This is a genomic window from Staphylococcus gallinarum, from assembly GCF_000875895.1.
Lineage (GTDB): Bacteria > Bacillota > Bacilli > Staphylococcales > Staphylococcaceae > Staphylococcus > Staphylococcus gallinarum.
Genome location: NZ_JXCF01000010.1, coordinates 57,672 through 115,342 on the forward strand (window position 1 = coordinate 57,672; position 57,671 = coordinate 115,342).

Annotated in this window: 53 protein-coding genes and 1 pseudogene (2 of these 54 cut by a window edge); 39 read left to right on the forward strand and 15 right to left on the reverse strand. The window is 33.1% G+C overall.

The window, feature by feature from the left end; genetic code table 11:
• On the reverse strand, positions 1–523 hold the start of the coding sequence (locus SH09_RS08665; protein ID WP_042739259.1) for an aminoacyltransferase. The gene continues 722 nt to the left of window position 1, outside the view; only the first 523 of its 1,245 coding nucleotides appear in the window; it begins with the start codon at positions 521–523; its stop codon lies beyond the left edge, outside the window.
• 255 nt (positions 524–778) lie between these two features.
• On the opposite strand from SH09_RS08665, the gene SH09_RS08670 reads away from it, so the two are divergent.
• The 7 genes from SH09_RS08670 (at position 779) to SH09_RS08700 (ending at position 5,925) form a co-directional block, all read left to right on the forward strand.
• The gene (locus SH09_RS08670; RefSeq protein ID WP_042739260.1) at positions 779–1,153 is read left to right on the forward strand and encodes a cystatin-like fold lipoprotein; all 375 of its coding nucleotides are present in this window, start codon (positions 779–781) and stop codon (positions 1,151–1,153) included.
• Positions 1,154–1,198: 45 nt separating this feature from the next.
• Positions 1,199–1,801 (forward strand): DsbA family protein, encoded by a 603-nt coding sequence (locus tag SH09_RS08675; RefSeq protein ID WP_042739261.1) that lies wholly within the window; start codon positions 1,199–1,201, stop codon positions 1,799–1,801.
• 291 nt (positions 1,802–2,092) lie between these two features.
• Complete coding sequence (gene adcA, locus SH09_RS08680; protein WP_042739262.1) at positions 2,093–3,634, forward strand: zinc ABC transporter substrate-binding lipoprotein AdcA; 1,542 nt, start codon at positions 2,093–2,095, stop codon at positions 3,632–3,634.
• A 171-nt stretch (positions 3,635–3,805) separates the two neighbouring features.
• Entirely contained in the window at positions 3,806–4,321 is a 516-nt protein-coding gene (locus SH09_RS08685) for a YceI family protein (protein WP_042739263.1), read from the forward strand.
• Between the two features lie 273 nt (positions 4,322–4,594).
• A complete protein-coding gene (locus SH09_RS08690; protein WP_042739264.1) occupies positions 4,595–5,188 on the forward strand; it encodes a helix-hairpin-helix domain-containing protein in 594 nt (197 codons plus the stop codon).
• A 1-nt stretch (position 5,189) separates the two neighbouring features.
• Positions 5,190–5,663 (forward strand): SRPBCC family protein, encoded by a 474-nt coding sequence (locus SH09_RS08695; protein ID WP_042739265.1) that lies wholly within the window; start codon positions 5,190–5,192, stop codon positions 5,661–5,663.
• 79 nt (positions 5,664–5,742) lie between these two features.
• The gene (locus SH09_RS08700) at positions 5,743–5,925 is read left to right on the forward strand and encodes a hypothetical protein (protein WP_042739266.1); all 183 of its coding nucleotides are present in this window, start codon (positions 5,743–5,745) and stop codon (positions 5,923–5,925) included.
• Between the two features lie 109 nt (positions 5,926–6,034).
• Here SH09_RS08700 and SH09_RS08705 read toward each other — a convergent pair whose 3' ends face one another.
• Together SH09_RS08705 and SH09_RS08710 are read right to left on the reverse strand one after the other, a co-directional pair.
• Positions 6,035–7,480: a 6-phospho-beta-glucosidase gene (locus tag SH09_RS08705; protein WP_042739267.1), complete on the reverse strand. Its 1,446-nt coding sequence runs from the start codon at positions 7,478–7,480 to the stop codon at positions 6,035–6,037.
• Between the two features lie 21 nt (positions 7,481–7,501).
• Positions 7,502–9,394, reverse strand: coding sequence for a beta-glucoside-specific PTS transporter subunit IIABC (locus SH09_RS08710; protein WP_042739268.1), 1,893 nt, complete (start codon positions 9,392–9,394; stop codon positions 7,502–7,504).
• Between the two features lie 170 nt (positions 9,395–9,564).
• On the opposite strand from SH09_RS08710, the gene SH09_RS08715 reads away from it, so the two are divergent.
• On the forward strand, positions 9,565–10,266 hold the full coding sequence (locus tag SH09_RS08715) for a GntR family transcriptional regulator (protein ID WP_042739269.1): 702 nt from the start codon (positions 9,565–9,567) through the stop codon (positions 10,264–10,266).
• A 70-nt stretch (positions 10,267–10,336) separates the two neighbouring features.
• Here SH09_RS08715 and SH09_RS08720 read toward each other — a convergent pair whose 3' ends face one another.
• Complete coding sequence (locus SH09_RS08720) at positions 10,337–10,741, reverse strand: Rrf2 family transcriptional regulator (RefSeq protein WP_042739270.1); 405 nt, start codon at positions 10,739–10,741, stop codon at positions 10,337–10,339.
• 301 nt (positions 10,742–11,042) lie between these two features.
• On the opposite strand from SH09_RS08720, the gene SH09_RS08725 reads away from it, so the two are divergent.
• From SH09_RS08725 to SH09_RS08790, 14 genes are all read left to right on the forward strand, one after another.
• Positions 11,043–11,579 carry a GNAT family N-acetyltransferase gene (locus tag SH09_RS08725; protein ID WP_042739271.1) on the forward strand — a complete coding sequence of 179 codons (537 nt, stop codon included), beginning with the start codon at positions 11,043–11,045 and terminating at the stop codon, positions 11,577–11,579.
• Between the two features lie 131 nt (positions 11,580–11,710).
• Positions 11,711–12,451: a sirohydrochlorin chelatase gene (locus SH09_RS08730; RefSeq protein ID WP_052495425.1), complete on the forward strand. Its 741-nt coding sequence runs from the start codon at positions 11,711–11,713 to the stop codon at positions 12,449–12,451.
• Complete coding sequence (locus tag SH09_RS08735; RefSeq protein WP_042739273.1) at positions 12,432–12,896, forward strand: precorrin-2 dehydrogenase/sirohydrochlorin ferrochelatase family protein; 465 nt, start codon at positions 12,432–12,434, stop codon at positions 12,894–12,896. The genes SH09_RS08730 and SH09_RS08735 overlap by 20 nt, the downstream gene beginning before the upstream one ends.
• The gene (nirB, locus tag SH09_RS08740; protein ID WP_042739274.1) at positions 12,889–15,294 is read left to right on the forward strand and encodes a nitrite reductase large subunit NirB; all 2,406 of its coding nucleotides are present in this window, start codon (positions 12,889–12,891) and stop codon (positions 15,292–15,294) included. Before SH09_RS08735 ends, nirB begins: the two co-directional genes overlap by 8 nt.
• Before the next feature lie 4 nt (positions 15,295–15,298).
• The gene (gene nirD, locus SH09_RS08745) at positions 15,299–15,610 is read left to right on the forward strand and encodes a nitrite reductase small subunit NirD (RefSeq protein ID WP_042739275.1); all 312 of its coding nucleotides are present in this window, start codon (positions 15,299–15,301) and stop codon (positions 15,608–15,610) included.
• Positions 15,601–16,539: a uroporphyrinogen-III C-methyltransferase gene (gene cobA / locus SH09_RS08750; protein ID WP_042739276.1), complete on the forward strand. Its 939-nt coding sequence runs from the start codon at positions 15,601–15,603 to the stop codon at positions 16,537–16,539. Before nirD ends, cobA begins: the two co-directional genes overlap by 10 nt.
• A 373-nt stretch (positions 16,540–16,912) precedes the next feature.
• The gene (locus SH09_RS08755) at positions 16,913–20,596 is read left to right on the forward strand and encodes a nitrate reductase subunit alpha (protein WP_042739277.1); all 3,684 of its coding nucleotides are present in this window, start codon (positions 16,913–16,915) and stop codon (positions 20,594–20,596) included.
• Positions 20,586–22,154 (forward strand): nitrate reductase subunit beta, encoded by a 1,569-nt coding sequence (gene narH, locus SH09_RS08760; protein WP_042739278.1) that lies wholly within the window; start codon positions 20,586–20,588, stop codon positions 22,152–22,154. The genes SH09_RS08755 and narH overlap by 11 nt, the downstream gene beginning before the upstream one ends.
• Positions 22,147–22,719, forward strand: a complete 573-nt coding sequence (gene narJ / locus SH09_RS08765) for a nitrate reductase molybdenum cofactor assembly chaperone (RefSeq protein ID WP_042739279.1) — start codon at positions 22,147–22,149, stop codon at positions 22,717–22,719. The genes narH and narJ overlap by 8 nt, the downstream gene beginning before the upstream one ends.
• Entirely contained in the window at positions 22,720–23,397 is a 678-nt protein-coding gene (gene narI / locus SH09_RS08770; protein WP_042739280.1) for a respiratory nitrate reductase subunit gamma, read from the forward strand.
• A 14-nt stretch (positions 23,398–23,411) separates the two neighbouring features.
• Entirely contained in the window at positions 23,412–23,864 is a 453-nt protein-coding gene (gene nreA / locus SH09_RS08775; protein WP_042739281.1) for a nitrate respiration regulation accessory nitrate sensor NreA, read from the forward strand.
• A gap of 9 nt (positions 23,865–23,873) precedes the next feature.
• A complete protein-coding gene (locus SH09_RS08780) occupies positions 23,874–24,908 on the forward strand; it encodes a sensor histidine kinase (protein WP_235307487.1) in 1,035 nt (344 codons plus the stop codon).
• 20 nt (positions 24,909–24,928) lie between these two features.
• Positions 24,929–25,582, forward strand: coding sequence for a nitrate respiration regulation response regulator NreC (gene nreC, locus SH09_RS08785; protein ID WP_042739282.1), 654 nt, complete (start codon positions 24,929–24,931; stop codon positions 25,580–25,582).
• Positions 25,583–25,909: 327 nt separating this feature from the next.
• Positions 25,910–27,073 carry a nitrate/nitrite transporter gene (locus tag SH09_RS08790; RefSeq protein ID WP_042739283.1) on the forward strand — a complete coding sequence of 388 codons (1,164 nt, stop codon included), beginning with the start codon at positions 25,910–25,912 and terminating at the stop codon, positions 27,071–27,073.
• Positions 27,074–27,252: 179 nt separating this feature from the next.
• Here SH09_RS08790 and SH09_RS08795 read toward each other — a convergent pair whose 3' ends face one another.
• The 3 genes from SH09_RS08795 to SH09_RS08805 all read right to left on the reverse strand — a co-directional run bounded on the left by SH09_RS08795 (position 27,253) and on the right by SH09_RS08805 (position 28,790).
• Positions 27,253–27,687 carry an Hsp20/alpha crystallin family protein gene (locus tag SH09_RS08795; protein ID WP_042739284.1) on the reverse strand — a complete coding sequence of 145 codons (435 nt, stop codon included), beginning with the start codon at positions 27,685–27,687 and terminating at the stop codon, positions 27,253–27,255.
• A gap of 35 nt (positions 27,688–27,722) precedes the next feature.
• Positions 27,723–28,103, reverse strand: coding sequence for an Hsp20/alpha crystallin family protein (locus tag SH09_RS08800; protein ID WP_042739285.1), 381 nt, complete (start codon positions 28,101–28,103; stop codon positions 27,723–27,725).
• Between the two features lie 246 nt (positions 28,104–28,349).
• Positions 28,350–28,790 carry a MarR family winged helix-turn-helix transcriptional regulator gene (locus SH09_RS08805; protein WP_042739286.1) on the reverse strand — a complete coding sequence of 147 codons (441 nt, stop codon included), beginning with the start codon at positions 28,788–28,790 and terminating at the stop codon, positions 28,350–28,352.
• Between the two features lie 362 nt (positions 28,791–29,152).
• Between SH09_RS08805 and SH09_RS08810 the strand changes: the two genes are divergently transcribed.
• Positions 29,153–29,509: a DUF3139 domain-containing protein gene (locus tag SH09_RS08810; RefSeq protein WP_042739287.1), complete on the forward strand. Its 357-nt coding sequence runs from the start codon at positions 29,153–29,155 to the stop codon at positions 29,507–29,509.
• A gap of 423 nt (positions 29,510–29,932) precedes the next feature.
• Positions 29,933–31,207, forward strand: a complete 1,275-nt coding sequence (locus SH09_RS08815) for a cation:dicarboxylate symporter family transporter (protein ID WP_042739288.1) — start codon at positions 29,933–29,935, stop codon at positions 31,205–31,207.
• Positions 31,208–31,709: 502 nt separating this feature from the next.
• On the opposite strand, the gene SH09_RS08820 is transcribed toward SH09_RS08815, so the two are convergent.
• Entirely contained in the window at positions 31,710–32,057 is a 348-nt protein-coding gene (locus tag SH09_RS08820) for a DUF4889 domain-containing protein (RefSeq protein ID WP_042739289.1), read from the reverse strand.
• Positions 32,058–32,202: 145 nt separating this feature from the next.
• The gene (gene rsp, locus SH09_RS08825; protein WP_042739290.1) at positions 32,203–34,299 is read right to left on the reverse strand and encodes an AraC family transcriptional regulator Rsp; all 2,097 of its coding nucleotides are present in this window, start codon (positions 34,297–34,299) and stop codon (positions 32,203–32,205) included.
• 399 nt (positions 34,300–34,698) lie between these two features.
• Between rsp and SH09_RS08830 the strand changes: the two genes are divergently transcribed.
• Positions 34,699–36,141 carry a sucrose-specific PTS transporter subunit IIBC gene (locus tag SH09_RS08830; RefSeq protein WP_042739291.1) on the forward strand — a complete coding sequence of 481 codons (1,443 nt, stop codon included), beginning with the start codon at positions 34,699–34,701 and terminating at the stop codon, positions 36,139–36,141.
• A gap of 144 nt (positions 36,142–36,285) precedes the next feature.
• Here SH09_RS08830 and SH09_RS08835 read toward each other — a convergent pair whose 3' ends face one another.
• Both SH09_RS08835 and SH09_RS08840 read right to left on the reverse strand, forming a co-directional pair.
• The gene (locus tag SH09_RS08835; RefSeq protein WP_042739292.1) at positions 36,286–37,224 is read right to left on the reverse strand and encodes a magnesium transporter CorA family protein; all 939 of its coding nucleotides are present in this window, start codon (positions 37,222–37,224) and stop codon (positions 36,286–36,288) included.
• Positions 37,225–37,300: 76 nt separating this feature from the next.
• Entirely contained in the window at positions 37,301–37,912 is a 612-nt protein-coding gene (locus SH09_RS08840; RefSeq protein WP_042739293.1) for a TetR/AcrR family transcriptional regulator, read from the reverse strand.
• Between the two features lie 151 nt (positions 37,913–38,063).
• On the opposite strand from SH09_RS08840, the gene SH09_RS08845 reads away from it, so the two are divergent.
• The 5 genes from SH09_RS08845 (at position 38,064) to SH09_RS08865 (ending at position 44,984) form a co-directional block, all read left to right on the forward strand.
• Positions 38,064–39,350, forward strand: a complete 1,287-nt coding sequence (locus SH09_RS08845; RefSeq protein WP_042739294.1) for a YhgE/Pip domain-containing protein — start codon at positions 38,064–38,066, stop codon at positions 39,348–39,350.
• A gap of 693 nt (positions 39,351–40,043) precedes the next feature.
• Positions 40,044–40,823 (forward strand): SDR family NAD(P)-dependent oxidoreductase, encoded by a 780-nt coding sequence (locus SH09_RS08850; protein ID WP_042739295.1) that lies wholly within the window; start codon positions 40,044–40,046, stop codon positions 40,821–40,823.
• 182 nt (positions 40,824–41,005) lie between these two features.
• Positions 41,006–42,022, forward strand: coding sequence for an MsnO8 family LLM class oxidoreductase (locus tag SH09_RS08855; RefSeq protein WP_042739296.1), 1,017 nt, complete (start codon positions 41,006–41,008; stop codon positions 42,020–42,022).
• Positions 42,019–43,347, forward strand: coding sequence for an LLM class flavin-dependent oxidoreductase (locus SH09_RS08860; RefSeq protein ID WP_042739297.1), 1,329 nt, complete (start codon positions 42,019–42,021; stop codon positions 43,345–43,347). Before SH09_RS08855 ends, SH09_RS08860 begins: the two co-directional genes overlap by 4 nt.
• A 149-nt stretch (positions 43,348–43,496) precedes the next feature.
• Positions 43,497–44,984, forward strand: a complete 1,488-nt coding sequence (locus SH09_RS08865; protein ID WP_042739298.1) for a Na+/H+ antiporter NhaC family protein — start codon at positions 43,497–43,499, stop codon at positions 44,982–44,984.
• 92 nt (positions 44,985–45,076) lie between these two features.
• On the opposite strand, the gene SH09_RS08870 is transcribed toward SH09_RS08865, so the two are convergent.
• Positions 45,077–45,844 (reverse strand): DeoR/GlpR family DNA-binding transcription regulator, encoded by a 768-nt coding sequence (locus SH09_RS08870; RefSeq protein WP_042739299.1) that lies wholly within the window; start codon positions 45,842–45,844, stop codon positions 45,077–45,079.
• A gap of 176 nt (positions 45,845–46,020) precedes the next feature.
• Between SH09_RS08870 and SH09_RS08875 the strand changes: the two genes are divergently transcribed.
• The 4 genes from SH09_RS08875 to rpiB are packed head-to-tail and all read left to right on the forward strand — an operon-like array spanning position 46,021 to position 49,265.
• The gene (locus SH09_RS08875; RefSeq protein ID WP_042739300.1) at positions 46,021–47,103 is read left to right on the forward strand and encodes an MDR/zinc-dependent alcohol dehydrogenase-like family protein; all 1,083 of its coding nucleotides are present in this window, start codon (positions 46,021–46,023) and stop codon (positions 47,101–47,103) included.
• Between the two features lie 42 nt (positions 47,104–47,145).
• Complete coding sequence (locus SH09_RS08880; protein WP_042739301.1) at positions 47,146–48,144, forward strand: dihydroxyacetone kinase subunit DhaK; 999 nt, start codon at positions 47,146–47,148, stop codon at positions 48,142–48,144.
• A gap of 13 nt (positions 48,145–48,157) precedes the next feature.
• Positions 48,158–48,793, forward strand: a complete 636-nt coding sequence (gene dhaL / locus SH09_RS08885) for a dihydroxyacetone kinase subunit DhaL (RefSeq protein ID WP_042739302.1) — start codon at positions 48,158–48,160, stop codon at positions 48,791–48,793.
• Between the two features lie 25 nt (positions 48,794–48,818).
• Positions 48,819–49,265: a ribose 5-phosphate isomerase B gene (gene rpiB / locus SH09_RS08890; RefSeq protein WP_042739303.1), complete on the forward strand. Its 447-nt coding sequence runs from the start codon at positions 48,819–48,821 to the stop codon at positions 49,263–49,265.
• Positions 49,266–49,346: 81 nt separating this feature from the next.
• Here the strand turns inward: rpiB and SH09_RS16995 are convergent.
• Positions 49,347–49,830 (reverse strand): annotated as a pseudogene (locus SH09_RS16995) (transposase); the annotation flags it as partial.
• A gap of 326 nt (positions 49,831–50,156) precedes the next feature.
• Between SH09_RS16995 and SH09_RS08895 the strand changes: the two are divergent.
• The 5 genes from SH09_RS08895 (at position 50,157) to SH09_RS08915 (ending at position 54,517) form a co-directional block, all read left to right on the forward strand.
• Positions 50,157–50,570 (forward strand): DUF2871 domain-containing protein, encoded by a 414-nt coding sequence (locus tag SH09_RS08895; RefSeq protein WP_042739304.1) that lies wholly within the window; start codon positions 50,157–50,159, stop codon positions 50,568–50,570.
• A gap of 195 nt (positions 50,571–50,765) precedes the next feature.
• The gene (locus SH09_RS08900) at positions 50,766–51,797 is read left to right on the forward strand and encodes an NAD(P)/FAD-dependent oxidoreductase (RefSeq protein WP_042739305.1); all 1,032 of its coding nucleotides are present in this window, start codon (positions 50,766–50,768) and stop codon (positions 51,795–51,797) included.
• Positions 51,798–51,914: 117 nt separating this feature from the next.
• Positions 51,915–52,250 (forward strand): GNAT family N-acetyltransferase, encoded by a 336-nt coding sequence (locus SH09_RS08905; RefSeq protein ID WP_253955181.1) that lies wholly within the window; start codon positions 51,915–51,917, stop codon positions 52,248–52,250.
• 436 nt (positions 52,251–52,686) lie between these two features.
• The gene (locus SH09_RS08910; RefSeq protein WP_082039201.1) at positions 52,687–54,162 is read left to right on the forward strand and encodes a catalase; all 1,476 of its coding nucleotides are present in this window, start codon (positions 52,687–52,689) and stop codon (positions 54,160–54,162) included.
• Positions 54,163–54,184: 22 nt separating this feature from the next.
• Entirely contained in the window at positions 54,185–54,517 is a 333-nt protein-coding gene (locus SH09_RS08915) for a hypothetical protein (protein WP_042739308.1), read from the forward strand.
• A 458-nt stretch (positions 54,518–54,975) separates the two neighbouring features.
• Here SH09_RS08915 and glcP read toward each other — a convergent pair whose 3' ends face one another.
• On the reverse strand, positions 54,976–56,340 hold the full coding sequence (glcP, locus tag SH09_RS08925; RefSeq protein WP_186823866.1) for a glucose transporter GlcP: 1,365 nt from the start codon (positions 56,338–56,340) through the stop codon (positions 54,976–54,978).
• 628 nt (positions 56,341–56,968) lie between these two features.
• A protein-coding gene (locus SH09_RS08930; RefSeq protein WP_042739310.1) for an acrylyl-CoA reductase family protein crosses the window boundary here: on the reverse strand, positions 56,969–57,671 show its 3' portion. Its footprint extends 287 nt past the window's final position; the window shows 703 of its 990 coding nt (coding positions 288–990); its start codon lies off the right edge, out of view; it ends in the stop codon at positions 56,969–56,971.

Genomic DNA, 57,671 nt, shown 5'->3' on the forward strand with positions numbered 1-57,671 from the left:
CCATTTCTTTCAGCAATTGGTTCGGCGTTTTGTTTGTTAAATCTAACACAGAATGCCAACGAATCTGACTTGTTTGCGAATATCCAACACTATAGCCTTGATGTTGATAACCAAGTTTATCCAATGTTTGAATTAAAGTTCTGTTATCAAATGACTTTAAAATTTCACCATCTGCACTACGTATATTTTCTAAAATATAAGGATCTAATAAGACATAAAGGCAGTTATGTTTCTTTAAATACGTAGTCAAAGATTTAAAGTAAAAGTCTACCAAGGCAATATTATTGTAATCCATCACAGGACCACGTTGACTGTAGAAATACTTAAAATATTTTAAGGCACGTGCTTCGGTAAACATGCCGGCTGCTAAAACTTCACCTGAATCATTCTTTACACCAAGTAAATGTGCATCGCCTTGCTTTTGTTCGCGAGAGTCAAAATAAACACGTGTTTGTGTGTAATGAGAAAAGTTATTTTGTGTAAATTGTTCGAACTCCTCGGGGGTAATGTTCACAAATTGCATATAGTTTATTTTCCTCCTTAAAAAGTCAACTTAAAAAATTCTTATTAAGTTGATTGACATATATCTAGTATACCAAATATGATTTGTAATAGCATTTTATAACCTAGTGCTTACTACTAAAGTTTGAGGTTCATCATGAGCTTAAGTGAAAGGTAAATTACTATAGAAGAAATAACATATTCATTGTATGATAATATATACGGATTTAAAATGTATAAAAGATGAATGGTAAAGAGTAATAGGAGATGTTTTATTATGAGAAAATTATTCGTAATGGCAATAGCCGTTCTAATCGTTGCTACTGCATGTAGTAGTGGGAAATATGCAGACAAAATAGATAAAGCAGTTAATAAGCAACAAGCATTCCAAAAGAAATTACATAAAAATCATCAAGCAGATGTTGATAAGAAATTTGATAAAAAAGATGCCAATATTTATGTTTTTGAAAATGGCAAGTATGTGATGATTGCATATAAACCATTAAAGAATGATGCGGAAGCACATTATTATACGTATCAATTTAAAGATGGAAAAGCGAAATATGTAAAAGATTTTAATTCGAAAGGTTATTACCAAAAACATAAAGATGACGCTGATTATGAAGAAGAGAATATGAATCTAAACGAATAAAAAGCGAACTGTTAAGAAATAACAATCGAGGTGTTAACAACAATTATGAAAAAATTATGGATGAGCTTGGGTTTAATGATGCTTATCGTATTACTATCGGCTTGTGGTAATAATGAAAATGTGCATGAAAATGATAAAGTTGATAAAAATGGGAAAATCCGTATTATTGAGTATGGAGATTATAAATGTCCTTATTGTAAAAAGGTAGAAAATAAAATTATGCCGAAATTAAAACGACAATATATTGATAAAGGGAAGGTAGATTATCAATTTGTTAATATGGCATTTTTGGGCAAAGATTCTATCATTGGATCTAGAGCAGGGCATGCAGTACAAAGCATAGCACCAAAGGAATACTTAACATTTCAAAGACTTATGTTTGAGCAACAACCAGATAACGAAAAGGCTTGGATTACTACTAAATTAGTAGATAAACAAATTGATAAATTAAATATTGATAATCAAACTAAAGTGAAAATCAAAAATGATTATAAAAAGAAAAATAGTAAGTCATGGGAAGCAGCAAAGAAAGATAGACAACAATATAAGAAAAATCATATCGACACGGCACCAACAATCTATGTCAAAGGTGAAAAACTCAAAGACCCATATAAATTTAGCAGTTATGAAAAGTTATTAACAGATTAGTTTACAGTATAAAGATAGCTATATATTGAAACAATTGAATAGCGTATGTAATCAAAGTAGCAACCTTTACAGTTATAAAGTAGTTGCTACTTTTTTATTATGTAAATAATTGTTCTAATAATGGCTTTTAAGTTTATAGCTTACGTAATAATGCTCAAAAGTGTAATTTAAAAATCAACATTCAATCATTAAATCGTAATCATTAAGAAAAATTTACTTTGAGCTATTGCTTTTTAGTGAGTGAAAGACTATAATTTTAAATCGTAATCATTACTATTTAAGGAGGATTTTATGAGAAAATCACTATACATATTATTTTTAGTCACTACGCTAGCATTGTTGGCAACTGCTTGTGGGAATGAGAATGCCGATGATAAAAACAAGGATAAAATTAAAATAAATACTACTGTTTATCCTTTGCAATCCTTTGCGGAACAAATTGGGGGCAAACACGTATCTGTTAAATCAATATATCCACCAGGAACGGATTTACATGATTATGAACCGACACAAAAAGATATTATCAATACCAATAAATCAGATTTATTTATTTACACAGGGGATAATCTAGATCCTGTTTCTAAGAAAATTGCGAAAACGATTAAAGATAAAGATAAAAAATTGTCCTTAGAAGAGAAGTTAGATAAGGCGCAATTATTAACAGATCAACATCATCATGAAGATGAAGATAGTGAACACGAGCATGACCATGGTCACCACCATCATGGAGGCTATGATCCGCATGTTTGGTTAGATCCTAAATTTGATCAAACATTTGCTAAAGAAATTAAAGATGAATTAGTGAAAAAAGATCCACAACATAAAGCTTATTATGAAAAAAATTATAAGCAATTGAACAAAGATCTTAAGCAAATTGATAATAAAATGAAAAATACTGTAAAAGGTAAAGAAGGTAGTACGATATTTATTTCGCATGAATCAATCGGTTATTTGGCTGAACGTTATGGTTTTGTCCAAAAAGGTGTTCAAAATATGAATGCTGAAGATCCATCACAAAAGGATTTAACTAAGATTGTTAAAGAAATTAAAAGTTCTGGAGCGAAATATATCTTATATGAAGATAATGTTTCGCATAAAGTGACTGATACGATAAGAAAAGAAACTTCAGCCAAACCGTTAAAATTCTATAATATGGAATCTATGTCAAAAGAACAGATGAAGGATAAGGACATCTCTTTCCAATCACTCATGGACAAAAATATTAAACAAATTGAGAAGGCTTTAAATCAGCAAGTTAAAACTTCAGCTCCAGATAATGATGAAAAACATGAGAAAGCCATTTCTGAAGGTTATTTTAAAGATAGTCAAATAAAAGATAGAACGTTAGCTGACTATAGTGGAGATTGGAAGTCAGTTTATCCACTGTTAAAAAATGGCACACTTGATGAAGTGATGAAGCATAAAGCTAAAGAAGATGACTCAATGAGTGAAAAGGAATATAAAGCATATTATGAAAAAGGTTATAAAACAGATGTAGATAACCTTAAAATCACAGATGATTCAATCACTTTTACTAAGAATGGGAAAACTTTAGAAGGTCAATATGTATATGATGGAAAAGAAGTATTGAATTATGAAAAAGGGAACCGTGGTGTCCGATATGTATTTAAATTAAAAAATGAAGACAACCAAGAACTACCAAAGTATGTACAATTTAGTGATCATAATATAGCTCCGAAAAAGGCAGCACATTTCCATATATTTATGGGGAATGATCGTGAAAAATTATTGAAAGAATTAGATAATTGGCCAACTTACTATCCTAAAAATCAAACGGGCAAAGAAATTAAAACAGATATGCTAGCACATTAATATTAAAGACAGTTTATGAATATAGCTATAATTGAAAAGTTGAATGAGTAAAATGTAAATTAACGGGAATAAAAAAATACCAACACAGAGTGAGCGTAATATTTGATATATAAAATATACTTGGTATAATAAATGTATCTTAATAATACAACAAACTTGGAGGTAAGATTTATGACAACATTTAAATTTGATCAAGCACATTCAGCAATTGAATTTTCAATTAAACACTTAGTGATTTCTAATGTGAAAGGTAGATTTAATGATTTTGATGCCCAAGCAGAAGGGGATATTAATGACTTAAGCACGCTTAAAGGTCAATTTACAATCAAAGCAGATTCTATCGATACGCGAGTTGCCGATCGTGACGCTCATTTAAAAGGTGAAGATTTCTTCGATGTGGCAAAATATCCTGAAATTAAATTTGAAATTACAAATACAACTGAGCAATCAGTAACAGGTAACTTAACAATTAAAGGTGAAACAAATGAGGAAACATTTGATTTATCTTATGAAGGTAAAAGTAAAAACCCAATGAATGGTGCAGAAACTGTTGGTTTCGTTATTAATGGTTCTGTAAACCGCGATAAATATGGTATTACATTTAATCAACCATTAGAAACAGGTGGTTTAATGTTAGGTAAAGAAGTGCATTTCCAAGTGAGTTTAGAATTTGCGCTTGAAGATTAAAAATTTAATTATTCGTTATTAATAATTAGACAGGCTGGGACATTGATATCATGTTCCAGTCTGTTTTGTTATTTAGTTAACCTATAACAGCTAAGATACTTTACTCATCACTAGCTATGTAAGATGAGTAATGCTTGGATAAATAAATAATAAATGTTTATAGATATTAATTTATTGCTTATATCTCGTAGGAAAATTTTAACTTTATTTACTTTCTAATACATATTACAGCGTATGAATTGGGTATAAGTTATTTAAGAAAGGGGAGATACAATGGGAGTGGACTTACCAAAGATAGGCAAACCTGCAACCAATGCTCTGAAAGCTCAAGGAATTTCAAGTTTAGAAGATGTAGCACGCTATGATAAGACTACGCTATTAGATATTCATGGTGTTGGACCTAAGGCAATCGATATTTTGGAAAAGGCATTAGCTGAACATGGTCTAGACTTTAAAAATATATTAGGACACGAATTACCCTTTGAACTCATAGGTGATTTAAAATGCGACAATGCACCAAAGCAACGCATTATGTTGTATTTTTTAATTGCTTCTGCATTAGTAAATAAAGAACAACTGATAGCAGTATTAAGTGAGGACTTTATTTGGAAGGTTCCTGGTGCATTTGAATTGAAAGGTCTAGATGCCTTTTATGATGAACTGAGTGAACATCAAGTAGATATTAAACAAATAGTTATAAACGATAATATTTCACATGGTAAGGTAGGTTCAATGCATGGTGAACAATTGCAAAGCGATGGTTCGAAATTATGGTTCGCAGATTTCTTTGAATTTGAAAGTCATAAGAAAGATGCCAAGATTAAAACAGTGACATCATATGTCATTATGGATGAAGGAGAATCTTAAGATGAGTATCAAAATAGACAATAATAAAATTATTTTTACACGAACTTTTAATACATCAGCAGAAAAATTGTTTAATGCATATACAGATGAACAATTATTTAAAGCTTGGTTTCATCCTGAAGGTGCATCTACTGAAATATTTAAATTTAATGTACAAGATGGTGGAGACGCATTTTTTGCGATTCATACACCTGAAGGTACAAGTTATACGGTCACAGAATATAAGCAAGTAAAAGCACCAACAACAATTGATTATTATGACTATTTTGCAGACAGTGAAGGAAATAGAGCGGACAATATGGCGGGGATGCATAATATAATTACATTTAATCAGCTTAATAAGGATGAAACTGAAATTGAGTCTGTATCAGTATTGCCAGATGCCCAATCGGCACAACAGTTGCTCGACATGGGAGTTGAAGCGGGTATGAATAGTACCTTTGACAATTTAGAGAAGTTAGTTAAGACCTTATAAATGTCAAAAATATGTTAAAAATACACTGCCTCTTTTTTAATTATTCTCGATATAATATTAGTGAAAAGAGGTGAGTGCTTTGAATAAACGTTATGTAAAAGTTTTATTTCTTTATTCATTCAGTACTTTAATACCAACATTGCTATTAAATGAGAAATGTATGAGTAATCATGGATTCAAATGGTTTACACGAACTTTAGCAGGTTATGGTATTTTTGCATATGGTTTAAAGGTTTTAAGCAAATTTAAAGCCAATGCATAATATCCAAGCAGTGATTCTAGGCTGGATAGTTATATATTAATATAATAATAAAACAACCAATTCAATTATTATCTAACTGAATTGGTTGTTTTAAATTTTAAGAATTTAATTAGCTTTCTAAATCTTCGCCATTCGTTTCTATTACTTTTTTATACCAATCGAATGAATCTTTCTTTTTACGTTCTAATGAACCATTACCTGCGTTGTCTCTGTCCACATATATTAAACCATAACGTTTTTTCATTTCTCCTGTGGTAAAGGAAATAATATCAATAATACCCCAAGGCGTATAACCCATTAAGTCAACGCCATCTTCATCAACTGCTTTTATAGCTGCATCAATATGTGCTTTTAAATAATCAATACGATAACTATCATGTATTTCGCCTTGTTCATCAAATTCATCAATCGCACCGAAGCCATTTTCTACAATAAATAATGGTATTTGATATCGATCATATAAGACATTTAAGGTATATCTTAATCCTGTTGGATCGATAGCCCAACCCCAGTCGCTTTGTGTAATATACGGATTATCAACAGAATTTGCTAATCCGCCATTGGTAACATTTTCTCCAGTATATGTTTCGGCATCGTGCTTAACTACAGTTGTCATATAATAACTAAAGCCAATATAGTCAACTGTACCTGCTTTTAAGATTTCGTCGTCTCCATCTTGCCAACCAATATCATATCCTTTTTGTTGGAACATCTTATTTGCGTAGCTAGGATAATAACCTCGAACTTGAACATCAGGGAAGAAATAACGTAAACGGCTCGCTTTTACTGATTCCATCATATCTTCAGGATTGCAAGAATAAGGATAAATCGCTACATGTGAAATCATAAGTCCGATTTCGAAATCTGGGTTAATGGCTTTGCCAATTTTGACTGCTTTAGCACTAGCGATTAATTCGTTATGTGCAACTTGATATAGTATTTCTTCAGGATTTTCATCTTCACCAACTTGCACACCCGAATTCGTCCATAAGAATATAGGATTATCAGTATCCATTTGATTATTGATTTCGTTAAAGGTCATCCAATATTTAACTTTATTCTTATAGCGTTCGAATACGACTTCTGCAAAGTGGGCAAAAAAGTCTGCAACTTTACGATTTCTAAATCCACCATATTCTCTAGCAAGATGTAAAGGCATTTCAAAGTGAGAGAGCGTAATAACTGGTTCGATGCCATATTTTAATAATTCATCAAAGACATTATCATAAAATTGTAATCCCTCTTCATTTGGTTCACTTTCATCTCCATTGGGGAATATACGAGACCACGCAATAGATGTTCTTAAACATTTAAGTCCCATTTCATTGAATAATGCAATGTCTTCTTTATATCGGTGATAAAAATCAATTCCAATATGATTCGGATAATATTCATTAGGATCGACATCTTGTGTAATCTTTCGAGCTTTACCATGTTCACCAGCTGTCATGACATCGATAACACTGAGGCCTTTACCTCCTTGGTCATAACCACCTTCAAATTGATTGGCAGCAAGTGCGCCACCCCATAAAAAGTCTTTAGATAATTTAGTCATATGAATCAAGCTCCTTTAATATTATTTACTAATGACAGTCATTAATTCGTCTTCGTGTGTTACAGATGCTTCGGCGTTAACTATAACTTCCTCGAACTCACCAGAGTTAGTGATAATAATTGGAATGACTGTGTCATACCCTTGTTGTTCGAGCTGTTCCTTGTTGAAATTTAATAAAGGTTGATTACGGTCGATTTTTTCATGTTCTTGTACAAGTAATTCAAAGCCTTCACCGTTTAATTGAACGGTATCCAATCCAACATGAATCAATATTTCTACACCAGTCGTAGAGGTTATGCCAATTGCATGTTTGCTAGGTGCTATCATACTGACGACACCTTCGATAGGTGAGACAACTGCGTTAGCACTTGGCTGAATTGCTAATCCTTTACCCATCATTTCTTGTGCAAAAATAGGATCATTAACTTCAGATAATGGCAACACAGTACCTTTAATTGGGCTAAATACAGTTGTTTCTAAATTATCATCAACAATAATCGCATTTGGATTATTATCTTCAGCTGTATCGGCGACTTCTTCTGTAGTATCCTCTCCATAACCAAATATTTGGATTAATATAATAGGTAAAATAATGGCAATGGCACTCCCAATTAATATCCCCCAAATAGAAGTTGGATTATCACTGCTATAACCATTGACTACTGTGATTGGACCTGGTAAACCTGCATAGGCATAGTACTTAGGATTAAAGAAACTAGCAACAAATGCACCAATGGCACCACTAATACAAGCAATAAGGAATGGTTTTTTAAAGCGAATGTTTATACCATACATTGCAGGTTCTGTGATACCAAAGATTGCTGTGATACCTGCGGATGATGATACACGTTTGATTTCAGTGCTTTTTGCTTTGAGAAAGACACCAATTACTGCACCGAATTGTGAGATTACTGCGATAGTTTGAAAGGCCTGGAATGCGTCACTCTTATGTTGTTCGAAATTAGCCAAGATAACTGGTGTAATACCCCAATGTACACCGAAAATTACAAATACTTGCCAGAAACCACCGATGAGTGCGCCGGCTAACCAAGGTGCAACGGCAACGAGATAATTAAAGCCGCTAGCGATACCATGTGCAACTAAAGTTGAAATAGGACCTATAACTAATAGTGTCAATGGCACCATAATGATAATGCTGAAAAATGGAGTGAATAATGGTTTAACAACATCATGTATCCATTTATTTAAGTATTTTTCAACATAAGAAAGGATCCACACTAATAGTAATGGTGGTAACACCGATGACGTATAACTTGTTTCGGTCAATGGAATACCAAATAGATTTACGCTTTCTCCGTGTTGTATTTTACTTACGATGCCTGTTAAATCAGGACTGACAAGTGCTGCAGCACAAGCTACTGCAATATACATATTTACGTTGAAATGTCTTGAAGCGGTGATAGCGATAAAGATTGGTAAGAATGTAAAGGGTGCCCAGGAAATAAAGTTAAACACCTCATAAGTTCCTGTGTGTTTAAATGCTGGTGCTATAAGATTGATCACGATGAGCAGACCTTGTAATATACCAGCGGCAGCTAAAATATAAATAAAAGGTGCAAATACTGCAGACATAGTTGCCACAATTCTGTTTACAATAGTGCCTTTATTTTCCGATTCAGGTTGTAAATCGGCATTTGCATTATCTCCCGTTAATGCTTCAAATGATTTATAAACTTCACCGACATTATTTCCAATGACCACTTGGAATTGACCATTATTTTCTACGACGGTAACGACGCCATCTATGGCGGCAACTTTCTTATGAGCATCTGGTATAGAGCGCTTTAACACTAAACGTAATCGGGTTGCACAGTGTGTACTGTTAACAAGATTGTCTTCACCGCCGACAGCATCTAGTATTTGTTGCGCTAACACTTGGTTTTTATCTGCCATTCGATACAGCTCCTTTTATTATTAAAATTAATCACATCACATGTAAGCGATTTATTTCATTATAATTATACCGGTATAATTTGTAAAGACCCTAACAAAAATATGCTCGGTGTGTTAAAATGAGGTTCATGTTATAATGGTTTGAATTTTAATGTAAGAGGGGTAGACGAATGCTCAAATATGAACAAATAGCATTACAAATCAATGCATATATTGCTGAAGGTAACTATCAAGCTGGAGATAAACTACCTAGTGTAGAAACTTTGAAAGCTCAATATGAAGTAAGTAAGAGTACGATTATTAAAGCTTTAGAAGCTTTAGAAAAGAAAGGGAGAATCTACCAAGCGCGTGGCAGTGGTATTTATGTTCGTAATCCAAAAAGAGATGGTTATTTAAATTTATTTTCATCAAGTGGATTTAGTGATGAAATTGTGGGTCACTCAGTTACAAATGATGTGATTAGAGTAGAAGAAGTCATCGCTCCAGAAGAAGTTCGCCAAAAATTAAAGCTTGATAAAGATACAGAAGTTTATGTCTTAGAACGTATTGTGCATATTGATGGTAAGGTATTGTGCTATGAACAATCTTATTTCAACAAAGATATTGTGCTGTATTTAGATACTTCAATTGCAGAAGGGTCTATTTTTAGATATTTAGAACAACGCATAAAGGTTAAAATTGGATTTTCTGATATTTACTTTACTGTCGATAAATTAAATAGTGAGGAAGCACCGCTATTAAATTTATCAACGGGTGAGCCATGCTTAAGATATGAACAAGTATTTTATACTACGACTGGCGTGCCTTTTGATTGTTCACAATTGATATATCATTATGAGAATGCACATTTTTATATTCCTTCACAAAAATAAAGGCTAGACTATAACATCGCATTATTGTGTAATGAGGTGCTATAGTCTAGCTTTGTTCATATAGAATTTTTTAATTGAAACGGTTAATTACGTCTTGGATAGAATAATGATTTAATTGATTTAGTATAGTTTGATCTACCTCACTATAGATAGAATCTAAGGCACTGCTAATATTCTTTCCAACAAAGCAATCTGGATTTGTATTGCCATGAATTTTTGCAAAGTGAGTTTCTTCATCAAAAATAATTTGAAATACTTGACCCAAAAATATCGAAGTTGCAGGTTGTTTCAAACTGTAACCTGAAACGCCTTGACTACTATCAATTAGATTACCTTCCTTTAAGAAACGACAGATTTTTCTAACGAGTGTAGCGTTACTATTAATACTCGATGCTATATATTGACTTGAAACGGGTTCTTGTTCAGTAGCTAATAGTGTAAGTATATGAATGGCAACAGAAAATTGTGTGTTCATATTGTGCCTCCTTTGCACCGAACTTGTGCTTTAAATTGATACATGTTGATTTTACGTCATTTACTGCTCAGACGCAATGAAAGAAGTTATAGGATGATGAGCGAGAAGCTAATTATATATTGGTGTATCATAGCCATTGCATAGTGATACAGAATCATTAAATTTGTTAATGCAATTTAAAACTTTTCAATTGACTACTAGTAGTATAAACAATATTGTATTCATATGATTCAATAGAAGTTATGTGTATTGTATATGATAACTTGTATCGATAAATATATTAGCATAAGGAAGTGACAACATGTCTGAATATAATATTCGTGTGGCAAATCAAGGCGATGCTGAGGAAATACAAAGACTTATGTATGAAGCATTTACACCTCTTAGAGAGCTAGGCATTGATTGGCCGTCTGTCAATGCAGACGTCGATTTAGTAGAACAAAATATCAAAACAAGTACGACATTTGTCCTTGAAAATGATAAAGAAATTATATCTACCATTACGGTACGTTATCCATGGGAAGGAAAACGACGCATTTCTGTATATCCATTTGTCTGGTGGTTTGCGACAAAGCCGAGTTATGATGGTCGTGGTTTAGGTAGTAAATTATTGAAATATGTTGAAGAAACATACTTAAGAGACACATTAAAAGCACCAGCTGTAACACTAGGAACATCAGCAAGAAAGCATCCATGGTTGTTGGATATATACAAGAAACGTGGATATGAAGTATACGCAGAACATGAGAATAAAGATGGTGACTTAGGTGTTATTATGAGAAAAGTATTGATACCAGAAAAGTTTGATGAAGAAGTATTAGGTCAGCCACCATTCTAATCATTCATATTACAGGGAATCCCTTTATTACTAAGCTAAGGGGATTCCCTATTTTTGCGTATAAATGTGAAAATAATCACAAATACAGACGAAATTATATTACAATGCAAGTGTATAGAGGAGGGTTAGATGTGGTGGTAAATATACTTGTGTTACATGGTATGAATCGTCCAGGTGTTAATGAAAGTGTAAGAGAAAATTTTGAGCAATTATTTAACGATGCTCAATTAACGTATCACTTGGCCTTTCTAGAAGGCGATACACAAACATTAAAGCAAGTGGTTGAATTACTGATAAGTAAAGGGATAAAGCATTTTAATATTATTCCTATATTATTATTTCCTGCTAAACATTACTTTGAAGATATACCTAATATTTTGAAAGATATAAAAAGGAATTATCCACCAATGAATTACATCATCGCTGAACCTTTAGGTACACATCAAACTATCTCAAATATAGTGAAAAATAAAATTGCTAACACGTTAATAAAGAATGACAAAGTTCAAACAATCGTATTGTTAGCACATGGTAGTTCTGCATACACTGAACCACAACAAGCAGTGCAACATTTAGCTCAGTCGTGTGATGTGTTTGGCATACCTATTCAAACTGTATTGCTTTATGGTGCAAGTAATTATGTAGAGCATTTAGAAAAAATACTCAAGCAATATCCACAAACATTAATTGTGCCATTATTTCTTAGAGATGGCTATTTAGTTCAAAGGACTAAACAAAATATTAGGCAACAAGCATTTGCTGAATACGTGACATTTGCTTCAGCAATTAACTTCGTGCCTGATTTAGCAAAAGTAATTAAAGATAGAATAAACGAATTAGAGGTGTTAGCAAATGTATGCTATGCAAGTTAATTTAACAGGGAAACATGTTGTGATTATCGGTGGTGGACGGGTCGCCTATCGAAAAGTACAACAATTACTTAAGGAGGACATACACGCTATTACAATTATCAGCAAAACATTTTTACCGGAATTTTTTGCAATAACACATGCTAACTTAAAGTTAATTACTAAATGTTATGACGCGAATGATATTAAAAATGCGAATTTAATAATTGCTGCTACAGATGATAAACAAGTGAATAATCAAGTTGCTAAAGATGCTCATATTGATCAATGGGTAAACAATGTCAGCGATAAAGAAAAATCTGACTTTTATAATGTTTCACAGTTTACTGTCAGTAATGTGACAGTACAGATTAGTTCTGAAGGTACGGATTATCACAAGGTAAAGACGTTAACGACAGAGATAAAGGAATATCTAAATTGTAGTGATAAGGAGGATATAAATGACTAAAGAAAGATTAGTAATGATAGGAAATGGTATGGCGGGTATCAGAACAATTGAGGAGATACTGGAACGAGATGATCAAAAATTTGAAATTACGATAATAGGCAAAGAGCCATATCCCAATTATAACCGTATAATGTTATCTAATATTTTACAAAAGAAGATGACTCAAACTGATATTATTATGAATGACTTTGACTGGTATGAATCACATGACATACATCTTGTTATTGATGATCCGGTTACTGAAGTGGATAAATTACAAAAGCAAGTGATGACACAAAGTGGTCTGACTTTTGAATATGATATTTGTATATTTGCAACAGGTTCTAAAGCATTTACATTACCTATACCAGGCTCAACCTTTCCTAGTGTAATTGGTTGGCGTACTTTAGAAGATACTGAAAAAATGATTGAAATTGCTAAAACCAAGAAACATGCGATTGTCATAGGTGGCGGATTATTGGGCTTAGAATGTGCGAGAGGTTTATTAGACCAAGGTATGGAAGTTACTGTTATACATCTCGCAGATTGGTTGATGGAAATGCAACTAGATAAAAAAGCAGGCATGTTATTACAAACTGATTTAATTGCACAGGGTATGAAGTTTAAATTAAATGCAAGTACAGAAGAAATCATAGGTGACACAGATGTAACTGGAATTAGATTAGCTGATGGAACAAAGTTATTAGCAGATCTTGTGGTTATGGCAGTAGGGATAAGACCATATAATGAAGTTGCCCGTCAATGTGGATTGGAAGTCAATAGAGGTATTGTTGTAAATGATTATTTACAGACGAGTGATGATTCAATTTATGCAATTGGTGAATGTGCCGAACATAATGGGCTAGTCTATGGTTTGGTGGCCCCATTATATGAACAAGGACAGGTGCTTGCAGATTATTTAACTGATAGAGAAACTACAGGTTATCACGGCTCTACAACATTCACTTCTTTAAAGGTATCTGGCTGTGACTTATACAGTGCGGGCTATATTAAAGAGGATGACATAACTAAAGGTATTGAGATGTTTGATAGTGTCAATATGTATTATAAAAAAGTATTTTTAAGAGAAGGCAAGCTTGTTGGTGCAGTACTTTATGGTGATGTTGCCGATGGACCAAGATTCTTTAATATGATGAAACAAGATCAATCTCTCGACGACTATACTTTAGTTTCAATGTTACATAAAGGCACTGAAACTGAAAGTAATAATGTTGCAGCATTGAGTGATGACAGTACAATTTGTGGATGTAATGGCGTGTCAAAAGGGAAAATAGTGACAGCCATAAAGGAAGAAGGATTAACAAGCGTTGATGAAGTAACAAAGCTAACTAAAGCAGGTAATTCATGTGGTAAATGTAAGTCACAGATAAACGAATTGCTGCAACATACGTTAGGTGATGATTTTGTTGCTGCCAAACCAGCTGGTATTTGTGCATGTACAGATTTAACACGTGACCAAATTGTCACTCAAATTAGAGCTAAAGGTTTAAAAACATCGAAAGAAGTCCGACATGTTTTACAATTTAAAGATAAAGGTGGTTGTCCTAAATGTAGACCGGCAATTAATTACTATTTAAATATGGTCTATCCACATGATCATGAAGATGAAACGGCATCTAGATTTGCTAATGAAAGATATCATGCGAATATTCAAAATGATGGTACATTTTCAGTGATACCTCAAATGCGTGGTGGGGTGACAGATGCCGATCAACTCATTCAATTAGGTACGGTTGCTAAAAAATATCAGATTCCTTTAGTAAAGGTTACAGGTTCTCAGCGTATAGGTTTATATGGTGTTAAGAAGGAACAATTGCCACAAATTTGGGATGAATTAGGTATGCGTTCGGCTTCAGCTTATGGTAAAAAGACGCGTTCAGTTAAGAGTTGTGTAGGTAAATCTTTTTGTCGATTTGGTACACAAGATACAACTAAGTTAGCGATTCGTTTAGAAAGCACATTTGAATATATAGACACACCACATAAATTTAAAATGGGCGTTTCAGGTTGCCCAAGAAGTTGTGTCGAATCAGGTGTTAAAGACTTTGGCGTAATTGGTGTTGAAAATGGATTCCAAATCTATATAGGTGGTAATGGCGGTACTGAAGTAACGGTAGGGCAGTATCTAACGACAGTTGAAACCGAAGATGAAGTCGTAAAGTTGTGCGGTGCATTGATGCAATACTATAGAGAAACAGGTATTTATGCAGAGCGTACAGCACCGTGGTTAAATCGTCTTGGTTTTGATCGTGTAAAAGATGTCATTTTAAATGAAGCACAACAAACACAGTTATTCCAGAGAATTATGGAAGCAAAAGAAGTGGTACAAGCGGAACCTTGGCGACAAATTTCAAGTCAGAAAAAAGAAAGAGCACGCTTCGCAGTTGAGGAGGTATAAATAGATGGCACAAAGAAAAATTAAAGTAGCGCATTTGAAAGAGTTACAGCCATTGATCGGTAAGAAAATACTGGTTGAGAATAAAGAAATTGGTCTGTTTTTAACTGAGGGTGGAAATGTTTATGCGGTCAATAATATATGTCCACACAAAAATGGACCATTGAGTGAAGGTATAGTAAGTGGTGAATTTGTATACTGTCCACTTCATGATCAAAAGGTAGATTTGACGACAGGAATAGTTCAAGAACCTGATACCGGATGTGTAGAATCTTATAAAGTAGAAATCATCGACGAGGATGTCTATGTATGCCTGTAATCAATTACGGTAAAGTTTATCTTATAGGTGCAGGACCTGGAGATCCTACATTACTTACAAGACAAGCAGAACAGTTAATAAAAAGGGCTGATGTAATCTTATATGATCGCTTGGTAAATCCATTTATCCTACAGTTGGCAAGACCGGAAATTCCCATTATCGATGTTGGGAAATTACCTTATAGTAAACATGTTAAACAAGATGAAATTAATGACTTGTTGATCGAAACTGCATCGAAATATGACCTAGTTGTGAGGCTTAAAGGTGGAGACCCGGCTGTGTTTGGTAGAGTATACGAAGAAGTAGAAATATTAAATAAGATGCACATAGATTATGACATTATACCTGGTATCACTTCATCAACTGTAGCTATGGCACATCTTGGTTTAGGGTTCACAATACGTGATATAGCTACGAGTGTGACATTTACTACAGGGCATTTTAAAGATAATTCCGATAAACCTTTCGATATCAATGGATTATTAAATTATGGTACCTTAGCGATTTATATGGGAATTAGAAATATTGATAGCATAATGAAAGAAATCTATAACAAGACACACACTAATTTTCCCGTTGTTGTATGCTTTGATGTGACAGGGCCAATGGAACAATATGTTACAGGGACAGTATTAAATATTGTAGATAAATTAAAGGATGTCACCAATAATAGTAAACCAGGGCTTATCATCATAGGACATGTTATTGGTAAATTGAATATGAGTGAAGGATTAACGGTCAAATATAGAACAAAATATTTAGTGCAAGGGACACGTACTCATGCGATTGACAAGGCTTTTGAATTATACGCGCAAGGTGACTGGTGTATGATACTTCCTAATGATATAGAACAACTACATCCATCACAAAGGGCGTTAATAGAAACGTATTTAAAACAATCTTTTGATTCGAAAATAACAGTAAATTAACAATAAATACACATAAAAACATAACTATGTATAAATCTAAGACGATTGACCAAAATAGTTACTAATGCTTAATAAAACAACGATTGCGGTTTACTTCGTGAATATTAGTGGACATCATTCAATTAAATATCTTGCATTTTCTTTTCTTTTAAACCTTACAATAATAGATGGAAAAAAATAAAATTATGAAGAATAGAATGACTTAAATTGTAACCATTTAACATGGTCATAAAATAATAAGGGGATTTTCCTATGCATTTAGGAAAATCCCTAATTTTTGTATATTGTGAAAAAATGTACAATGTTTATGAAATATATTAATAAGCGAAGTGATTTCAGTTAAAAGGAACGAACTTGTGAGAGGGTGTATAAAATGAAAAAGTTTGGGCTTAAATTTTTTAAACCAACAGAAAAATTTAATGGTAATTGGTCAATCTTAGAGAGCAAAAGTCGTGAATGGGAGAAAATGTATAGAGAACGATGGAGTCATGATAAAGTTGTGAGGACCACACATGGTGTGAATTGTACTGGTTCTTGTTCGTGGAAAGTTTTTGTTAAAAATGGGGTTATTACTTGGGAAAATCAACAAATCGATTATCCTAGTTGTGGTCCTGACATGCCTGAATTTGAGCCAAGAGGGTGTCCGAGAGGTGCATCATTTTCATGGTATGAATATAGTCCGTTACGTGTTCGATATCCATATATAAGAGGAAAGCTTTGGGAGTTATGGACTGCAGCATTAAAGGAATATCATGATAATACTGTTGCAGCGTGGGCGTCTATCGTTGAAGATGAAGAAAAAGCCAAAATTTATAAACAAGCACGAGGTAAAGGTGGCTTAGTTAGAACAAACTGGAAAGATGTATCACAACTGATTTCGGCACAAATCATATATACGATTAAAAAATATGGACCTGATAGAATTGCTGGCTTTACACCAATACCTGCGATGTCGATGTTAAGTTACGCATCTGGAGCACGATTCATTAGTTTACTTGGGGGAGAGATGCTAAGTTTTTATGATTGGTATGCAGATTTACCACCAGCATCACCACAAATTTGGGGTGAGCAAACAGATGTACCAGAATCAAGTGATTGGTACAATGCGTCATATATTATCATGTGGGGATCAAATGTGCCATTAACTAGAACTCCAGACGCTCATTTTATGACTGAGGTTCGTTACAAAGGAACAAAGGTTGTATCAGTAGCACCAGACTATGCTGAGAATGTTAAATTTGCGGATAATTGGTTATCTCCAAACCCTGGAACGGATGCAGCAGTAGCACAAGCGATGACACATGTTATTTTACAAGAGTTTTATATTGATAATCCTAATGAGCGCTTTATCAATTATTCAAAACAATATACAGATATGCCATTTGTCATCATGTTAGATAAAGATGATAAAGGTTATAAAGCAGGACGTTTTTTACGGGAAAATGATATTACATCTAAAACAACGAATGGTGATTGGAAACCTGTTATTTTTGATGGTAATAGTGAGCGTTTAACTGTACCAAATGGAACTATTGGACAAAGATGGGAACAAGGTAAGGCATGGAACTTAAAGCTTGAAGATGAACAAGGACAACCGATTAATCCATTGTTATCATTTGCTGAGTTAGACCATGAACACGTTGATATTCAATTTCCTTATTTCGATAATAATGGAAACGGTATTTTTGAAAGAACAATTCCCGTCAAAAAGATTACTTTGGAAAATGGTGAAGAAAAATATATTACTACAGTGTTTGATCTAATGGCGAGTCAATATGGTGTGAAACGCTTTGACCATGCGTTAGAAGCCAATGGTTATGAAGATAAAACATCATACTACACACCAGCATGGCAAGAACAAATTACAGGTGTGAAACAGGATTTAGTTATACAAGTTGCCCGTGAGTTTGCACAAAATGCCATCGATACTAAAGGTAAATCCATGATAATAATGGGTGCAGGGATTAATCATTGGTTTAATTCAGATACGATTTATCGTTCAATTATTAATTTAATCTTGCTTTGTGGTTGCCAAGGTGTAAATGGTGGGGGTTGGGCTCACTATGTAGGACAAGAAAAATGTAGACCAATTGAAGGGTGGAATACAATTGCCTTTGCAAAAGATTGGCAAGCACCTCCACGATTACAAAATGGAACAAGTTGGTTCTATTTTGCTACAGACCAATGGAAATATGAATTATCAACTGTAGATAGTTTGAAATCACCATTAGCAGATCACATTAAACATAAGCACCCAGCAGATTATAATGTATTAGCAGCGAGAGCTGGATGGTTACCATCCTATCCTCAATTCGATAAAAATAGTTTATCTTTTGGTGAAGATGCGAAAGAAGCAGGAGAGTTCAATAACGAACAAGTCATACAGCGTGCTGTTGAATCTGTAAAAGCACGTAAAACTAAATTTGCAATAGAAGATCCAGATGCTAAACAGAACCATCCTAAAACATTATTCTTATGGCGCTCTAATTTAATTTCAAGTTCTGCAAAGGGCCAAGAATATTTTATGAAACACTTATTAGGAACAAAATCAGGATTATTAGCAAATCCAAATGAAAATGATAAACCAGAAGAAATTAAATGGAGAGATGATACTGAAGGAAAGTTAGACTTACTTGTATCTTTAGATTTCCGTATGACATCAACGCCTTTATATTCTGACATTATTTTACCAGCGGCAACTTGGTATGAAAAACATGATATCTCATCAACAGACATGCATCCATTTGTTCATCCATTTAACCCAGCTATTGATCCGTTATGGGAGTCGCGTTCAGATTGGGATATCTTTAAGTTATTAAGTAAAACTGTATCCGAAACAGCTGAAAAATATATGCCAGGAAATTATAAAGATGTTGTAACAGCACCACTTGCACATGATTCAGAACAAGAAATCGCGAACGTCAACGGTATTGTTAAGGATTGGACTAAAGGAGAAATAGAAGCAATACCTGGAAAGACAATGCCTGCGTTTAAAGTTGTTGATCGTGATTATACAAAAATATTTGATAAATATGTAACGGTTGGACCATTGTTAGAAAGCACTAAAATCGGTGCACATGGTGTTAGTTATTTTGTAAAAGAACAATATGATGAATTAAAAGGATTGGTTGGAACTTGGGAAGAAGCAGATCATGAATCTGTGAAACACCAGCGCCCACGTATCGATACTGCCAGAAGAGCAGCAGATGTTGTTCTCAACCTTTCTTCGGCAACAAATGGGAAATTATCACAAAAATCTTATGAAGATTTAGAGCAACAAACTGGTATGACTTTAAAAGATATCTCAAGTGACAGAGCATCTGAAAAGATTTCATTCTTAAATATTACAGCACAACCAAGAGAAGTAATACCAACAGCAGTATTTCCTGGTTCAAATAAAAATGGTCAACGTTATTCACCATTTACTACAAATATTGAGCGTCTTGTACCATTTAGAACATTAACAGGTAGACAAAGTTATTATATTGATCATGAAATATTCCAACAATTCGGTGAAAGCTTACCTGTGTATAAACCAACATTGCCACCTTTAGTATTTGGTAATGATGATAAACAAATAGTTGCAGATAAAGAAACGTTAGTCTTACGTTATTTAACGCCACATGGGAAATGGAATATTCATTCGACTTATCAAGATAATCAACACATGCTGACGCTCTTTAGAGGTGGGCCTACTGTTTGGATTTCAAATGAAGATGCTGCGGCACATCATATTGCCGATAATGAGTGGCTAGAAGTATATAACAGAAACGGTGTAGTAACTGCTAGAGCTGTCGTCTCTCACAGAATGCCTAAAGGTACTATGTTTATGTATCATGCACAAGATAAGCATATCGAAACACCCGCTTCACATATTACTGACACTAGAGGTGGATCACATAATGCGCCAACACGTATTCACCTTAAACCAACTCAACTCGTGGGTGGTTATGCTCAAATTAGTTATCATTTTAACTACTATGGACCAATTGGAAACCAAAGAGATGTGTACGTAGCAGTAAGAAAACTTAAGGAGGTTGATTGGCTTGAAGATTAAAGCACAAATTGCAATGGTATTAAATTTAGATAAATGTATTGGTTGTCACACGTGTAGCGTTACTTGTAAAAGTACATGGACCAATCGACCTGGTGCAGAATATATGTGGTTTAACAACGTTGAAACAAAACCAGGTATTGGCTATCCGAAACGCTGGGAAGATCAGGAACAATACAAAGGTGGATGGTACCTAAATAAAAAAGGAAAATTAGAATTAAAATCAGGTAGTAGATGGTCAAAAATTGCATTAGGGAAAATATTTTATAATCCAGATATGCCAGTTATTAAAGATTATTATGAGCCGTGGACATACAATTATGAACATCTTACTAATGCAAAAGCAGGAAATCATTCACCTGTAGCTAAGGCACACTCACTATTATCAGGCAATAAATTAGATTTAGAATGGGGGCCAAACTGGGAAGATGATTTAGCTGGTGGGCATGTTACAGGACCAGAAGATCCCAATATTCAACGTATTGAAGAAGATATTAAGTTTAAATTTGATGAAACATTTATGATGTATTTACCTAGACTTTGTGAACATTGCTTGAATCCAAGTTGTGTGGCATCTTGTCCTTCTGGCGCAATGTATAAACGAGATGAAGATGGCATTGTGCTAGTAGACCAAGAGGAATGTAGAGGTTGGAGATACTGTATGACAGGTTGTCCATATAAGAAGGTTTACTTCAACTGGAAAACAAATAAAGCTGAAAAATGTACATTCTGTTTTCCAAGAATAGAGGCAGGTTTACCAACTGTATGTTCAGAAACATGTACAGGACGTATGCGTTATTTAGGCGTACTACTGTATGATGCCGATAGAGTTGAAGAGGCCGCTAGTGCAGAGAATGAACAGGAGCTATATGAAAAGCAATTGGATTTATTCTTAAATCCATTTGACGAAGCGGTAATTGAACAAGCCCAAAAAGATGGTCTTTCAATGGAATGGATCGAAGCAGCACAAAATTCACCTGTCTACAAATTAGCAATTGAATATAAATTAGCATTTCCATTGCATCCTGAATATCGAACAATGCCAATGGTATGGTATTGCCCACCACTGAGTCCGATAATGAGTTACTTTGAAGGTAAACAGGCACAAGCGGGTAATAGAAATCCAGATATGATATTCCCTGCAATTGAAGAAATGCGTTTACCTATTCAATATTTAGCTAGCCTATTTACTGCTGGCGACACTGAACCTGTTAAACTTGCCTTGCAAAAAATGGCAATGATGAGAAGTTATATGCGTTCAGAAATTACAAATAAAGACTTTGATCATTCAAGGTTAACGAGACTAGGTTTAACAGAACGCCAAACTAAAGATATGTATCGTTTGCTAGCTATTGCTAAACATGAAGATAGATTTGTAATTCCGACATCACATAAAGAAGCATATATGGATACGTATCGTGCTCAAGGTAGTCAAGGGTATGGTGGAGAGTACTTCGGTTCAAATTGTGATGGTTGTGGTGTTCCAGTAGCCGTTGAATCTGGAAAATCAGGTCAAGAAATCTATAATGAACAGTTTTATGGGGGAATATTCCGTGATTAACTTTAAGCTATTTGAACAATATCAAACCTTACTTGGTTACCATGCACAGTTGTTAGATTTTCCAAATAAACAAACGTTTAAAAGTGAAACGTTTAAACAAATTGTAGATGAAACACAGCCGTCATATGAGGAATTAAAAGCTTTCAAAGCAGAGATAGAACAATATTCAATCATTGAAGTACAACAATTATATTCAGATACGTTTGATTTTAATAAAAAAGCACCGTTGTATATGACCTATAATAAATTTGATACTCAAAAGGAACGTGGTCAATTACTAGCGAAACTAAAAGTATTATATGAAATGTTTGGTTTAAAGATGGTAGATCAAGAGTTATCGGATTTTCTTCCATTGATGCTTGAATTCTTATCTGTTGCAAATTGGAATGAAGATGATCGGGCAATTGATAATATTGAATTTGTCATCATGATTATAGAAGATGGTACGTTTGCAATTTCTGAGCAATTAGCGAAATCGCAAAATCCATACTATCATTTAATACGTTCGTTACGTAAAACGCTTAAGGCTTGTATTGAACTAGAACAGATGAATGAGGTGAAGTAAATGTTGAATCAATTTTTGTGGGTTATCTTACCTTATATCTGTATGGCTACATTTATAATTGGACATATTGCACGTTATAGATTTGATAAATTATCTTGGACTGCAAAATCTAGTGAATTTATTGAAAAGAAACAACTTAAATGGGGAAGTATCTTATTTCATTTAGGTATTGTTCCTGTTATTATGGGTCACTTTGTCGGTTTAGTGATACCAGCATCTTGGTTAGAGGCACTAGGTGTCAATGATCATTTATATCATATAGGTGCAGTGTATATTGGAAGTGTATTTGGTATAATAACGTTGATAGGTATGTTGCTATTAACGGCACGACGACTTTCTATTAAGAACGTTAGAAGGTTAAGCTCTGCATTAGATATAATTGTTAACATTTTCTTATTACTTATTGTATTTATGGGCTGTTATGCAACGATTGTCACTAATGCAGTTACGCCAACTTTTGATTATAGAGAAACTATTTCAATTTGGTTTAGAAATTTATTTGTATTCTCTCCTAATGCCGATTTGATGGTACAAGTACCTATTGCATTCAAAATGCATATTCTATTAGGCTTTGCGATCTTTGCACTTTGGCCGTTTACTAGACTGGTACATGTATGGAGTGTTCCTTTCACATATGCGAGTCGTAGTTATATTGTTTACCGTAAACATAAAGTGTGAATGGAGGAAATAATTTGAATTTAGTCACATTAAATGAACATTTAGATTATCAATCAGCTTTAGATAAGTTAAGGATTGATGAGGATTTTGATTTTGCGGGATTAGCATTTTACGAAAATGAAAAGCAAGTTTCACCAATAAAATGGCACTATGTCTCCGGAAATTTAAATGATCGTTATAAGTTAATTGTACTAAGAAAAGGTAAAGGTTTGGCTGGTACAGTCATGAAAACAGGTAAACGTATGATTATTGAAGACGTGAACCATGATGACATTATATTTGAAAAGCATAAGTATCCAATTATTATGAGTGAATCACTGACAGCTATGATAGCTATTCCATTATGGTATGAGCACTATGTTTATGGCGTATTGTTGTTAGGCCAACGTGACAATAAACCTTTACCATTGCAACATAATCAAATTTCTATAATTAATAAATTTGGAATCTTTAAAGAAGAAGATTAGGTGATAACGTTGATTTCAAAAAATAAAGATACATTAACTCAGTTATTATTTCAGTACTTTAATCACACTAACGAGATGATTGTTTTTGTTGATGCTTCTGGAAGTGTAATTGCAAAGAATGATGCAGCAAAGGAAATCATTGCAGAAGATAATGATTATCAAGGAATGACACATGCGATTTGTAATCGTTGTGACGGCTATACGAATGAATATGATTTACAATCATGTGTAAATTGTTTTTTAGAAGCAAAGGAAATTGGTAATTCTAGCTTTCAAGTATTTATGAAAACAACACATGGGACTATTGAGCCTTTCACAGCGACGTATCAAACTATAGATGAAGCTACAGGAGTCAAAGCATTTACATTACAAAATGTGTCACCACAAATTGAAAGACACGATAAAATGTATCAAAGACAAATGATGCAAAAGACAATACATGCACAAGAAAATGAACGCAAGCGTATTTCACGAGAATTACACGACAGCGTCATTCAAGAAATGATGAATGTGGACATTGAATTGAGATTAATGAAATATCAAAAGGATGTCGATAGCCTAATTCACAATTCGTCAAAGATAGAAGGACTTGTTACCAAATTGATTGATGATATTCGTAATTTATCAGTGGAATTGCGTCCATCTTCTTTAGATGACTTAGGATTAGATGCAGCATTTAAATCATATTTTAAACAAGTCGAAGAAAATTACGGTATACATGTGATTTATCATTGTAATTTATTAACACAACGCTTTGATAATGAAATAGAAACGGTGATATATAGAATTGTGCAAGAAGCCGTGTTTAACGCTATAAAATATGCAGAAATTGATTTCGTGGATGTTGATATAGAGGTCACTGATGAGCGATTAGTTGCTAAAGTCGTCGATAAAGGAAAGGGTTTTGACAAATCAGCACAACCTAAAGGCACAGGTTTAGGATTATATGGAATGAATGAACGCGCGGAGTTAATAAATGCGAAAGTTAATATAGATACAGATATTGGGAAGGGAACAAGTGTAACAGTTGAAGTTCCATTATAAGTATATAAGGAGATTTTAAGTTGAGAATTGTAATTGCAGATGATCATGCCGTAGTACGAACTGGGTTTTCTATGATTTTAAATTATCAGGAAGATATGGAAGTTGTGGGGACAGCAGCAGATGGGGTGGAAGCATATCAGAAAGTAATGCAACATAAACCCGATGTACTCATCATGGATTTAAGTATGCCACCAGGAGAATCAGGTTTAATAGCTACGAGTAAGATTAGTGACAGTTTTCCTGAAACTAAGATACTCATATTAACGATGTATGATGATGAAGAATATCTCTTTCATGTATTGAGAAACGGCGCGAAAGGTTATATCTTAAAAAATGCGCCAGATGAACAGTTATTACTAGCGGTGAGAACGATTTATCAAGGTGAAACATATATTGATGCAAAATTAACAACTTCACTAGTAAAAGAGTTCGTCAATCATTCAAATAAAGATATTAAAGATAGCACGGATCCGTTTTTAATATTATCAAAACGAGAATTGGAAATCTTACCACTTATTGCCAAAGGATATGGAAATAAAGATATTGCTGAAAAATTATACGTATCTGTAAAGACAGTGGAGGCGCATAAAACACACATTATGCAAAAGTTAAATTTAAAATCCAAACCAGAATTAGTTGAATATGCAATGAAGAAAAAGTTAATAGACTTTTAATAGTGATACGTTTTAATCTTATGAAAGCCATATAACAATATGATTGTAGTTAATTGTATTGTTGTGTGGCTTTTTATATTGCTTATTAAATTAATGTGATACTCAGGTTGTTTCGTATAGGGAATTTATATATTTACTCAAGGGAAATTCCTTATGTTCATTTTTTCACAAAGATTCTAAAATTATAGTTAAAGATATACTACTAGGTTACTCACTAGTACAAGAGTTGATTTGTTATTAGCAATACATGACTAACAAGTAATTGTGTGTAGCATTTTGACTAAAAATTAGACTTTAAATTATTGTTAAGGATGAAGGTGAATATGAATGCGAAAGTCAACGGGTAGTTTTCAATTGGTCTTGCAGACATTAAGTTTAGTGGCTGGATTTATGGCGTGGAGTATCATTGCGCCATTAATGCCTTTTATTAAAGAAGATATACAAATAAGTGGGAGTCAACTATCAATTATATTAGCTATTCCAGTTATTCTAGGTTCTGTTTTAAGGGTGCCTTTTGGCTATTTAACAAATATCATAGGGGCCAAATGGGTATTCTTTAGTAGCTTTATAATTTTATTGTTTCCAATTTACTTCTTAAGTAATGCACAATCACCTATAATGTTGATGGCTGCAGGCTTCTTTTTAGGTGTAGGTGGAGCAGTATTTTCTGTGGGAGTAACTTCAGTACCTAAATATTTTCCTAGAGCTAAAGTAGGATTAGCAAATGGAATTTATGGTATGGGGAATATCGGAACTGCCATTTCTTCTTTTTTAGCCCCTCCTATTGCCGGAATAATTGGCTGGCAATCAACAGTGAGATGTTATCTAGTCATAATCGCAATTTTTGCATTATTAATGTTCTTGTTAGGTGATGCCAATGAACAAAAAATTAAAGTTCCGTTACTACAACAATCTAAAATTTTATTTAAAGATTTGAAATTATATTACATGAGCTTTTGGTATTTTATTACATTCGGAGCATTTGTTGCATTTGGCTTGTTTTTACCAAATTACCTGGTTCAAAATTTTGAGATTTCAAGTGTTGATGCTGGTATTAGATCAGGTATATTTATTGCTTTGGCGACATTTTTACGACCTTTGGGAGGCGTATTAGGTGATAAATGGAATGCAGTTATCCTATTAATTATAGATTTTATTTTTATGATTATAGGAGCATTAATCTTAAGTTTTTCAGCACATATTATTCTATTTACAATAGGGTGTTTGTTAATTAGTCTATGTGCTGGATTAGGGAATGGTTTAGTATTTAAATTAGTGCCATTTTACTTTGCCAAAGAGTCTGGTGCAGCGAATGGTATTGTTTCCATGATGGGAGGCTTAGGTGGATTCTTCCCACCTATTGTCATTGCTTATGTCACATCAATCACTGGTACGAGCCATCTGGCATTTGTATTCTTAGCATTATTTGGTGTGATCGCAATAATAACTATGTATCATATTGTAAAACGTGATAAATTAACTTTTAAATAATAAAAAATAGGCGTCCACAGTGCAATTACATTGTGGACGCCTATTTGATAGGCTGATATATATTTAAATCACTGTTCAAGTGATGGATAAGATCAAGAATATTAAATGAATATCGTTATACTTCACACCATCGTCAAATTCACTATAGTGCTACTTATAAAGTACTGTCTATTTAAATGTTAATTAATTTCAATGCGTGTTGCTTTATTTTCTTCAGCAGGTAATTTTGGCAGTGTTACACGTAAAATACCGTTATCATGCGCTGCAGTAATACCTTGTTCATTGACATTGTCAAAGTTAAATTGTCGTTTTAAATCGCTATAACTGCGCTCTTGATGAATGATTTTGCCAGCTGAGTCCTCTTCGGTATTCAATTGAGCTTGTTTTGCTTCAATAGTTAAAATGTTTTTATCGAATGCTAAACTGATATTTTCCTTTTTAATACCTGGTAATTCTGCTTCAATTAGGTAATAATCTTCAAGTTCCGTAACATCAGATTTGATTTGTGTTTGATTTGGGAATTGATCGAATATTTGCTTGCCGAAATCTTTAAATAAGTCGCTAGGGTTTACATCAAAAATTGAATTGTTAAATGGTTTCTTTTCAAAAGCCATGAGCAATCACTCCTTAATTTGTATAAAGTATTTTATTAATCAATGTTAATTTGTGTTTTACTTTGTTTCATTGGTAAGTTAACGATTAGCATACCATCTTCCATTGTGGCATTAATATTTGTAGTATCGATGTGTTTAAAAATAAATTGTCTACTTTGTTTTTTAGTATTTCTTTCACGAATCAAGTACTGTTGTTCATTTTCAGTCGCTTCATTGTCAGAACGCTCTGCTGATATTGTTAAAATGTTGTTGTCGTATTCAATGTTAATATCTTCTTTATTAAAACCAGGGAGTTCTGCGGTAATTGTATAGTTATTACTTTGTTGATAAACATTTACTTTGAAATTTGAATTTCCAAGTAGCATATTATCAAATAAATCAGTTGGTAAATGACGTGTTTGTCTATATTGAATCATCTCTAAAACACCTCTCCTTTAACTTTATGATTACATTATAAAACTATAGTCAAAGAAAGTCAAAGTCAAAGGCTTATACGTTTGAAAATTTTATTATGTTGATATTGTGGTAGGTGACTAGAAGGCATTGATTAAAGAAATTGAGCGCTGATAGATAAAGTTAAATATAAAAAAGAGGCAACTAAAAGATATAGAACGTCAACGTTAATGCAACTTCCTACTTTTAATCTACCTCGTAAGTATATATTAAATTTCTTTTGTAAAATGTTTATTTACAAATTTTTGTAATGTTTCCTTTAAGTCGATAGCTTCTTCTTTGTCCATATCAAATTCACTAAAGACTTTTTTAGAGATACCTAATAAAGGCTCTTTTACGTTTATTCCTTTTTCAGTTAACGCAATTTGTAAATTACGTTCATCATCAAGTTCACGTGTTCTTGTTACGTAACCTTTTTTCTCAAGTTTTTTTAATAAAGGTGTTAGTGTACCTGAATCTAAGAATACACGTTCTCCAAGTGTTTTGATATTAATCTTGTCTTCTACTTCAATTGCGAGTAGAACGATATAACCTGTATAAGTTAAATCAAATTCTTTTAAATATGAAGTATATTTTTTAATTATTTCCTTTGAAGAAACATAGAATAGAAAACAAAGTTGTCTTTCTAGGTTACTATCTTTTTCCTTCATTTAATCACCCCTTTTGAATGTTAACCTTATTATGAAGTGTAGGCGCTGTCAAGGAATGGTTGCGCCCATTTAGTGTTTTAAAATTATTAGATTTCGATAAATATTATAACTAAAACCGTAATGTTTACGACAACATATTTGCTCAAAAGTAAATGATTGTATGCTTTTGATATGTATTTGCTAGTTGCATATATAGTTAATATAAGAAGATTTTGTTACAAAAATACCTTTACTCTTTATAAATTTATTATTATAAGTCATACTATTATCATTGTAGATAATAATATATAAAATACATTAAAACATTACGCTTAACGCTAAGCTATTTTAAATGAAATTGCTTGAACTAAAGGAGAATTAAGATGAAGACATTTTTTAAAATTTTTGGGCTTCTAGTGGTGTCATTGATTATTGCAATTGCATTTTTCTTTGGCTTAAGAACTTATCAAGGTCATAAAAATTTAGAGTTAGTAGATCACTATTTGAAAGAACAAAATTTAACGCAACAAGTTAAATCTGAAAAAACACTCTATAGTGCTAAAAAAGGGTTATACTATAAAGAAGTTAAATTTAAAGATGATCCAGATGTAACTTATGTGGTTCAACCTATCGCTACTTATAAAGGCATTGTGGTTCAAGCTTTTGATTCAGAAACAAAAGAGAATATTAAGCATGCAAAACATAATAAATTCGAGAAAGATTATAAGCCTAAAAAATAATTAATCATTATAAATGTTATTAGCACTATAAGCTAAACAATAATGAATAGGTATCATTTCTAATCATCCATTATCGCTGAGTCAGTAGTTATCTTTAACAAGGTAGCTACTGGCTTTTTTATCTGCGTATGATTTCGCTTACATTATATATGTTACTCAAATATATATAATGGTAAAAGAGAAGTTGGTTTCAACAGGGAGACCTTAACAATAAAGCAAGATTATCGTTAAATGATTATCTTTAATTTTAAATCAATGTAAATCATACTAGAAGGTCAATTTAAAGGTATGTTACTTATCTACATAAGTTTGGTGTAATTAGTTATATAAATTAGTGATTTGTACTCTATAGCGTAAAAATTTTATATCTAATTTATATTTATTTTGCTATAATTATTTTGTCAGAAGAAGGGGAGAAACATCATGGCAATTTTTAGAAAAATAAGTTTACCGATGCAGGTTGTTATCGCATTGGTTTTAGGTGTAATCGTTGGGTTACTACTTTACGGACATGAAGAACTCGTTAATTATATTAAACCATTTGGCGACATCTTCTTGAATTTAATTAAAATGATCGTAATACCTGTCGTTTTCTGTTCCTTAGCTTTATCTATTTCTAATGTAGGTGAATCAAAAACGGTAGGGCGTTATGGAGTTAAAACAATTGTGTACTTTGAAATTATCACAACAGTAGCAATTGGATTAGGGATTGTATTTGCTAATATATTCAAACCTGGTATAGGGCTAGATCCTGATAAACTACCAAAGGGTGACATATCAACTTATGAATCGTCAGCTAAAGCAGCTGAACATTCTACATATGGTAATCATTTTATTGATACGATTGTAAATATTGTTCCAACAAATTTTTTCGAAGCCTTAAACAAAGGTGATTTATTACCAATTATCTTTTTTGCAGTCTTTTTTGGTATTGGATTATCAGTTATAGGTGAAAAAGGACAACCTGTAAAGGATGTATTGAGTGGCACGTTAGATGCAGTTTTTTGGATGATTAATAAAATTCTTAAATTAGCACCATTAGGTGTTTTTGCTTTTATATGTACGACAATAATGACTTTCGGGGCAGCGGCGTTATTACCATTACTTAAATTATTGCTTGTAGTTATCGGGGCTATGATTTTCTTTGTAGTGGTTGTGTTAGGTATTGTCGCGAAAATGTGTGGTGTTAATATCTTTTCAATCATGAAGATCTTGAAAAATGAATTAATTTTAGCATTTTCAACTTCAAGTTCAGAATCGGTATTACCTATTATTATGCAGAAAATGGAAAGATTTGGTTCACCTAAAGATGTAACATCATTTGTAGTACCTATAGGTTACACATTTAATTTAGATGGTTCAGCACTGTATCAATCTATTGCAGCATTATTTGTAGCGCAAATGTATGGTATCGACATGTCTATTGGACAACAAATTATGTTGATGGTTACGTTGATGGTAGCATCAAAAGGTATGGCTGGCGTCCCAGGTGTCTCTATCGTAGTGTTAATTACTACATTAACGTCAATGGGCTTGCCTGCAGAAGGATTGGCTTTAATAATTGGAATTGACCGTATATTAGATATGGTGCGTACATGTGTAAATGTAATGGGAAATGCTTTATCTACAATTGTTATTGCAAAATGGGAAAATGTATATGACAAGGAAAAAGGACAAGCATATTTAAAATCAATTTAATTTTTATTTCTGACAAAGTTAGGCTGTAGAACATAAAATTTACAGACTACCGAATAAACATATTTAGATTAGCTATGGAGAATTCTATGACGATAGATTTTTTCATAGCTATTTTTATTTAATATCTAAAATTGTTGGCTCGCTTTCCTAGGGGCCAGCTTCAGCCTGTAGTCTTCAGCTTGTCCTGTTCCCTAAGGAGTCTCGCCAACATATGTCTTTCAGATGAAGGTTCTAATTTTATTGATAGTACATAACAAGAAGCTAATGCCAATAGAAATAGTTGTTTGAAAAGGTTGATTGTTACTAAGGAGTCAATTTATTTCTTAAATATTTTGAAAAAATAGCCCTTAAATGCAAAGTTATTGTCATTTAAGGGCTATTAGGCAATTGATTATATGTCAAAATGAATTAACTAGCATTGATTCCCTGATAGTGAAATGAATTTTTTATACACTGTTTTGTGACAATGTTTAGGAAACATCAATGATTTAAAGTTAAAACATTACATTCCTTTCATATCGCCCATATCATGTATTTTCATCATAAGTCCATGAGGTACATCATCATGTTTAACTACTTTCATCTCGCTGAAAGAATCGTCACCTTCGGATTTTACTAACTTAACAAAATCACCGTGTTTAGGTGAGAAACCATCTTCCGCTGGTAATTTGATATTTTCTTCTACTTCGTGATCTTTTTCGCTGACAATCTTTTCAGCAGTTGTATTATTTTTCATATAGCCATAATATGTTTCCTTTTGACCGCTAGACATCATCATAATTACTAAAACGACAGCGACGATAATCATGGCTGCACTTAAAATGATTGCAAATCCTTTTTTATTCTTCAAAATAAAAGCTCCTTTTTATTGGTTTCTTTCCTCTGTTATATCTAAAATGTATTGTTTATGCAATCGATACTAAAGAAAAGTTCTATTTTATTCACATATTAATCAATACTTATATCGTAAAATTGTTGTACTAATAATTATAGCTTTAATTTCTACTAATACAGATATACTTAATTTCATTATGATGTAGTTCAAAAGCAATGGGTTGATTTTTGTATTCAAGTTGCTTGAGTTCGGATTTAGGATAGCTAGATTGTTCTATATAATTCAATAATTTTTTATCAATACCCATAGCGTTTAAAGTGGGTGGTAGTGAAAAATCAATATAGCCATGATTACGATTTAAAGTTTGTATAAATATAGTCAACATTGTAGTGATATCTGGATAAATAAAAGTGAACTTTTTCGGCATTTGCGGTGAAATAGTGTGTTCAGTTGAGTTGAATAATAGTAAATGTGTGCAATATTTATCTTTGACCGCTAATAAATTATTTTCTAAAGCTAAGGGTTTATTTATAAAAGGCTTTAAAAACTGATATAAGTACATCAAAGGCTCATACATATAATGTTTATTCATCAATGACAAGTCACTCGTAGCTGATTTGATTAATTTGTAACCCACACCTGAACCTTGTTTAATCATAATTAACATGTGACACATTAAATCAGAAAGTGCAAGTGGTGCGTGTTCGTCATAGAGTTTGAAACAATGTTTACTTACATGAGCATAAACAAATTTTGATTTATGTATGGAAGTGATGTCGATGACTTTATTAAAACAATCTAGAAAAGTCATCGTTTGGTCAAATGCGCTTGAATACTTTGTCAGACATTGTCTAGTGTTATCAGATTCAATATCAATAAAATAAAAATCATAGGCATAATGTGACAGATAATCGAAGGTCTTAGTGATAGATTTAGTCTGTTTAATCGCGCCTTCAATTGTTATTGCAAGTTTAACCTTTACCTCTAAATTATGAGCGCTTATATAAATATCGTGTGTTTCCTTTAAGGAAAGGTGATCAGTATCAAGTAATAGCAAGAAATAACGCATAAAGCGCTGTCGATAATACTCAGGTTTATAATTAAATACTTGAATAATCATCGACTCAATCATCTTGTATTCAGTAAATGTTTTGATGCGCAATCCTAAACGAACATTCTGCAAAAATAAACTATCAATAAAATCGATGATTGCTAGTAAGTTTAATCGCTCAAGGTTAAAGTAGCCGATATTATTAATAAGCAAATAAACTTCAGCAATATCATGGAAATTAAGCTTTGCTATTAAATTAGATTGCATAATTTCAATTAAATCATCTGCATGAATAAATATTGTTGGAAATTTCGTTTTGTCGTTGTAAATTAAATGATTTAAATCAATATGATCAGTTTGATTATGTGCTGCTGTAAAAGATGGTAAATGTTCAAAATAAGAAGTAAGGTCCATCTCATCTTTATTAATTAACTGTATGGAGGAGTGATTTGATAACATGAATTTTTTTCTAAGCATATTTGGTGTATCAGCTAAGAAATTTTTGAATTGTTGTGTATAACTCGCATAATGATTAAAACCAAGTGCTTCGGAAATGGTATGTATCGCTTCATTACTTTGGAATAAAGGTTTGAATGAAAGGCCTATTTTTAAACTAGACACATAGTGTTTAAAGCTTATCCCTAAATATTTTTTAAATAGAATAGAAATATAAGGTGCAGTAACATAGAATACCGCCGTAATATCTTTGGAAGAAATTGAGTTGGTCGCATTGCTATTTATAAATTTGGTGATGCTGTTTAATAATGCACTCTCAGTGGTGATCTTCGGTAAATATTGAGTGTCAGAATTTACACTTGCCTCATCATTTAATAGCCTTATCAACTCAGTTAAATTACTATATTTAATTGGTTCTTGATGACTCAATTTAGCCACTATGTTTAATATGAAATGCTTAATATAATCTGCAGATTGTATTAATTTGTAGTTGTAATGATAATTAAAAAATGCATCGTCTATCGTATTGAAATGGCATAAAGGAATATTAACTTCAATTAAATGTTCTGCATGCAATATTTCATAAATATCATTATGATTTATTAAAACAAGTGCCTGGTTTAATGTAATATTTTTGCCATTCAATCTCATTTGCAGTTTATGATTTAAAGAAAATAGAAGTTTAATTTTCCCAAGACAACGTTGAGGACAAGTTGTTAAATAATTATGTATATAAATCGTACTATTCATAATATTGCAACTCCTGCTTAAATATATCGTATAACGCTTAATAGTTATTATTATATAACAAAATGTTTAAAGTTTAAGCGTGTTAATTATAAAATTGTAACAATATTGTGAAGTTAAAATAATTATAGAAAAAATTATTTATTGAATGAGTGTATTAAATAAACGCCTATAATATACAGCGATTATTCATCAAAAGCCTATTAAAGACTGTCATTTTGCAATTCTTAATTTCATTGATTATAGCGATAAAATTCTAAATGGTCTTTGAATTTACTGAAAAACCCTAAATTCTTAATAAAGCGTCACAAAAAAGCTATTGCGTTCTTAACTGAAACCGATTACAATGATAACATCAAACAGAAATTGGAACCGGTTCTATTTTTACGAGGAGGCTTATCAATGAGCTATAAAAAATCTGCTGAAGAGATTTTGACAGCTATAGGTGGAGAAGAAAATATTGATGCGATGGCACACTGTGCGACGCGTTTAAGACTAGTGTTAAAGGATGAAAGCAAGGTTAACGAGCAAGTATTATCTGATATGGATGTCGTGAAAGGGACATTCTCAACAGGTGGACAATACCAAATCATTATTGGTTCAGGGACGGTAAATAAAGTCTTTGCAGAAATGGAGAAATTAACTGGGAAAGAGGCTTCGACTACGGCTGAAGTTAAAGCTGAAGGTTCTAAGAATGCAAATCCATTCCAAAGATTTGTGAAAATGTTATCAGATATATTTGTGCCAATTATTCCTGCCATTGTAGCAGGTGGTCTATTGATGGGGATTAATAATATACTTACGGCACCAGGTATATTTTATGATGAACAGTCATTAATTGATGTACATAATCAGTTTAAAGGTCTAGCAGATATGATTAATATCTTTGCGAATGCACCTTTCACTTTATTACCCATACTGATTGGTTTTAGTGCTGCAAAGCGTTTCGGAGCGAATGCATTTCTAGGTGCAGCACTAGGAATGATCTTAGTGCATCCGGATTTGATGAATGCATATGATTATCCAAAGGCACTTGAACAAGGAAAGACAATTCCGCATTGGAACATCTTTGGATTTGAAGTGAAGCAAGTCGGTTATCAGGGTCAAGTATTACCAATGTTAGTTGCGACATATATCTTAGCTAAGATAGAGAAAGGGTTAAGAAAGGTTGTACCTACTGTTCTAGATAATTTATTGACACCATTATTATCCATATTGGTTACAGCATTTTTAACATTTTCATTTGTAGGTCCAATTACACGTACATTGGGTTATTGGTTATCTGATGGATTGACTTGGCTTTATGAATTTGGCGGTGCTATTGGTGGACTTATCTTTGGTTTACTTTATGCGCCAATTGTTATTACGGGTATGCATCACAGCTTTATCGCTATTGAGACACAACTCATTGCTGATAGTGCGAAGACTGGAGGATCATTTATCTTCCCAATTGCAACAATGTCTAATATTTCCCAAGGTGCAGCAGCTTTAGCAGCATTCTTTATTGTTAAAGAGAACAAGAAATTAAAAGGTGTAGCATCAGCAGCAGGTATTTCTTCGTTACTTGGCATTACTGAACCTGCAATGTTTGGGGTTAATTTAAAGTTGAAATATCCATTTATTGGAGCGATTGTTGGTTCAGGTATTGGTTCAGCTTATATCGCGTTATTTAAAGTTAAAGCGATTGCTTTAGGGACAGCTGGTATTCCAGGGTTTATTTCTATAAGTGGGCAACATAGTGGTTGGCTACATTATGGTATCGCGATGGTTATTACATTTGTCATTGCATTTGTTTTAACGTTTATTCTATCGAAAAGAAATGCATATAAACAAGACTCAAAATAAATTAAAATGCTTATATGAAGTAAGTATGAAATAATAAACGTCAATTGCTATTGAATTTAAATTAGCAATTGACGTTTTCTTTATTGTTATTAAAAATTAGCGTAATGTAACAATTAAACTGTAGCGTTAATCATTGTCGACACGTTACAGCTTTTGCTTTCTCCATAAGAAGGCACCAACACAAGATACAAATATAAGAGAAATACCAATAATGATAAGCCATGAGACATAGCTATGTTCATTGAGAGGTAAGGGCACATTCATACCAAAGAAACTAAAGACGAGCGTTGGCAAAGTTAAAAAGACCGTAAATAACGTAAGTGTCTTCATCGTGTTGTTCATTTCATTAGAAAGTAGTGATGCATATGATGTGGTAATACTTTCTAAGATGTCTGTGTATAATTCTGTAGTTTCAATGGCTTGATTATTTTCAATTACTAAATCTTCTATTAACTCTTCATCTTCATCAAAACGCTTAATTGCAGGTAGACGGAAAAGCTTTTTAATAATGCCATCATTTCCTTTTAATGCTGCTAAGAAATAGACTAAACTTTTCTCAACTTCCATTAAATTATAAAGTTGTTTATTTGTTACATTGTTTTTAAGTTCACGTTCGATACGTAAACGTGTTTTATTTAATAGTCTTAAATTTCTGTTATAGTGATTGGCAATGGTTAATAATATATTAAGCGCAAAGCGACTATGAAAGTTAAGATTAATGTTATGTCGTTTGAAGTTTTCAAGGAATTCATTTTCGACATTGCATACAGTCATTATCTTCTTATTACCAATAATAATCCCCAATGGAATGGTAATAAATGACAAAACTTTTAAGTTTGTGTCATTGACTATTGGGATATCGATAATGATTAGTGAATATCTAGATTCATCATCATATTCTACACGAGCGCTCTCTTCTAAATCTAAAGGATCTCGTAAAAAATCTTCAGGTATATTATATAATTGCATTAAATTTTCTATTTCATCCCTTGAAGGATCGACAACATTGATCCAAGATGCATTATGGTCTAATGAAGTTTCGATTATCTCTCTAGTTTCTGCGTGTTTATATGCTGTAATCATAATCCTAGTATATCCTTTCTAATAAAATACTTTTTAATATTATCGGACAAATAAATAGATTACAAGTTAAATATTGTTATTCTACAATTTTCTGCTCTTTAGCCATCAGTCTTAAAGGGCCATTAAATATGATTTTGAAAAGGTGATTGACTAATTCAGTAGGTGGCATGCGGTTATCATCTTTAACCCAGTGCTTTATAAATGCAAACATTGCACCTGATGTGTAGCTAAAAAAATAATCTATTGGAACGTCAGCAATTTTATTATCTATAGAAGAAAATTTTTGCATATTGCCATACATGATATTTGCTATTTTTTCTTCGAGTTGGCTTTTTCTATCGAGGTTGAATATTGCTTTATAAAATTCAATATGGTTATAAATATAATTGACTACTTTGAGTAAAATTTGTTCGGTAAACACCTTAGCGAAAACTTCAGGTGGTAAATTGTTGTTGATATACTGATCAAGTTTTACTTCATTCGTTAAATCGAACGTGTATTCATCTTCTAAACTCGAAAGCAGTAAATACTTATCTTCATAATGTAAATAAAAGGTACCTCTATTAATATCTGCACGTTGTGTGATGTCTTGGATAGTAATTTTCTCTAAATCTTTTTCAGTGAGTAATTGAATAAATGCAGACTTTATTGCTGCTTTTGTTTTTCTAACGCGTCTATCATTTTCCATAAAAAACCTCCAAGTAAATAGACAATTTTAAACACATTGTTGAGAAATAGACAATGCGATGTATATTGCATATTGTTTCTCTAGTTAAGGTCATTATAATAAACAAAGTATTAATTAAACAACACATTGTATATTTAAGGAGGTAAAACAAATGAATATATTTAAAAATAAACTATTATGGATTGCACCGATTGCAATCATTGTATTATTGATCATACTAGCGACAGCTTTTTATCCTGCATATAATCCGTCACCTAAATCTTTACCTATAGCAATTGTAAATCATGATAAAGGTAATAATATGCAAGGTCAAAAAGTGAATGTGGGTAAAAATTTGGAAGATAAATTAACAGATAGTGATTCAGATAAGATTAAATGGGTAAGCGTTGACAGTGCAAAAGAAGCACGTAAAGGTTTGAAAGAGCAAAAATATTTTGGTGTGGCAGTAATTGAACAAGACTTTTCAAAAAATGCATTATCTAAAACCCAAAAATTAGTAAGTGACAGTAAACAAGCAGAAATAAAAGAGAAAGCAGCTAGTGGTGAAATACCACCTGCACAATTACAACAAATGAAAAAGCAAATGGCTAATAAATCAGGATCAACAACTGACGTAAAGCAAGCTAATATCAAAACAATCGTTAACGGTGGAGCTAGTATGCAAGCTGTACAAATTGCGAATAACGTATTAAGTAAAGTTGGAGAAAATGTTAATAGTCAGATTTCACAACAAAGTTTAGAAATTTTAAATAAACAAGATGTTAAGGTATCTGCTAAAGATATTAAAGATGTAACGAATCCAGTATCAATCGATAAAGAAACAATAAATAAAGTTAAATCTCATCAAGCGAATGGTAATGGTCCGTTCTTGATGTTTATGCCAGTATGGATGAGTGCATTAGTCAGCTCTGTATTGTTATTCTATGCTTTTAGAACAAGTAATAATATCAAATTAAGTCAACGTTTGATTGCATCGCTTGCTCAAATGACTGTAGCAGTAGTTACTGCATTTATTGGTGGTTTCGGTTATATTTATTTCATGTCTGAAGTGCAGGACTTTAACTTTGATGATATAAATAAAATTGCTATATATGTTTCAATTGCTATTATTGCATTTATAGGATTGATCTTAGGAACGATGTCATGGTTAGGAATGAAAGCAATACCAATTTTCTTCTTATTAATGTTCTTTAGTATGCAATTAGTGACATTGCCGAAACAATTCTTACCACAGTTCTATCAAGATTATATTGTAAGTTGGAATCCATTTACACATTATGCTAATTATTTAAGAGAATTGTTATATATGAACCAGTCATTGGAAATGAATTCAACAATGTGGATGTTTATCGGCTTTATGATATTTGGTATTGTCTCAATATTAACTGCAACAATGATTAGAAAGCATAGTGACAAACGAACTGAAGTTCCTTCGTAAAATATTAATCATTTAAAAAATCTAGGACATATACTCCAAAAAAAGAAGCGCTCATTTATCTGAGTGCTTTTTTTATATAGTATTTTATATTGTTGGCTCGCTTTCCTAGGGGCCAGCTTCAGCCTGTAGTCTTTAGCTCGTCCTGTTCCCTCAGGAGTCTCGCCAAAATATTTCTTAAAGAAAAGTATTTTACATTAAGATACAAATGTTAAATTTCTATAGGAATGTAAATCATCCAATCCACAAATTTGCATCTATTTTTTGTTCAATATTATATATTATTGGCTCGCTTTCCTAGGGGGCCAGCTTCAGCCTGTAGTCTTCAGCTCGTCCTGTTCCCTCAGGAGTCTCGGCAAAATACTGCTTAAAGTATTATGAAATTACATCAAAATGATTATGGAAAATAACAGCTATTAAGCACTCTAAAGGACAATTGCATTGGAATAGGAAACCACCTTTTTTGTAAAAGTAATAAAAATGGTGATGAAATAAATGGAGACTTAAATATTAAGATGCAATTAACTTTTAAGAAGAGAATCTTAACCATATGCGAAGTTAGAAATGGCATTAAGCATAATTTAGGCTTTGATAAAGGTAAGTATGGTTGATATTATTTGAAAAAGCGTTTTCATTGTATAGCCATATGACTTAATTTAAACTGTGACTGAATCAACTTAAAATGGAGGGGTCACGATGAGTATTTGGAATCAGTTTGAATTGAAAAATCGTGTTGCCATTATTACTGGTGGAGCTACAGGATTAGGTAAGGCAATGGGACAAGGTATAGCAGAAGCAGGGGCAAATGTTGTAATTGCAGATATTAATTACGAATTAGCGCAACAAACTGCTGCAGAATTTGAAAATAATACAGGTAATGAAGCAATGGCCTGTAAAGTCGATGTCACAAATGTAGAAGATGTTGATAAGATGGTCCAGGATGTTGTAAATCACTTTGGACATATTGATATCTTATTTAATAATGCTGGAATTAATGAGCATGTTAAATTCGAAGATATGCCCTATGAGCGTTGGGTGAAAAATATGGATGTTAATATTAATAGTATGGTGTTAGTATTACAAGCAGTAGGAAAAGTGATGATCAAACAACAAAAAGGATCGATAATCAATACATCCTCAATGTCAGGTATTATTGTAAATACACCACAACCACAAGCGGCATATAACACTTCAAAAGGGGCTGTTATTATGTTTACTAAAAGTCTAGCAAGTGAATGGGCTCAACATGGCATACGCGTTAATACAATAGCACCAGGGTATATGAAAACGGAATTAACTAAAGATTACTTTGCCCAAGGTGGAGATATGATTGATACATGGATGAAGTTCACACCATTAGGTAGACCAGGTGTGCCAGAAGAATTGCAAGGTGCAGCTGTATACTTAGCATCAGATGCGTCATCATTTGTGACTGGCAGTGTACTAACAATTGATGGAGGCTATACTGCTTTATAAATAAAATGTTAGTAATCATTAAAATAGAGCTAGGAACGTTAAAGACAAGACAACATTATGTTCCTAGTTTATTTTTTAAAATTAATTCTGACTAAAACGATAAGAATAGTTGACAAACTGTTGAGAGAGGCATAATATATGGTTAAATCATTTTCAGAATATTCTTGTAAGGAGGTCATCAAGTGACTGATATTAGCATTTTGGATCAAAGTCCTTTAGACGATGGTCAGACAGTTAGAGCAGCTATAGAACGTAGCGTTAAATTAGCGCAACTAGCAGACCAATTAAAATATAAACGGTATTTCGTAGCAGAACATCACAATATGCCGGAAGTTGCTGGTACGAGTCCAGAAATACTTGTGACACACATTTTGAATCAAACAACAACAATTCGTGTTGGCTCAGGTGGCGTCATGTTACAACATTACAGCCCATTTAAAGTGATTGAACAATTTCATTTTATTAGTAACCTTGCGCCAGGACGTGTTGATTTAGGTATAGGTAAAGCGCCTGGTGGATTTCCACTTGCAACAAAGGCTTTGCAAGCAGACTTAAATGAGAATGCATCCTCTTTCGAAGAAAAATTTCATCTTTTAAATCAATTTAATCAGCAAAGTTTCCCACAAGGTTCAGAATTTGCACAGCTCACAACTGCTATAAGAAATGAAGAAGTAACTAAACCAGAGGTGTTTTTACTTGGTACAAGTATAAACTCAGCAGAATTAGCGGCTAAAGAACGTGTAGGATTTATTTATGCTTACTTTATTAATTCGAATGATAAAGCTTTAAAGGAAGCTGTCCAAAGCTATAAAGCTATTTATCCTGAAGGTAGAATGATTGTAGCCGTTGCAGCAGTTGTAGCGGAGAATTTAGAACAACTAGAAAAAGTTGAAGCGGGTCGTACGAACTATGCATTACATTTTGAAGATGGTCAAAAGATAACGGTTAATAATCAATCACAGGTTGATCTATTTCGCCAACAATCCACTGAGAAATTTGAAATTGAAGAAAAGCGTATTGATGTCTTTACTGGGGAAGCCCATCAAATTAAGGATGCAATTGCAAAGCTGAATGTTGATGGTGATATCGATGAGTTCATGTTACATATGCCGGTTCATGATGCTCAATTAAGAAAGCAAACAGTAATACAACTTGCGCCTGTTAATAGTGAACAATTAGAGAAAGAAGGGATAATATGACACGACAAAGTATTGATTTTGGAATTATGTTGAATGGACCTGGCAGTCATATGCATGCATGGAAATCACCAGAAGTACCTAGTGATGCTAGTACTAATTTTGATTTTCAATTAAAAATTGCCCGTAAAGCAGAAGACGCGGGATTTAGCTTTTTATTTGTGGCAGACGGTTTATATATACATGAAAAATCTATACCACATTTTTTAGATCGCCATGAACCATTAACTTTGCTAGCTGCTTTAGCACCGATTACCTCACGTATTGGTTTGGTAGGTACCATTTCGACTTCTTATAGTGAGCCTTATACAGTGGCAAGACAATTGGCAACTATCGATCGTATTAGTCATGGACGTGCTGGCTGGAACATCGTGACCTCTCCATTGGAAGGAAGCGCATCAAATTATTCTAAAGGTGAGCATCCTGAACATGATGTCCGTTACGACATTGCTGAAGAACATATACAAGTCGTACAAGGATTATGGGATTCGTATGAAGATGATGCATTTAAATTTGATGCTGAGCATCATGAATATTTAGATAAGCGTAAGATGCATACACTTGACTATAAAGGAAAGTACTTTCAAGTTAAAGGGCCGCTAAATGCTGGTCGTTCTGAACAAGGTCAGCCTGTAATATTTCAAGCAGGTGCCTCGCCAAAAGGTCAAGCATATGCTGCAAAATATGCTGATGCAGTGTTTACATTAGGTGAATCCTTTACACAAGCGAAATACAATTATGATGCAATCAAACAACAAGCAGAATCATTCGGTAGAGACAAAGAAACAGTTAAAATTTACCCAATATTATCCCCAGTTATCGGTAAGACTCACGAAGAGGTAGAGCAACGATTTTCTGAAATTAAACAATTAGCCACAATCGAAGATGCCTTAGATTATCTAGGTAGATATTATGACCATCATGACTTTACCCAATATGACTTAGATGCACCTTTCCCAGAATTAGGTGATGTGGGGCAGAATAGTTTTCGTGCAACAACAGAGGCTATTGCTGCCAGAGCAAAAGCCAATAATCTGACACTAAGAGAAGTTGCATTAGAAGAAACAGCAAAACGCTCGCCATTTACAGGCACATATGATGAAGTAACACGCCTACTTATAGAGTGGTTTGAAGGTGGTGCTGCCGATGGTTTCATTTTTGGTCCGCACATTTACGGTCCGATATATGATGATTTTATCAATGAAATCTTGCCGCGGTTAGAACGACAAGGATATTACCACCAAGGTTATAAAGGCAAGACTTTACGAGAAAATATTGGTGTGCCTTATAAAGAAAATAGATATTCAAAGCAAACGATAGGGCATTAAATTTATAATCTCAGTTATAAAACTGAGATTGATATAACGATAAGTAGCACTATGTATTTTAGTGCGCATAACTAGAACATAGTTTAGAAATGCTTTATTAATGGACAAAGGAATTGTTATAAAATGTTATTGAAGGAGAGTTGAAATATATGTCTAAATATAATGCAGCATCATATGAATCATTAACACGACATGATCGACGTGATATAGATTCGAATACTGAAGTAAAGACAAAGATTAAAAAAAACATACAATTACCACACGTATTATTTATGATGTTCTTGATGATGATGTTTGCTTGTTTTTTGACATATGTCATTCCTGCTGGAACGTTTGATAAACATGCTGATGGAACAATCATTCAAGGTACTTATCACGCGATTCATCAGCATGGGATTAACCCTTTTTATGCAGTTACCCTTATATTAAATGGAGGTATACAGTCTGCACAAACGGTGACCTTATTATTATTTATTGGTGGAGCAATGGGAGGCATTTTGCAATTAGATTCCGTCAAGACAGTGACAAATTATTTTATACAGCGCTTTGAACATGCGGGACCATTGCCTTTGGTGATTGGACTATTTTCTTTAATGGCATTTATTGGCTTTTTTGTCGGTGGTGACCAAATGATTGTCTTTGTAACATTGGGTGTTATATTGGTTAATCGTTTGAAACTTGATCCGATTACCGCATTAGCAATAACATTTTTACCCTTATATATGGCATTTTCAGTATCACCATCTGGTATGGCCAAAATAGGTCAAATCGTATATCCACATGTTCCGCTTTATTCAGGATATGGTGGTAGAACTATAATGTATGTGGTGTTTTTAGCTGTAACCTTATTCTATGTTATTTGGTATGCAAAACGTGTCATCAAAAATGCTGATAACAGTTTGATGACTACAACTGAATGGCAGTTTCAACAACATGACAATACAGAACAACATATTAAACAACAAGTTACTGCAGGTGTTAGAGATTATCTAGTAGTAGCATTGATTATTTTGACGCCTATTATCTTAGCATTAGGTAACGGTTTGTTAAAATGGTCCGAGCACTATGGTAATGGTGTCTTTATTACAGTATTTGGAGTGAGTTTTGTGATTGCTTACTTAATAAAGGGAAAGTCACCAAGTCAAATGGTTGATGGATTTATAGAAGGTGCCAAGCCTATGTTGGTAGTAGCCTTCGCTATTATAATGGCTAATACAATCAGTGTCATATTAGAAAAAGGTCAAATTCTAAGTACTATTGTTCATGCTTTGACGACACAACTCGATGGCTCTTCTCCTGGCATCGTTTCAGTACTTGTATTCTTAGTGGCAACCGTGTTTAACTTTTTAGTGCCATCAGGATCAGGTTTAATGAGTGTTATGATTCCTATTTTACAACCCGTCACACATACGTTAGGTGTAAATGATCAGATGTTATTAACCGCACTGTCATTTGGAGGGGGATTAGGCAACCTTGTCACACCTACATTGGGTGCCACTGTAGGAGCTATTGCAATTGCAAAAGGTAACTTTGCTTCATGGTTGAAGTTTATGGTGCCACTATTTGTCATATGGATTATTGTAGGGGCAGTATTACTTTATTTCTTTACATTAGTAGGTTGGAGTGGCGGAAGTTAGCCAGCTTATAAATAAAAATTAAAAGGAACAATGATTAACAAGTGTTCTCATTCAATGGGAGTAGTCACTTTGTTAATGTCATTGTTCCTTTTTTAGTTATCTGCAACCGTTAATGTGAATGGCATATCTTGAGTCCATTTATGATCAGGTAATTGATCTGTAATCACTTCATTTATTTCCGTTGCTTTAGCAAATGATAATGTTGAAGAAACATCAAATTTGCTGCTATCGATAAGTGCAATAACATTTTCACTTTCTTGTACCATTTGTTTCTTTAATTGCACTTCTGGTAATGAAAAATCGGTTAATCCATTTTGTAATGTTAGGCCATTTGCAGATAGAAAGAAATAATCAATGTGATACATTTCTAGTATTTGTGAATCTATGTTGCCTGTGATTGCATTTGAGTCTTCTGAGACAAAACCACCTACTACAAGGACTGTTAGATGCGGATTCTCCTTTAATAGCACTGCATTTTCTAAACCATTGGTAATGATGGTAAGCTCCATTGTTGTATCTGCTAATAATTTTGCTAATTCATAAGTGGTAGAACTCGCATCAATCATAATACATTGTTGTGGCTTGATTTTTTTAAGTGCATGTTTACTTATTTTGTACTTTTCAGTATGCTTTTGGGTTAATCGATAAGAAAAGTTTAATTTTGATGAAATATTTTCGGTTACCTTTGCACCACCATGGGTACGCGTTAATTTATTTTCACTTTCTAATCTTCTCAAATCACTTCGAACGGTCGCTTCAGTCACGCTTAAATAATCAGAAAGTTGTCTTACGGTAGCGCGTTTATGTGACTTGATATAGCTATATATATGCTCTCGTCTTTCATCTGCGTACATTTTCAAACTCGCTCACATCCTCTTTAGAATCATAATATATTTTAACACATATTTTATTGAATCCAATAGAAACAACTCAAAACGAAAAGAAATGAAAAAATATTTGTATAAAACGAAAATATATATTAAAATAGCAATTGTAAATGAAAGCGTTTTCTAAAAATTATAGGGAGTTGTTAATTATGGCTAATAAAAATTACCCAGACAAAATGAAAGCAATTGTAGCATATGCACCTGGAGATTATAAATATGAAACAGTGGATACACCCGTTATTGAAAATGCAAAAGAAATTGTAGTTAAAGTTGAAGCATGTGGTATTTGTGCAGGAGATATTAAAGCATATGGGGGTGCGCCTAGTTTTTGGGGAGATGAAACACAACCGTCATATATTAAGGCCCCAATGATACCGGGGCATGAATTTATCGCACGTATTGTTGCTAAAGGTGATGAGGTCACTGATTTTGAAATAGGTGATCGTGTTATTTCAGAACAAATTGTACCTTGTTGGGAATGTAGATTCTGTAATCGTGGAGAATATTGGATGTGTGAAAAGCATGACTTATATGGCTTCCAAAATAATGTTAACGGTGGCATGGCTGAATATATGAAATTTACTAAAGAAGCCATTAACTATAAAGTCCCTGAAGATTTACCAATTGAAAAGGCAATACTCATTGAACCTTATGCATGTAGCTTACACGCGGTTCAACGCGCTAACATCAAACTTGGAGATTTCGTTGTCTTATCTGGAGCAGGCACGCTTGGTCTTGGTATGGTTGGTGCTGCTAAAAAGGCAGGCGCAGAAACATTAGTTGTATTAGATATGAAAGAAGATCGTTTAGAGTTAGCCAAACAATTCGGTGCTGATATCGTTATGAATCCAGCAGAAGTCGATGTGGTTAAAGAAATAAAAGAGATGACAGAGGGATATGGTTGCGATACTTATATTGAAGCAACTGGCCATCCTAAATCAGTTGAACAAGGGTTAAGTGCTATTAGAAAGTTAGGACGTTTTGTAGAATTTTCAGTATTCGGTGAACCAGTAACAGTTGATTGGAGTATTATTTCTGATCGTAAAGAATTAGATTTAATGGGCAGTCATTTAGGTCCATATTGTTATCCGCTTGTTATTGATGGTATTCAAAAAGGTGATTTTCCAACTGAGGGTGTAGTGACGCATCAATTGCCATTAGCATCATTTGAAGAAGGATTTGAATTAATGAAAAAAGGTGACAAATCCTTAAAAGTAGTTCTTGTACCTTAAATATAAATAATCATTACCCCAAGTAAAAAGGAGCGTAAGCATATGAAAAAGATGATTAATAATCCAGATGATGTAATTGACGAATTAGTGGATGGTTATGTTATTGCATATCCAGACTATATTCGTCGTACTGAGTTACATCAACGTGCACTTATTGGTAAAAAACGTAACCCCGATCGTCAAGTAAGTATATTGATTGGTGGAGGTTCAGGTCACGAACCAGGATTCTTAGGGTATGTTGGTGCAGGAATGGCAGATGGTGTAGCTGTAGGAAACATATTTGCATCACCTTCACCGATACCAATACAGGCAGTGACAAAAGAGATAGATGATGGTCATGGTGTTTTATATATTTATGGTAATTATGCTGGCGATTTGATGAACTTTGAAATGGCAAGTGAAATGACTGAAATTGAAGATGACATTGAGACTGCAGTTGTGATTGGCAATGATGATGTAGCATCGTCTAAAGATATCGATGATCGTAGAGGAATTGCTGGTGAATTATTGGTGTATAAAGCTGCGGGTGCTGCGGCTGATTTCGGCTATGATTTAGATGAAGTGAAACGTATTGCACAATTAGCAAATGATAATACAAGGTCTATGGGTATCGGGTTAAGTCCTTGCTATTTGCCTCAAACGGGCAAACCTAGTTTCGATTTAGAAGAGAATGAAATGGAAATTGGATTAGGTCATCATGGAGAACCTGGTATTGAAAAAACAACAATAAGAACGGCACAGGAAACCGTACAAGTGATTATGCAAAATATCTTAAAAGAAGGACTATACCAACAAAATGACGAAGTTGTTGTATTGGTCAACGGTTTAGGTGCTACATCTCAGATGGAATTATATATTATCAATAAAGAGGTAGCTGCAATTTTAAATGAACGAAATATTAAAACATATAAAACTTATATAGGTAATTTTATTACATCGATGGAGATGGGTGGATTTTCAGTTACATTAATGAAAGTTGATGAAACGTTAAAACGCTGTATTTCACATCCTGTTGATTGTCCAAATTTTAAAGAAGTGTAAGGGGGTAGAATTCATGACAGTTTCTGGTCAGGCATTTAAGCAATATATTATAAAGCTTACTGAACTATTTGAGAATGAGAAAGATACACTATGTGAACTCGATAGAAAAATCGGTGATGGTGATCATGGTGTCACTATGAATATTGGATATCAAGCAGTCAAACAAGAAATTAATAATGAACTGCAAAGTCAAAATGATATAGCCAAAATTAGTGTTGCAGTAGGCAAGACGTTCTTAGATGCAGTTGGTTCATCAGTTGGTCCACTCTATGCTTCTGGATATTTAAAGGGGGCAGTAGCAGTAAAAAACAAAGACAATTTAGATGATGCTGCATTATATGATTTTTGGATTGCGTTTAGCAAAGGGATTAAGGCCAGAGGGAAGGCTGAAATCGGAGACAAGACGATGATTGATACATTAGAACCGTTTTTTGACTCGTTAGAACAATCCAAAAGTAAGGGTGAGTCATTTGAAGTTGGATTTGATAAAGGATTGATAGCTGCCAAGCAAGGTATGGAAAGTACCAAAGATATTATTTCCAATAAAGGTAGATCAAAGCGTTTAGGTTATCGTTCGCAAGGACATATTGATCCAGGAGCAATGTCTGCTTATCTTATGCTAGAAACGTTTAAGCCATTTGTTGCCTGAAAATTGATACAAGGAGGAATAAACAATGAAAATAGCAATTGGAGCAGACCATAATGGATATGATTTAAAGGAAGCGGTAAAATCACACGTAGAACAATTAGGCCATGAAGTTGAAGATTTTGGTTGTCATCATTGTGCCGAAACGGATTATCCAGATGTGGCATTAGAAGTGGGTAAGAGTATTCAACAAGGTAATAATGAACGAGGTATTTTAATTTGTGGTACTGGTATTGGTGTTGCAATTACTGCTAATAAGTTAAATGGTATACGTGCAGCTTTGGCACATGATTACTATTCTGCTGAACGTGCACAGTTAAGCAATAATGCACAAATTCTAACAATGGGTGCACAAATTATTGGTATTGAAGTTGCAAAGAAAAATGTCGAGGCGTATTTGAATGTAAGTTGGGAAGGTGGTTCTCAGCGTAAAGTCGATAAGATTGATGAGATTGAGGCACATGAAAATACGTAACCGAAATAAAATGAAACAAGGTTCCTACTAGACATAATTAAATCTTTATTGAAATGTTTATGTATCTAAAATATTACTTTTTTAGACTAAAATAAAATCGATGATTTTTACTGTGAAAATGTAAAAATTATCGATTTTTCTATTATTATTAAATTGATTAGCACTTAGTTCTGTTATTTTTCTTATATTGAAAGCCAGTAATGCTAATCCATGTTTACGTTTTGCATTTGTTACTCCGCGTAGTGACATGCGAGTGAACCCAAAAATAGCCTTCAAGAATCCAAAAACAGGTTCTACATCAAGTTTTCGTTGACTGTAGATATTTGTGTTTTTGGTTCTGAAAGCTGTCGATTTATTTTAGATTTGAAATATTCCCAATTATAATTCCTTAAAATTGTTTTATTAGATTTCGAATGATTTTTCATACATTGGTTACGTAGTGTACACCCTGAATAATATCACATTCATATAATTTGAAATCTCTTTTAAAACCATATCTATCATTACGATAAGCGTATCTATTAAATTCAAATTTCTTACAATTAGGATATTTAAATTCATCATTTTACCAATTTGTCCGATATCATTTTCAAGTATAATTATTTCAGTTTCTATTGGTAGAGTTAATTGAGACATGTTGTAATATATATACATATGATGACTTATTTTCTCGCGATAGTACATAATATGGTTAACTTTTATAAAATGTTAGAAGTTGTTATACATAGGATTATTCTCAAGTACGCTAAGACAATGTACAATGAAATTAAATATAGCCTTATATTGTTTTAAAGATATGAAACATAACGGTAGGACTGTTTGATAAGTTTGTTTAATTGTCACTTTATTTTAATACAACTTATCCTATAATGTATTTAAGGAGGCGTAAAGATGCGCAGAATTTTGTATGCATTTTTAATTTATACTATTTTAGGCTTACTTAGTGGGTTCTATTACAGGGAACTAACGGTAGCACATCATTTCACAGGAGATACACAGTTGGTGGTAGTACATACGCATACCTTAATCTTGGGAATGTTTATGCATCTCGTATTATTACCTATCGAAAAAGTATTTAAATTAAGTAGTTATTATTTATTTAATTGGTTTTTCGTTATATACAATTTAGGAGTATTAGCGACAATAGGAATGATGTTTATGAAAGGTACATACCAAGTTATTGGACTGAAGGTTCCAGAGACATTTGCCGGATATACAGGTATAGGCCATACGACATTAACCGCAGGGTTTCTATTATTATTTTTCTTATTAAGGAATGCAATTGTAAAGGATCCACGCGATTAATTTCAAATTTATTTACGTATCATCAAATATTAGCCTAGTTTCTAGATTTTTAATAGAGACTAGGTTTTTTAAAATTTTTTACAATTCGAGTAATATTATAAAAATTTAGAATTACTAATAGTTAGATATTGATAATCATTATCAATTATAGGATAATAGCATTATTAGTGGAGTAGAAATTGGGAGGAATTTTTAATGGATGACGTGATAATAATTGGTGGAGGACCTGCAGGACTATTTGCGAGTTTTTACTCAGGGTTAAGAGGTATGGACGTAAGAATTATTGATATTCAAGACAAATTAGGTGGTAAGATGCATGTTTATCCTGAAAAAATCATTTGGGATATTGGTGGCTTAGCACCTAAACCATGTTATGAAGTAATACAAGATACGATCAAGCAAGGTTTATATTTTGATCCGAAAGTTAATCTAGAAGAGCGTGTCATAGATATCAGAAAGGTCTCTGAACAACATTTTGAAGTTGAAACCGATAAAGGCAATATATTTGACGGGAAATCAGTTATTGTTGCGATTGGTGGAGGCATTATAAATCCTAAGCAACTAGACATTAAAGATGCTGAGCGTTATAAATTAACTAATCTTCACTATGTAGTGCAATCATTGAAACATTTTAAAGATAAGAATATCTTGATTTCAGGAGCAGGTAATTCCGCTTTAGATTGGGCGAATGATTTAAGTGGTTATGCTAAAAGTGTAACGCTTATTTATCGTAAAGCAGATATTAAAGGCTATGAAGCAATGAAAAAGGTTTTAGCAGAACTCAATGTGCGAAAAATGCCTAACACACATATTCATCAACTGATTGGTGATGAAACCCAAACTAGAATAAACAAAGTAGTGCTTGAAGATATTGAAACAAAAGAGAAAATAGAAGAGTCATTTGATGAAGTGATTATTAGTCATGGATTTGATGTAGAGAATACATTGCTTAAACAATCATCTGCACAAGTTGATATGTTTAATGAATATAGAATAAAGGGCTTTGGAAATACATCTACAAGTATAGATGGATTATTTGCTTGTGGCGACATTATTTATCATGATGCTAAAGCACACCTTATTGCAAGCGCATTTAGTGATGCTGCAAATGCAGCAAATTTAGCTAAAGTCTATATAGAACCGGAAGCTAAACCTGAAGGCTTTGTTTCAAGTCATAATGAAGTGTTTAAATCTGCAAACCAAGTAGTTATGAAAAAATATTTATAATCGTTTATTGTATTTAATATAGACGATATAAATATAGAAGGGGGATAATAAGTGATAGAAGTTAGATATGAATATCCACAAGTTAAAGCGTATTGTGATTTAAGATTAGCAGCAGGAATGAGTGGCAAATCTCTAGAGGCAGCAGAGAAAGGATTACCTAATGCACTTTTCAATGTTACATTATATGATAATGAGCAGTTAATTGGTATGGGTAGAGTTATTGGTGATGGTGGGACAGCATTTCAAATCATCGATGTCGCTGTAGCACAAGCTTATCAAGGACAAGGACATGGTAGAACTATAATGGAAGAAATAATGTCTTATATCGAATCGATAGCTGAACAAGGTTCTTATGTGAGCTTGATTGCAGATTATCCAGCAGATAAATTATATGAAAAATTTGGATTTATAACGACTGAACCTCGCTCTGGTGGTATGTATATTAAGTATTAAAACATAACTACAGGTTATTTAAATAGTTATTAGCTATATTGTATTTCACAGGTAACAACTTAGATTAAATATAAGGGTTTCTGATTATTAATTACAAAATGTGACAATTATTTGAATCCCAAAGTAGAATGATTCGAATTTAAAATTATTATATTAAGGTTTAATAAACGTACAACTTAGTAATCACTGTAAGGGTGATAGGCATGGTTGTGCGTTTTTTGTATGGTTAAATATTGACAATAATTGATCAGAAATGAAAATGATGATAAAAAGAAATTATCAATTATAAGTACAAATTATCAATAATTATCGAATAGTTATAGATTTATATCTCAACTCATGTATAATAGTTTATAATAATTATAAATTAGTAATTATTACAAAGAGATATTTAATATCGAATATAAGGCTTGAATAATCAGTTGGAGGTATAAATATGAATAATAAATTAACGGGACTCTTTGGAGCGCCTGTGTCTGATAGAGAAAATAGTATGACAGCTGGTCCGCGTGGTCCATTAGTAATGCAAGATATTTACTTTTTAGAACAAATGGCCCATTTTGATAGAGAGGTTATTCCTGAAAGACGTATGCATGCCAAAGGGTCAGGTGCTTTTGGAACATTTACAGTAACGAATGATATTACTCAATATACATCTGCAAGTATCTTTTCAGCAGTAGGTAAGCAAACGGAAATGTTTGCAAGATTTTCAACGGTAGCTGGAGAAAGAGGTGCAGGGGACGCCGAGCGTGATATTCGTGGTTTTGCATTAAAGTTCTATACAGATGAAGGAAACTGGGATTTAGTTGGAAATAATACACCAGTGTTCTTCTTTAGAGATCCAAAGTTATTTCCTAGTTTAAATCATGTCGTTAAACGAAATCCAAAAACGAACATGAAAGATCCAGAAGCGAATTGGGATTTTTGGACACTATTACCGGAGGCATTGCATCAAGTTACTATTTTGATGACAGATAGAGGCATACCTAAAGGTTATAGAAATATGCATGGATTTGGTTCACATACATATTCTATGTACAATGCACAAGGTGAACGCGTGTGGGTTAAATTCCATCATCGTTGTCAACAAGGTATTGAAAATTTCACTGCAGAAGAAGCGGAACAAGTGATTGCCAAAGATAGAGATTCATCACAACGTGACTTATTTAATAATATTGAGGATGGTAACTATCCAAAATGGAAAATGTACATTCAAGTCATGACGGAAGAACAAGCTAAAAATCATAAAGATAACCCATTTGACTTAACGAAAGTTTGGTATAAAGATGAATATCCACTAATAGAAGTGGGTGAGTTTGAATTAAATAGAAATCCTGAAAACTATTTCCAAGATGTTGAACAAGCTGCTTTTGCGCCAACAAATATAGTGCCTGGTATTGATTTTTCACCAGATAAAATGCTACAAGGTAGACTATTTTCATATGGTGACACGCAACGCTATAGATTAGGTGTTAATCACTGGCAAATTCCAGTGAACCAAGCAAAAGGTGTTGGTGTTGAGAACCTTTGTCCATTTAGTAGAGATGGTCAAATGCGCATATTAGATGACAATCAAGGTAGTAAGACTCATTATTATCCAAATAGTAAGGATGCATTAGAAGATCAACCACAGTTTAAGAAACCTGGACTAGCTGTACAAGGTGAAGCTTATGAATATAATCATAGAGAAGACGATGATAATTATTTTGAACAACCTGGAAAATTATTTAGACTATTAAGTGAAGAGGAACAAAGTACATTATTTAATAATACTGCAAATGAAATGGCACCAGTAAGTGAAACAATTAAGCATAGACATATTAAACATTGTTATCATGCAGATCCTGCTTATGGTGAAGGCGTTGCACGAGCTATGGATATTGATATTTCAGATGTAGATTTGACCTTATAAAAATAGTAAAGGAGCATATAAAATGATATTAGATAAAGTGAATCCAGCAGATTTATTTCCAACTGAAAAGCAAGGACCGTCCGTATTAGGGAATATGCCTTATCCAGTAAATGGCGAAGTTAAAGTATTCGAAGCAGCTTATATTGCGACGAATGAAAGATTGATATTGAATGTCGATATGGCAGGCGAATTTTACTATAGAAATATTGGTTATGACGAAGTCCAAGCCATCGATGTCACTGAAGGAACATTAAATATTACATTTAGTATTGGAACATTTAAGATGAGTGATATGGATGATAAGAGGTTAGCAGATTTCGTCACTTATGTTAAAGAAAAGATTGTTAGTAAATAATAAGATCTTAATAATTCACATTTATTACAGGGAAATAATTAAAGAGTAAACGTAAAAATTTGATGATGAAAGCTATAAATAGACATAGCATATTCCCTATAATTCATTATTAAATTCTTATTTTTTGTAGTAATAACATATAAGAACTGCGTATTGTTTGCGAGACACTTGAGGGAATAGGGTGATTGTAGAGATCGAGTTTCGCCCCAATCCTCTAGGTAAGCAAACAATGACAATACTTAGTATTGATATAAATAATAAGCCCATCAAAGATTTAAAATCTTTGATGGGCTTAATGCTGGGTATTTATCTCCCAGTCTTATTTTATATACAATACTATGAAATATTGACAAGGTTACTTGAGTGACCTTTCTATTAACAGTCTAAAACTAACATTTTTTCTCTCAAAGCAGTTTGCCAATAGAGCTCATAATAAAATATTTAATGTGCAGAGCATGTTATTTATTTTCCTCAATTTGTGCATTTGTTGCACTTGTTCTTGAACGTAAATCAGCTTCAATTTCTTCTAAACTACGGCCTCTTGTTTCAGGCAGATATTTAACAACAAAGATTAATGCCCCAATACCAATAATTGCAAAGATTAAGAAGACTTGTTCAACAGATAATACTTCAGTCAAAATTGGGAAGAGTTGAGCCACTAATAAACTTCCGATTGACAATACCAATGCTGCAATACCTGTCGCAGCACCACGTGCACGCATAGGGAACAACTCAGGAAGCATAACCCATAATACTGGACCCCAAGTGAAACCAAAGAAAATAATAAATAATGTTAAACATAGGATGATAATCCAAGCTGACGCATGAATACCTATTGTCCAAATCAATATTGCCATGATTAATAATGAAGCGACCATGCCAATGTTACCAATTACTAATAAACGTTTACGATCAACTTTATCAATAATCATAATTGCAATAATAGTAATCAATACGTTAACTGTCCCAATACCAACTGTACCTAAAATTGAAGTAGCATCCCCAAGTCCTGCCTTACTAAAGATTGAAGGAGCGTAATAAATGATTGCGTTTATCCCAATGATTTGTTGGAATAAGGCAAATATACTACCTATTATTAGCGTTGGTCTTAACCATGGTGACTTCAATACATTCCATGTACTTTCAGAAATACGATTGATTTCTTTCATATCTGCAATTTCTTTATCTATTTCGCTTTCGCTAAACGTTAATCGCATCACGTCACGCGCAGCTTTTTCACTTTTATGCTCAAGTAACCATCTAGGGCTTTCAGGCATAAATGCAACACCCATTAATAAAATCAATGAAGGTAATACCGCTAAACCTAACATCCATCTCCAACCTTCAATTGGTGTAAATGCATAGTTGATTAAATATGAAGAAAGGATACCAATTGTTATCATTAATTGGTTTAATGAACTAAGTGAACCACGTTGTTCAGTAGGCGCCATTTCAGATAAATATACAGGTACGATGGCAGTAGAACCACCGACAGCTAATCCGATAACTAAACGACCTAATACAAGTATTGGCATTGAAGGTGCTAATGCTAAGATTAATGCCCCAACGATATAGACGATTGCAACAATGAATACAACGCGTCTTCGTCCAAGTCTATCGGACATTGGACCACTGGCACCCGATCCAAATATCGCACCAACCAACATGGATGATACAACTAATCCTTCTGTAATACTGTTTAATGGTATGTCATCTCTTATAAATAATAATGCACCTGAAATTACTCCCATGTCATAACCGTAGAGTAATCCTCCCAAGGCACCTAGGAAAAAGATGAGCTTCTTATTAACTTTAATTCCCATATAGAACCTCCTGATTGTTTTAGACAAAGATAAGTATACGCTTTCATAAAAAGGTTGTAAATATTAAAGAATAAGAATTTTATTTATTGTCAGATATTTATATGCAATTCTAGCCTTATTTGATTTGATTTTAAAAGTGTAAAATAAACAGAATTATTAATGGTAAGTATTGTGATTTTGTAGAGGGTATTTGTCTAAAATATGTTTAATTTTAGGAAATGGAAAAGCAACTTAATTTAATAAGTTATGATTAATAGTAATGAAGTGATAGAACACGAGGAGTAGAGAAAGAACTATAATGAGATTTTAAATTCAAACTTATAAATGAATATGCATAAGGGTTACAACTATAAGTTAGATTGTTGGTTATATTTTTAGAAACCTTCCGTATATAACTTAGACTAAGTTATAAACTAGGGAAGCGTCTTGAGCTCGATACTTATTTACTTTATCTAATGATACGTAAACACTATTCGCACTTGAAATTTTACACATCAAAAAACAAGACACCCAGCTAATTTAATAAATACATTTAAACTAAATTAACGAGGTGTCTTATATATCAACTTGTGAATCTTTAATATATTTAAGGAATTTGCTTTAGTTAAAGCATATAATGAATCAATAACTAAGCTTCAAAATCAATAATGATACGTCCAGAATTTTTATGTTCTAGGACATTATTAATATGTGTTTCAATGTCATCAAACTTAATCGTTTGTTTAATATCATGTAATTGAGCTGGCTTTAAGTCTCTAGCTAATCTTCTCCAAATATGTTTACGTACTTTCATTTCAGTATAAACAGAATCAATACCAATAATGTTTGCACCTCTTAATATGAAAGGAAAGATAGAACTATCAAAGTGATTTCCACCAGTCATTCCAATCACAGCTACACTACCATCATAATCTAAGTGTTTGATAAGTTGTGATAGTGTATCCCCACCGATTGGATCAATCACAGCTTGCCATTTACGGCTGCCAAGTGGTTTGTCATCAGTTTTTGTTATACGTGAGATAACTTCTCTTGCACCTAATGCTTTTAATTGTGCTTCTGCGTTGTCTTTTCCTGTACTTGCAATTACTTTATAACCAATCGCATTTAACATCATTACAGATAATGTACCTACACCGCCTGTAGCGCCACGTACCAATACTTCTTTATTTTCAACAGACAAGCCGTTATGCTCTAATTTTTCAATGGCAAGTCCTGCAGTATAGCCCGCAGTACCATAGATCATTGATTCTTCTAAAGTTAAATCTTTAGGTAATTGAACGATTTGTTCTTCTTTCACACGAGCATATTCACTAAAGCCACCAAAACGACTT

What these genes read in the sequence shown, in the direction of transcription:
- SH09_RS08670 (WP_042739260.1), top strand. Translation starts at nt 779, where the DNA reads ATGAGAAAATTATTCGTAATGGCAATAGCCGTTCTAATCGTTGCTACT.
- SH09_RS08675 (WP_042739261.1), top strand. Translation starts at nt 1,199, where the DNA reads ATGAAAAAATTATGGATGAGCTTGGGTTTAATGATGCTTATCGTATTA.
- adcA (WP_042739262.1), top strand. Translation starts at nt 2,093, where the DNA reads ATGAGAAAATCACTATACATATTATTTTTAGTCACTACGCTAGCATTG.
- SH09_RS08685 (WP_042739263.1), top strand. Translation starts at nt 3,806, where the DNA reads ATGACAACATTTAAATTTGATCAAGCACATTCAGCAATTGAATTTTCA.
- SH09_RS08690 (WP_042739264.1), top strand. Translation starts at nt 4,595, where the DNA reads ATGGGAGTGGACTTACCAAAGATAGGCAAACCTGCAACCAATGCTCTG.
- SH09_RS08695 (WP_042739265.1), top strand. Translation starts at nt 5,190, where the DNA reads ATGAGTATCAAAATAGACAATAATAAAATTATTTTTACACGAACTTTT.
- SH09_RS08705 (WP_042739267.1), bottom strand. Translation starts at nt 7,480, where the DNA reads ATGACTAAATTATCTAAAGACTTTTTATGGGGTGGCGCACTTGCTGCC.
- SH09_RS08710 (WP_042739268.1), bottom strand. Translation starts at nt 9,394, where the DNA reads ATGGCAGATAAAAACCAAGTGTTAGCGCAACAAATACTAGATGCTGTC.
- SH09_RS08715 (WP_042739269.1), top strand. Translation starts at nt 9,565, where the DNA reads ATGCTCAAATATGAACAAATAGCATTACAAATCAATGCATATATTGCT.
- SH09_RS08720 (WP_042739270.1), bottom strand. Translation starts at nt 10,741, where the DNA reads ATGAACACACAATTTTCTGTTGCCATTCATATACTTACACTATTAGCT.
- SH09_RS08725 (WP_042739271.1), top strand. Translation starts at nt 11,043, where the DNA reads ATGTCTGAATATAATATTCGTGTGGCAAATCAAGGCGATGCTGAGGAA.
- SH09_RS08735 (WP_042739273.1), top strand. Translation starts at nt 12,432, where the DNA reads ATGTATGCTATGCAAGTTAATTTAACAGGGAAACATGTTGTGATTATC.
- nirB (WP_042739274.1), top strand. Translation starts at nt 12,889, where the DNA reads ATGACTAAAGAAAGATTAGTAATGATAGGAAATGGTATGGCGGGTATC.
- nirD (WP_042739275.1), top strand. Translation starts at nt 15,299, where the DNA reads ATGGCACAAAGAAAAATTAAAGTAGCGCATTTGAAAGAGTTACAGCCA.
- cobA (WP_042739276.1), top strand. Translation starts at nt 15,601, where the DNA reads ATGCCTGTAATCAATTACGGTAAAGTTTATCTTATAGGTGCAGGACCT.
- SH09_RS08755 (WP_042739277.1), top strand. Translation starts at nt 16,913, where the DNA reads ATGAAAAAGTTTGGGCTTAAATTTTTTAAACCAACAGAAAAATTTAAT.
- narI (WP_042739280.1), top strand. Translation starts at nt 22,720, where the DNA reads ATGTTGAATCAATTTTTGTGGGTTATCTTACCTTATATCTGTATGGCT.
- SH09_RS08790 (WP_042739283.1), top strand. Translation starts at nt 25,910, where the DNA reads ATGCGAAAGTCAACGGGTAGTTTTCAATTGGTCTTGCAGACATTAAGT.
- SH09_RS08795 (WP_042739284.1), bottom strand. Translation starts at nt 27,687, where the DNA reads ATGGCTTTTGAAAAGAAACCATTTAACAATTCAATTTTTGATGTAAAC.
- SH09_RS08800 (WP_042739285.1), bottom strand. Translation starts at nt 28,103, where the DNA reads ATGATTCAATATAGACAAACACGTCATTTACCAACTGATTTATTTGAT.
- SH09_RS08805 (WP_042739286.1), bottom strand. Translation starts at nt 28,790, where the DNA reads ATGAAGGAAAAAGATAGTAACCTAGAAAGACAACTTTGTTTTCTATTC.
- SH09_RS08810 (WP_042739287.1), top strand. Translation starts at nt 29,153, where the DNA reads ATGAAGACATTTTTTAAAATTTTTGGGCTTCTAGTGGTGTCATTGATT.
- SH09_RS08815 (WP_042739288.1), top strand. Translation starts at nt 29,933, where the DNA reads ATGGCAATTTTTAGAAAAATAAGTTTACCGATGCAGGTTGTTATCGCA.
- rsp (WP_042739290.1), bottom strand. Translation starts at nt 34,299, where the DNA reads ATGAATAGTACGATTTATATACATAATTATTTAACAACTTGTCCTCAA.
- SH09_RS08830 (WP_042739291.1), top strand. Translation starts at nt 34,699, where the DNA reads ATGAGCTATAAAAAATCTGCTGAAGAGATTTTGACAGCTATAGGTGGA.
- SH09_RS08835 (WP_042739292.1), bottom strand. Translation starts at nt 37,224, where the DNA reads ATGATTACAGCATATAAACACGCAGAAACTAGAGAGATAATCGAAACT.
- SH09_RS08840 (WP_042739293.1), bottom strand. Translation starts at nt 37,912, where the DNA reads ATGGAAAATGATAGACGCGTTAGAAAAACAAAAGCAGCAATAAAGTCT.
- SH09_RS08845 (WP_042739294.1), top strand. Translation starts at nt 38,064, where the DNA reads ATGAATATATTTAAAAATAAACTATTATGGATTGCACCGATTGCAATC.
- SH09_RS08850 (WP_042739295.1), top strand. Translation starts at nt 40,044, where the DNA reads ATGAGTATTTGGAATCAGTTTGAATTGAAAAATCGTGTTGCCATTATT.
- SH09_RS08860 (WP_042739297.1), top strand. Translation starts at nt 42,019, where the DNA reads ATGACACGACAAAGTATTGATTTTGGAATTATGTTGAATGGACCTGGC.
- SH09_RS08865 (WP_042739298.1), top strand. Translation starts at nt 43,497, where the DNA reads ATGTCTAAATATAATGCAGCATCATATGAATCATTAACACGACATGAT.
- SH09_RS08875 (WP_042739300.1), top strand. Translation starts at nt 46,021, where the DNA reads ATGGCTAATAAAAATTACCCAGACAAAATGAAAGCAATTGTAGCATAT.
- SH09_RS08880 (WP_042739301.1), top strand. Translation starts at nt 47,146, where the DNA reads ATGAAAAAGATGATTAATAATCCAGATGATGTAATTGACGAATTAGTG.
- dhaL (WP_042739302.1), top strand. Translation starts at nt 48,158, where the DNA reads ATGACAGTTTCTGGTCAGGCATTTAAGCAATATATTATAAAGCTTACT.
- rpiB (WP_042739303.1), top strand. Translation starts at nt 48,819, where the DNA reads ATGAAAATAGCAATTGGAGCAGACCATAATGGATATGATTTAAAGGAA.
- SH09_RS08895 (WP_042739304.1), top strand. Translation starts at nt 50,157, where the DNA reads ATGCGCAGAATTTTGTATGCATTTTTAATTTATACTATTTTAGGCTTA.
- SH09_RS08900 (WP_042739305.1), top strand. Translation starts at nt 50,766, where the DNA reads ATGGATGACGTGATAATAATTGGTGGAGGACCTGCAGGACTATTTGCG.
- SH09_RS08905 (WP_253955181.1), top strand. Translation starts at nt 51,915, where the DNA reads ATGAGTGGCAAATCTCTAGAGGCAGCAGAGAAAGGATTACCTAATGCA.
- SH09_RS08910 (WP_082039201.1), top strand. Translation starts at nt 52,687, where the DNA reads ATGAATAATAAATTAACGGGACTCTTTGGAGCGCCTGTGTCTGATAGA.
- SH09_RS08915 (WP_042739308.1), top strand. Translation starts at nt 54,185, where the DNA reads ATGATATTAGATAAAGTGAATCCAGCAGATTTATTTCCAACTGAAAAG.
- glcP (WP_186823866.1), bottom strand. Translation starts at nt 56,340, where the DNA reads ATGGGAATTAAAGTTAATAAGAAGCTCATCTTTTTCCTAGGTGCCTTG.